The organism is Lacrimispora amygdalina, from assembly GCF_003432035.1.
In the GTDB taxonomy this organism is placed as follows: domain Bacteria; phylum Bacillota; class Clostridia; order Lachnospirales; family Lachnospiraceae; genus Lacrimispora; species Lacrimispora amygdalina.
Genome location: NZ_QOHO01000023.1, coordinates 57,672 through 115,342, shown reverse-complemented (window position 1 = coordinate 115,342; position 57,671 = coordinate 57,672). Strand labels below are relative to the sequence as shown.

Below are 57,671 nucleotides of genomic sequence, written 5' to 3'. Positions count from 1 at the left end.
GGAAGGTTTATCAGGAAGCCATGGAACAGGGGATTATGGAGATCCTTTCTGATGCAGGTGCCATAATCACCCATCCGGGGTGCGGTTTATGCTGCGGCAGAACCGGAGGAATATTAAGCGACGGGGAACGGGTAGTGGCTACCAATAACAGGAATTTCCTCGGGAGAATGGGAACTTCCAGGGTGGAAATATATCTGGCTTCACCTAAAACCGCAGCAGCCTGCGCAGTAACCGGCCGGATTGTAAGCTCAGAAGAGGAAGCAGTTTACCAAAAATAAATCAGAACAAATGTTCCTTCCCTGCCTATACTTTTTATCTTTGCTATGTTATAATCTTGGTACGATATTGTCACCAAGGAGGTAAAAAGAACGTATGGAGTTTCAGTTGCATTCAGAATTTGCCCCCACCGGCGATCAGCCCCAGGCTATAGACCAGCTTGTGAGAGGATTTAAGGAGGGCAATCAGTTTCAGACCTTACTGGGAGTTACCGGCTCTGGAAAGACCTTTACCATGGCGAATGTCATACAGGAATTGCAGAAGCCTACATTGATTATTGCTCACAACAAAACTCTTGCTGCACAGCTTTACGGAGAATTCAAGGAGTTCTTTCCGGAGAATGCAGTGGAGTATTTTGTTTCCTATTACGATTATTACCAGCCCGAAGCATACGTACCATCTACCGATACTTACATTGAAAAGGATTCCTCCATCAATGATGAGATCGATAAGCTGCGCCATTCCGCCACTGCGGCATTGTCAGAGCGCAAAGATGTGATTATCGTTGCTTCGGTTTCCTGCATTTATGGACTGGGCAGCCCCATTGATTATCAGGAGATGGTGATATCCTTACGGCCCGGCATGATAAAGGACCGGGATGAAGTGATTCATAAGCTGATCGATATTCAGTATGACCGGAATGATATGGATTTCAGGCGTGGTACGTTTCGCGTCCGGGGTGATGTGGTGGAGATTTTTCCTTCCTATTCCGGCAGCGAAGCTTACCGTGTGGAATTCTTTGGTGATGAGGTTGACCGGATCACGGAAATTGACACACTGACAGGAGAGATCCGGGCAGAACTGGGCCATATTGCGGTATTTCCCGCTTCCCATTATGTTGTTTCCAAAGAGAAGATGGAGCATGCAGCTTCGACGATTCTTGCGGAGCTAAAGGAGCAGGTGGAGTATTTTAAAAGTGAAGACAAGCTTTTAGAGGCCCAGAGAATCTCTGAGCGGACTAATTTTGATGTGGAAATGATGAAAGAGACCGGCTTCTGTTCCGGAATTGAGAATTATTCCAGACATCTGACCGGGGGGAAACCGGGAGAGCCGCCTTACACCTTAATTGATTATTTCCCCGATGATTTTTTAATCATTGTGGACGAGTCCCACATCACTCTGCCCCAGGTGAGAGGAATGTACGCCGGTGACCGTTCAAGAAAAACCACTCTTGTGAATTTTGGATTCCGCCTTCCCTCAGCGCTTGATAACCGGCCATTGAATTTTGAAGAATTCGAATCCAAGATTAACCAGATGATGTTTGTTTCAGCAACTCCTTCTGTTTACGAATCACAGCACGAACTGTTAAGAGTGGAACAGATCATTCGGCCAACCGGACTACTGGATCCTGAGATTGACGTTCGTCCGGTGGAAGGACAGATTGATGATCTGATTGCTGAGGTCAATAAAGAAGTGGAAAAGAAGAATAAGATTCTGATAACCACTTTGACCAAGCGTATGGCAGAGGATCTGACGGATTATATGAGGGAGGTTGGAATCCGGGTAAAGTACCTCCATTCCGATATTGATACTCTGGAACGCTCGGAAATTATCCGTGATATGCGTCTTGATGTTTTCGATGTCCTGGTAGGAATTAACCTTTTAAGGGAAGGTCTTGACATTCCTGAGATTACGCTGGTGGCCATTCTGGATGCGGATAAGGAAGGATTTCTCCGTTCAGAAACTTCTCTCATACAGACCATAGGAAGGGCTGCCAGAAACTCGGAAGGTCACGTGATCATGTATGCAGATAATATGACGGATTCCATGAGAGTGGCAATTGAAGAGACCAACCGGAGAAGAGCGATTCAGGAACGTTATAATGAAGAGCATGGAATTACTCCTACTACCATTAAAAAAGCAGTCCGCGATCTGATTGCCATATCAAAGGCTGCAGCAGCCGATGAAAAGGAATTTAAAAAGGATCCTGAATCCATGGATGCGAAGGAACTGGAGAAGCTCTCAAAGGAATTGACAAAAAAGATGCACCAGGCTGCAGCAGAACTGAATTTCGAAGAGGCAGCGAAGCTGCGTGACCGTATGGTACAGGTGAAAAAGATGCTAAATGACATCAGTCAGTGAAAAATATTTCTAAGGCATGCAGATAATGTTGACAATGATTCTCAACAAGTGTAAAATCTCTATGGATGCAATCCAGGGAGAGGACCCTGGTGCGCCGGTTATGGAACCGGCTGCATTCAGAGGAGATTATTATGAAGCTTCATGAAGGAGATATCGGAAAGACCTACATTGTATACAGTGTTATGGTGAAAGATGCCATTACAAGAAGGCTGGAAGCGTTAGGCGTCAATGAGATGACGCCGGTTACCCTGTTAAATAAAAAGGGAAGCGGCACCGTGATCATAAAGGTCAGGGGGACTCGTCTGGCTCTGGGAAGGAAGATCTCAGAGGGAATCGAGATAAAGGAGGAGACCGGCCATGAATGATGACAGCAGAATGATCCGTGTTGCATTTGTCGGCAATCCAAACTGCGGAAAGACAACCTTATTTAACGCGTTTACCGGTGCAAGGCTGAAAGTGGCAAACTGGCCGGGGGTTACGGTAGAGCGCGTGGAAGGGGAGACCAGCTACAAAGGCCAGTCCATACGGGTGATTGATACACCGGGAATCTACAGTCTGACCAGCTATACAATAGAAGAGATTGTTACGAGAAAGTGTCTGGAAGATGAATCGGTTGATGTGATTATTAACGTTGTGGATGCTTCCTCTCTGGAGCGTAATTTATATTTGACACTTCAGCTTCTGGAACTGAAAAAGCCTGTAATTCTGGCACTTAACATGATGGATATTGTGGAAGACAGAGGCATGGAGATTGATCTTCACCGACTGCCGGAGATGCTTGGGAATATTCCTGTAGTACCGGTATCTGCAAGGAAACGGACCGGTCTTGATGTGCTTATGCATGCAGTTGTTCATCATTATGAGGAAGGGCCCCAGGGTGTTGTGGTTACGTACTCGCCCCGGATTGAGAATAAGATATCCAAAGTGGAAACAGTGCTGAAAGCCCATTATGGAAAGCTTAGGAATCTAAGGTGGCATGCGATCAAGTTTCTGGAATATGATGAAGAGGTTGCAAATGATCATCCGGTTGATTTAAGCAATATTATTGACCATAATTATGAAAAAGAGATTATTAATGAGAAATATGATTATATAGAAGGGGTTATTCATGAGTGTCTCGTAAATAAAGAACAGAAGGCGGCAATGACGGATAAGATAGATGCTTATTTAACCCATCCGTTCTGGGGAGTTCCTCTGTTTCTTGGTATTATGGCCATGGTGTTTTTTCTGACGTTTACAGTGGGAGATTTCTTAAAGGGATATTTTGAGATTGCCCTGGACCATTTATCTACGTTTATGTTTCAGCTGATGACAGGGATCCATGCGGCTGACTGGATCACTTCTCTGGTAGTTGATGGAATTGTTGCAGGTGTAGGAGGAATCCTCACGTTTCTGCCTAATATTTTTATTCTGTTTCTCGCACTGGCTTTTTTGGAAGACAGCGGTTATATGGCGAGAGTTGCTTATGTTATGAATGAAATTATGGGGAGAGTGGGACTTTCCGGTAAAGCGTTTCTTCCCATGCTTTTAGGGTTTGGCTGTACGGTGCCGGCTGTAATGGCAGCAAGAGCGCTGCCCAGTGAAAGGGACAGGCGAAGGACAATACTCATTACACCTTTTATGTCCTGCTCTGCCAGACTTCCCATTTACGTCTTATTTTCGGAGATGTTTTTTCCGGAACACGCGCTGATTGCAGCTTATTCTTTGTATTTAATCGGACTTCTGGTTGCAATTATAATTGCTCATGTGACTCATAAGATAATAAAATCACAGGAAGAGGATACACTTTTAATTGAATTGCCGGAATATAAGACACCCAATGCAAGAACCGTTGCCATCTATGTGTGGGATAAGGTTAAGGATTACCTCGGGAAAGCGGGTACTACCATATTTTTGGCTTCCATCGTGCTCTGGTTTGTACTAAATACCGGATTAAACGGATTTGTCACGGATGTTTCACAAAGCTTCGCAGCGATGATCGGCAGAGTTTTAATTCCGGTTCTTACTCCTGCAGGGCTTGGAGACTGGAGAATAGCTGTTGCGCTTATCTCAGGGCTATCCGCAAAGGAAGTGGTTGTTTCCAGCTTTTCCGTATTATTTGGAATCAGCAATATTAATTCGGCAGCAGGAATGGGTGAATTGTCCGGATTACTGGGAAGTGTGGGGTTTGGCGGTGTGAATGCATATGCACTGATGATTTTCTGCCTTCTTTATTCCCCGTGTATTGCAGCAGTTGCTACCATAAAGAAAGAAACCGGATCACTGAGATGGACTCTTGGAATGGTGTTTTTTCAGCTGGCAGTTGCCTGGATATTTGCTGTTATGGTGTACCAGATTGGAAGCTTGATTTTTTAATTGGATAGAGGATAAACCGATGAATGATAAACTGCTTGTGGAAACTGCAGTTCTGGCAGGTGAGATTATGTTGATAAGTGGTGCGGAAATCTTTCGCGTGGAAGATACCATTGACCACATTTTGAGAAAAGCAGGCCGGGATACGGCAGAAGCGATTGTTTTTTCCACAGGCATTTTTGCGTCCTTAAATGATCCCTCAATTGAGGCTATTACGGTGGCAAGAAGGGTGAATGTAAGAAGTACCAATTTAAACAGGGTTTATCTGGTAAATGATGTATCCAGAAAGCTCTGCGCTGGTCTTATGACAGTGGAAGAGGCATATGGCAGGCTGAAAGAGATCCGGGGAACAGTGCAGTTTCATAAAAGGCTTAAGGATATGGGCTTTATGGGAGTAGCTGTATTTTTCACACTCCTTCTTGGCGGAAACGCAAGAGACTGTCTGGCAGCTGCTATAACCGGAGCCGTGTTAGCGGGGGCTATGGAAGCATCTGTAAGGGTTCGCTTAAATGATTTCTGTGCCAATGCGTTCTGCGCTTTTCTTATTGCCTTAACAACACTTTTTCTTGAACGGTGGGCATTGCCCGGTATAAAAAGTGATATTATTATAATCGGTGCCATTATGCCGCTGGTGCCGGGAGTGATCTTTACGACAGCAATCCGCGATACGTTAAACGGTGATTATGCATCGGGTACAGCAAGAATTGTGGAAGCGGTGGTGGTTGCTCTGGCGGTAGCGGCCGGAGTGGGAGCTGGTATGGGATTGTATCAATGGCTGACCGGAGGTAACCTGATATGGTGATTCAGACAGTTGGAGCATTTTTTGCAGTGATCAGTTTTTCCCTGATACTGGAGCTTCCCAAAAAGTATCTGGCTTTATCAGGCGCAATCGGAGCCGTGGGCTGGCTGGTGTACCTTCTTGTACAGGCCGCAGCCGGTTCGGTCATAGCTGCGGCCTTTTTATCTACTCTATTGGTGGCGCTGTTCAGTCATATTGCAGCCAGGGTATGTAAAGCACCGGTCACCGTGTTTTTGGTTGCCGGGATTCTTCCTTCGGTGCCCGGTGCGTCCATTTACCGAAGCGTATCCTATGTAATCAGCAATGATCCGGTGCTTTCCAGCCATTATCTGGTGGAGACGCTGCAGATTTCAGGTGCCATTGCCATGGCAATTTTTATTATGGATTCATTGTTCCGATTGGGAAAGAAGAAGTAAAAGCAATGGACAGATGATTCTGTGATTTGGAATAATGATAGATATGATTGGAGAGACGGTCTTCCTTTGCAACCTCTTCCTGGTTGATGGAGAAGACGGTTTGTGCCAGTTCCTCATAGGATATCTGGCTGCTGTATGGGATCATTAAGACTTCGTGAATGCTGGAGGGCAGAATAATTAAATCGCCGTCTGTGCGTTCTGCGAAGTCTTTTAATATGCCTTCATAGAACATGCAGGCTGCTCCATGGGCACCAAAGGTGTTGGTGAGGACATACATGGGAGGGGACAAAGGCGAGGGTTCAAACAACCCGGCCCAGTCCTCTTCTTTTATTTCTGTGTCGGAAGCCTTCATGGTGATCTCCTTTATCACATCCATAAGAGAACTGATTCGGGCGGGAAATAAGCGGGGAGTGTTAGTTTTGGCAGCCAGGTATAAATCTTCGGTGGATAAGTTCCATAATTTCTGATGGGAATTGTGGATAAGAGCTGTAAGAAGCTGATCGTCACTTTTGTTCAGAGACAGGCAGAAGATCAGTGATAAATCCAGATCTGGATAAGATAAGTGGGGGAGATCCAAAAGAAGAGAGCGATTGGCGGATTCATTGATGAGGCGGAAAATGATCCGGTCTGTTAATGGAATTTCTGAGTGGAGTTCTTCTATAAAACTATCCTCCGGTAAATGATGAGTCCTGTATAATTCTATAATCTCATCCAGAATTTGCGGCAGGGGTTTTCCTTTTTGGTATGTATCATAGAAAGTCTGAAGATAAATAGCTGGAGCCGTGTGTTCCTGTGCTTTTCCGATACAGATGCCGTCAAGAGTAAGTCCGTTGTTCTTTGTAACTGTCTGAAGAGACAGGCAGTAGCCAGAGCCTAAGCGTTCTTCCAGTGATTCCTTTACTGCTTTTTGAAATTGTTCGTATACCATGTGTATACCTCCTTAGATTTGATTTATGTAAATCGCCTGATGCGATATACAGCAGTTGAAAAATGGGAATTAAAAATGATGAATAGAAATTGCAGACAGGTAAGCAATAAAATTAAATCCATTATACCCTAAGTGATAAAAAATGACAATATGTTTAGACATATTTGGAATTTTGTCGAAAAATCATTCAACTTAAACAGATTGTATAATTACAAAACTAGAAATTGGTATTATTGTATACACTGAAAAGACGAAAAAAGGGTGAGGACAGTGAAAACAAAAGAAAAAAACAAGCAGATTCATGAAAGCAGGCCGAAAAAAAGACATTCAGGGCTCATCGAGCTGATTGTTAAGAACGGCAGACGAATAGAAAAGTTCTTTGCACTGGCAGTGATTATATCTGCTGTCTGCGCCTGCTTTGTTCACGTCAATTATGATTTAAGCGAATACCTTCCGGACTGGGCTCCTGCTAAAAAAGGACTTAATGTTATGGAAGAAGAATTTGGTTATCCTGGTACGGCAAGGGTGATGGTTGGACCGGTTACGCTGTACGAAGCGAAGGCCTACAAAGACCGGATTGCAGCGATAGACGGCGTGGATATGGTGATGTGGGCTGATACCACCACCGATGTTTATAAAGCGAATATTTTTATTAATTACGATGATATCCAGGACTACTATAAAGACAATTATGCTGTGATGGATATCATATTTAAGAAAGGCGATTCCAGCAGTCTTACGAAATCGGCCATCAGCCAGATGCAGAAGATGACAGGTGACAAAGGCTATTTTATGGGATCTGCAGTTCAGAATAAATCATTAAATGAAACTCTTACCAGGGAGATCAGCATTGCCATGGCGATGGGAGTAATCATGATTGCACTGGTCTTGTGTGCAACAACGACCTCATGGTTTGAGCCATTTCTCTTTTTGATGATTATGGGTATCGCAATTATCATTAATATGGGAACCAACCTGGTTATAGGCACGATTTCATTTATTACGTTCAGCGTGGCAGCGATTTTACAGCTGGCAGTAGCTATGGATTATTCAGTTTTCCTTCTGGACAGTTTTACAAAGGAGCGGGAAAAAGGGGATGATCCGGTGACTGCGATTACCAATGCACTTCACAAATCCATTCCCTCTATTCTTGCAAGCGGAGCAACAACAATTATCGGTTTCCTGGTTCTGATGCTGATGCGTTTCTCCATTGGACGGGATTTGGGATTTGTACTTGCAAAGGGAATTGTTATCAGCCTTATAACCGTGCTGTTTTTAATGCCATCTCTTTTGCTTCGCTGGGGAGACAGAATTAAAAAGACAGAGCACCGTTCTTTTATGCCGTCGTTCCATGGACTAGGTATTCTTGTACATAAAGTGCGTTATGGCGTTCTGACTGCAATAGCACTTCTTATAATACCGGCTTTCGTAGCCCAGAATATGAATGCATTTACGTTCGGTAACGGCGCACTTGGATCCAGTCCCGGTACCAGGGTATACCATGATGAGCAGCAGATTAACAGCCGTTTTGGAAAGAGTAATTTAATCCTTGCAGTGGTACCCAATACCAAAATGGTAACGGAAAAGAATTTAACGGATGAACTGAAGGATCTCGACTATGTAAGATCTGCCACATCTTTGGCAGGCACCTTACCAGATGGAATTCCGGAAACGATCATACCAAAAAGCATCACCAGCCTGATGCACACAAAAGATTACAGCAGAATCATGATCTATGTAAAATCTTCCGATGAAAGTGATTTTGCATTCCAGTGTTCGGATGAGATCAGTTCCATCGTAAATAAGTATTATCCGGAAGGAGCTTATATAACAGGGGTAATCCCATCTACCCAGAATATCAAGTCAATCATCACAGAAGATTATAACTTTGTAAATATTCTTTCCATATTGGGAGTAGGGCTGGTGGTTATGATTACATTCCGGTCACTGATTATACCTGTTATTGTTTTGATTCCCATAGAAGTAGCCGTATTTTTCAACTTTGCAATTCCTTATTTTACAGGAGAGGATATTTTGTATCTGGGATATATTATCGTCAGCTGCCTTCAGCTGGGAGCAACGGTGGATTATTCCATTCTGATGACTAATAATTATATGGATATGAAGAAAAAGTATCCGGAAAAGGCAAGAGCGATTAAGCACACCGTATCCAAAAGTGCGCTTTCCATTCTGACTTCAGGAACGATTTTAACCATCGTAGGGTACGGTTTATATTTTATCTCTTCGGTATCCGCGATCGCAGGTCTTGGGCATTTAATTGGCCGGGGAGCTTTTATCAGTGTAATCATGGTATTGTTTTTGTTACCAGTTCTTCTGACAATGGCAGATCCTGTGTTAATGTGGGAGGAAGGAAAGAGGCAGAAGATTGTTGCTGCCCATTTAGCTGTTATTGAAAAGAAAAAAGCATTCAAAGCGGACCGGATACAAAAGAAGAAAGAAAAGTCGGAACAGAAGAAAGAACAGTTGGAACAGAAGAAGGCAAAATCCGGTGAAAAAGAGAGTAGGCAGGATAGAAAGACAGAAGATAAGAAGCAGGAAAAGGAGGAAGTGAAAAGCAATGAAGAGTAAATGGAGCACAGCTTACCGGCTGACGGCAGCAGCATTAATCACTTCAATGATCTGTATAAATATGGCGGGAAATAGTTACGCTGGTCCGCCAGCCGTTTCCACTGATGAAACTCTGTATGTAAATCTGGATTATTACGGAAAAGAAACAAACAGCAGTGTGGTAAAAGGAGTAACTCTAAACGGAATTCGTACCTTTTCTGATTATGGAACTTATAACGATATTACCAATATGTCAAATTACGCCAAGCCTGTAATTGACGGAGACACAGTGATCTGGCAGCTTCCAGAGGATGCCAAGGACCGCTTCTATTATGAATGTCAGTTAAATAACGGCGAAGTAGTTCTTCCCTGGGATTTTGATATTTCTTATAAATTAAACGGTGTGCCAAAAGAAGCCCAGGACCTGCTGCATGCGGATGGGCTTGTAGAGATAGATGTAGACTGCATTCCCAATAAGAATGCCAATGTGTATTATCAAAACAACATGCTTTTACAGGTTGCAACTATGGTAGATATGGAAGATGTTAATTCTGTTGAAGCGCCCGGAGCGCAGATCCAGTCCATTGGTACCTATAAAGCTGTTCTGTTTGCGGCAGTACCAGGTCAGAAAAAGACATTTCACATTGAAATAAGTTCCCATGATTTTGAATCCAGCGGGATTATTATGATGATGGTTCCGGGAACTCTGGATCAGATCAGTGATATTGCCGATGTGAAAGAAGCAAAGGATACATTTAAGGATTCCGCAGATGAATTGTTGGATGGTATGAATGAAATGCTTGATACGCTGCACAACATCAGTGATGGTATGAATGTTACAAAAAAAGGTCTTAGCCAGCTGCAGGGTGCAAGAGAAAATTTTGATGCATCAAAAGACGAGATTATTTCCAATACAGATGCAAGTATAGATGGCCTGGAGGCTGCAAATCAGAAGATCAGCCAGCTTGCGCCGGACATTAAGGCTAATAAACAGGGACTTGATGATGTGAATAACAAAGTGAATACTCTGGTGGAGACACTTCAGGATTCCGGAGAAGACTTCTATAATTTATCTTCATCATTAAGAGATTTAAAAGATTCCCTGGGTGATCTGCAAAACGGTCTGGAGGAATCTGATGCGAACCAGATCACAGAAGAAATCAAAGATATTGAACAGCAGCTGGATGGAATTCAGGCTGTTTTAAAAAAGCTTGGTTCAACAGCGTCTCCATCCCAGGCGTTAAGTGAGGATGATTTAAAAAAGCAGGCAGAGAGTATGCAGCAGCTTATGAGTGATATGAATGATGTATTAGATGACCTGGAATTTTCATTGGGTGCAGATGCGGTAGCAAAGCTGCGCGCCCAGCTGCAATCGGTCGCAGCCGCCGGAATAAGCGATCCCAATGCTGCTACGCTGGTACAGACAGCAGCTGTTTTATCCAAAATCTTAAACTCCATGAACAACATTTTATCCAGTGTACGATATACAATATCCGGAATTGATGTGGAAGGCGGAGTTAAGGACAGCAAGGCAGTTGTCAGCAAGCTTGCTTCCATTTCATATGATATTGATACTACAATCGGAGATGTGGTCAGCTTAAATAAAACAAAAAATGACAATAAAGCGGCCTTTGATTTAATGCTTGATGATACTGCGGCTTCTGTAGAGCAGATCAGTTCGTCCACCAATCAGGTAATTTCCCTGTTTCGGAGTGTTCAAAATACCATAAAAAACAACCGGGGTTCAGTAGAAGGCGGCACGAAGGATACCTTAAACGGATTGATTGATATTCTGGGTAAGGCGGCGGATACCTCAACTACCACAGGGAAACTGAAAGGGGCGAATGAGAGCATCAGGGACAGTATGGATGAGAAGCTGGATAAGATTGCAGATGACAGTAATCTTCTGGAAATGAACTTAGATGATAAAATGGTATCCTTTACATCGGATAAGAATCCAACTCCTTCCAGTATTCAGATAATCTTAAGATCAGAGGAAATATCGGAAGATGATGTGAATGATAATGCAGTTGATATTGAACCTGCTGCTGTGGATGTGGGAGTATGGCAGCGAGTGAAGAATGTGTTTGCAAAGATCTGGAATGCAGTTACGGGGATTTTTAGTTAAGAAAACAGATGGAATTGTTTAATGAGACGGGTGAAGATATGTCTGGTTAATCTTCACCTGTTTTTTTGTTTAGAAAGAAGAAAGATTAAAATAAACATTATTATTTAGTTATGTTTTCCAAACGATACATATTATCATTTGCACTTAAAAAATAGACAGAATGACTTATTTTATCACATATATCTGTTATTTTAAGGTAATATATGGTATAATTTAATCAGATATCCATTGAACCATAGCTTGATTATGATTTGATCCTGGGGGAAACTATATGACAAATATTGTTGGGATTACAGTTTATGGAGTTTTGTATTTAGTGGTTATGCTTCTGCTTTTTGTTTTATTCTTTCTTGGACGGGACTGGCTGATGCTCACCGGACTGTCCGGTTTTTTACTCATGGGACTCATTTTGTCCATAACCGTAACCAGATATAATTATATCGATATGATACATAATAAAAATATGGTTGAGGTCAGCAGAACAGAACGTATTCCCGAGGTTGTTAAAGTAGGTAATTTATACAGGAGCAACTGGAAAACGGTTCAGATTGCATATGGTTTATCTGGAAATGAAAAGGAGTATTACTCTGTAATGAGAAGCAGGAACGGACTGTTTGTTATTGAGGGAGGGATATTGCATATGAGAAATAATAATCGTTAAAATTATTTTTAATCAATAAAGAAGACAGGGATATTCATTTCGGTACGCTGCCCCATATAGGACATTTATATAAAGTCCTATATGGGGCTTTTTATTTGCCTGAATAGAGAAAAGAAAAATAAAAAAAATGCGAATCTCTTACATATATGTAGCTTATATAAATATAAAAGTGATTTTATAATGTAAGCGAGGTGGAAAAACAATGATATCAACAGACCCGTTTTGGAAATTAATGAACGAGAGAAAAATAAGTTCTTATATGCTGGAAGAGGAGTACGATTTAAATCCTGCTGAGATTTCTAGACTGAAAAACAATCATAATTTTACGTTAAGTTCTATTGATCGCTTTTGTCAGATTTTTCAATGCGATGTGAAAGATATCATTGCTTATACACCAACAATGAAGAGCAACCAATAAATATTAGAAAGGAGACTATATGACAACAAGAGAGTTTATTAAAAAGCTGGAAAATGGAGAATTAAGAAATAAATTGGTAAATGTTAAAAAACCCGAAGAGGCTTACAAAATTGCACGTAATGAGGGTGTGACAGATTCTTCCGAAGAATTTGTAAAAACAATGAAAGAGTTCAACAGTGCTGTAAACAACATCAGCGAAAAAGAACTCAACAATGTTTTATTGGGAGCAAGTACAAGTGAAATTGTCTCTGCCGTTTCAACTTATACTGGTGCAGCAGCAGCAGCTGCTTCCGCAGCGGCTATTTAAAACGAGGTTACCACCGGTAATTAATTTAATGGAACTAATTGCTTGATATGTTTATTGGTTGCTCAGATTAAGTAATACTTCGAATTATGTATATATACGCTGATAATGCAGCTGAATGTGAGGGTGCCATGGAAAAAAATCTAAATAAGATGATATATTGGAATGAAAAAGGAAAGGATGCACTTCCAAAAGATACTGTCATCCAAGTAAAAAAATGTCTAAACCAGGTAAATATTGAAACAGAAACATATTTTTGGGAAAATGATTTACCTGATTGTTATTCGGCCAGAGTATACGTTAAGGGAAAACTTAAAGATGTAATTGCTGCTAATGGTAAAGGAACAACAAAAGATTATTGTCTGGCAAGTGGTTACGCTGAATTAATGGAACGAATTCAGAATCAGATTTTTATGTATCAGATTCATGAAAATGATATACAATCTCCATATATTTCAGAAGAAATACCAAAGCATTCTTTATGTAAAAAAATTTCTTTAGACGTTTTTCTGAAAGATGAGAACTCCTTATTAAATCGAATTATAAGTTATTATGAAGAAAGTATGGAAGTAGATACCAATGAATTTAATATGAGACAGCTGGTATTAGCCCAATTGAGAAAGCTTTTTCCTCTTTGGGAAAAGAACGAAGTTTTTTCAGTCCCTTTTTATCATGTACAGTCCGGACAATATGAATGGATCCCTTTGGAAATGGTTAAAAGCGTGAACGTAAGCAATGGGATGGCAGCTGGTAATACAATAGAAGAGGCAATTGTTCAGGGGTATTCAGAAATATTAGAGAGATATGTTCAGCGTAAAATAATGATGGAATGCATTACCCCGCCTGATATACCGAACGATGAACTTAAAAAATACCAGAATGTATTAAACATGATTGATGCCATTGAAAAAAATGAGAATTACAAAGTAATTGTTAAAGATTGCTCATTAGGAAAAAATTTCCCTGTTGTATGCGGAATTGTAATAAATGGCAGCAAAAAAACTTTTGGAGTAAAGTTTGGAGCCCATCCTGACAGAAAAATAGCATTGGAAAGAGTATTTACAGAGGCATTACAGGGGAAGAAGCTGGATGAGTTCTCTATGACAAACCAGATTTCTTTTGATCAAAAAAATGTGTGCAATCATCAAAATATGCTTAATACAATGAAAACAGGAACGGGATACTATCCAGTTTCTTTATTTAGGGAAAAACCAGATTATGAATACAGGTCATTGGAATGTAACGATAAACAATCAAACAGAGAGTGGCTTGACAGATTAACCGGTCTGATTGTAAATGAAGGATCTCAAATATATGTTATGGATGTATCATATCTGGGTTTCCCAAGTGTTTTTATATTTGCAGAGGGAATGAGTGAACTCATTCCTTACAATTACACTGTCTTAAAAACAAATGCACAAAAAATGGAATCAGTCTCTTTTCTATGTAATGTTGAAAATATGAATGAGAATAAAGTAAAAAAACTGCTGCTGACCACACGATTGCAGCGCAACTCAGTTTTGGAGAATACCATAGGAGTCTTATGTCAGACCCCATTTTCCAATTCAATCCATGGCGGAAATGATACCATAGGTTTTTTAAGTGCGGTATGTCAGTATTATCTGAAAAATGATAAAGAAGCTATAAAAGAGGTTCAAAAATGCATGAGCAGAAATGCTGACAAATCCGATGAATACCAATATTTATCTGTACTGCACAAGACTTTATGCGGATTAGTGGAAGGATACGGAATGAAAGAGATAGAAGAAATACTAAATTCTCTGTATGATAATAAAATTGTTCAGATGGTTCAAGAGGATTTTGGTGTGCGGGATGAAGTGTTTTTAAAACTGTATCCAAAGTGCAGGCAATTTCAATGTGAAGAATGTGAGCAGACAACATGTTTGTATCCTGAGCTTCGTATTTTTTATGGGAATTTATACAATAAGTTTCTTAATAGTGATGTAATGACTAAAAAATTACATCTGATATATGGAAATTACAATAAATGAGGGAATGTGATGAATGCGGAGCAAAAATTAATTAATTTTATGGAGAAGCCGCACAGAGTAGACAGTTTCTTTTTTGGAAATGAAGAAGAGCAAGAACTGCCGTATAAATTTTTGTTCATGGATCCTGTGTTTCAATATGTAAAACAGGAAATTGAGAATAAATTTGAAGCAGAAAAGATAGCTGTTAAGTCTGTTTTTAAAAAGAAGGCCGGAACAGATACACGGTATTTTTTTTTCAGGCAGTTGGATCTGATAAGTCAATCCTTATATAGGGAATATCTGGGAGAGGATGAGTACACATTTTGCAATTATGCTGAATTGTGGAAGAGTTTACTGGAAAATCATGAGAGATTCCGGGCTATGGTTGCAGGATGGACAGCTGACTTCACAAATCTTATCGTAATTATCACAAAGCGTCTGCTGATGTATCAATGGAAGTTACAGAAGCTATTAGGAAAGGATACCGGAAAAATTATAAAAATAGCCGGAGGAGACTCTGATATTCATAATGGAAGCTGCATACTGATATTATTGTTTGAAAGTGGAGATCAGATTGTTTATAAACCTCGTTCTCTTTCATTGGATCAAAAGTGGCAGCAGCTGCTGCAGGAAACAGCTGCAAAGGCGAAGATAGAGCCTTTCTATACGCCATGGATTCTTGATTGCGGTGATTTTGGCTTTGAAGAATATGTAACAGCCGAACCAGTTGAACAGAAAAGTGATTTTAATCTCTTCTATTACAGATGCGGGTTTCTTCTGGGTTTAGCCTATGTTTTGCAGGGAAGTGATTTGCATGCGGAGAATATGATAGCACATAAAAATTGCCCTGTTTTAATTGATTTGGAGACGGGGGTACGGGTATGCGATAATAATTTGTTAAGTGATATCAGGAATGTTAAAAAAAATATATATTGTTTTGACTCGGTTCTGCGAACAAATATGCTGCCTTTTATTACTGGTTCAAGAGAAATATGCCCTGGAAGTGATGCTCTTACCTCTACTATGGAGAATGCACATAATCTTCCCAATGGAGAGGACGGATGTGTTACTGCCTTATCATATGCAGAAGATGTAGAGGAAGGATTCAGGAAAGCTTACGATACTCTGGAGCAATATGGTATTTCTGTAAAGTTTACTTTTTGCAGTGCAAGATTTCTTTTAAGAAATACAGCAACTTATTATCATATTATACGGTGGTTGTGTCAGAAAGACAGTATTTGTTCAGCAGAAATTTTTGAAGACAGAATTGGCTATGTTAATAAAATGTATCGGGTTGTAAGTCAAGACAAGTGGGAGGATACAATAAATGAGCTCATCAGCAGAGAGAAGGAGTCTCTTAAAAGGGGATATATTCCCAGATTAGATATGGAGTTATCCTCTCTATGGAGGAAAGGTGGAGAAGATGAAAAACATACGATAACGGAACTTATTGAAAATAAAATCAGATATCTGTGCCGGGAAGACCGGGAGAAGCAATGCAAGAGAATCAGGACCGTATTGTGCCATGGTATACAATCGGATAAAGTATATTTGTTAGCCAGAAGTCTGGAAAATAAGAAAGTGATAGAACGATTCATACGTTTTAGACTGCATTTGTGGAGTAATAAACTGAAAAAATCAGATTATGTTGAAGGTATTGTAGTATGCAAAAAAAATGGGAAGTATTATCTTACTGGATTACCATGGAACATTATGGAGGGGATTCCGGGATTGCTGCCGTTTTTGGCAGGCTGGAGTTTTATTACCAATGATGAAGAAGCATTGGATATGCTGCATCATGTCGCAGAACGTACTCTTCATTATGTTCGGGATACGAATCTTTCTTCTTATAAAGCAAGTCTTTCAGAAGGACTTGAAGGTTTATGGAAGATGATAGAAATCGTAAGTGCTTTTATAAAGGTTCCGGAGCTTATTCAAATGAGAGAATTAATAAAAAGCAATTTATATCACACTGATATAGATGATTTTTTTAATGAGAGTGAAAATAATAATATATGGCTGTGGACGGAAGCGGAGTTGGAGAATGGTCTTATGGAAGGAATTAATGGAGTTTTATTTCCCTCTTTTTTTCATGGAGAAGGAGGCTGGCTGTACACTTTGTTAAGAAGACAATATCCGGAAAAAATTCCTAAGCTGCTTATTCGAGGTAATGGTAGAAATGGATAAAAATAAAAAAAGTGTGATTGTACTTGTAGGGTCCAGCGCAGAAAAAAATTCTAATACTGGTAAGCTATGTGTGACTTTTCTTGACGAGTTAAAAAAAAGCGCATACAGCCAGGGTTCCTTAATTCAATCTGAAATTTTATATCCATCGGATTGGAATATCATGCCATGCAGATCATGCGGAACTTGCTTTCGAAAGGGATTTTGTCCGCTGGATCAAAAGGATGGGATGGCGATGCTGAAAAATAAAATAAGAAAGAGTGATGGAATAATATTTGCTTCTCCTGTGTATGCGGCAGCTGTTTCCGGAGATATGAAAATATTAGTTGACCGACTGGCTGGCTGGCTTCATACAATGCCTTTGATTGGCAAAACAGCAGGTGTCTTCTCAACAGCAGATAGTAATAATGGTGATGCGGTAACTTCCTATTTAAATAAAATGGTTGGATTAATGGGAGCTTCCATTGTTATTAGCCAGAATGTTTTTATTCACTTCGGTACGCTATTATTAAAGGATGATGAACTATTAAATTCTGTATTAAAAGAAGGAGCAGTGAAATTTTGGGAAGGTATGGGGGGAAAACTGGAATATAATCTGGAACAGGAAGAATATTTTCACATACAGAATTTAAGATTTCATAAACTTTTGGAAATAGAACAGCAATATCCTGGTTTGAGTTTTGGGGAGAAACGGATTTGGGAAGAGCAGGGGTACTTTAAATATAATTCGTTACAGGAAGTAATTAGGGAGAAAAATATATGAAGGAATGGTCAAAATATTTCCAACTGCCAGAATTTTTGGAATATACCAGAAAATACATGCTAACAGATGAATTAAGAGAACTGGTAATCAGCCACATGCACCTGAAGGAAGGTGATAAAATTTTAGAAGCAGGTTGTGGTACTGGTTACCTGGGAAGATACCTGAAGAAAGGGGTTCCATCCCTTCAGATAACTGCATTTGACCGGGATAAAGGTTTTATTGAGGCGGCAAAGCGCCTCGGCGGTGGAATCAATTTTTTTATAGCAGATGCAAAAAAAATCCCGTTTGATGACAGTAGTTTTGACCACGTTGTAAGTCATACATTTTTTACCAGTGTGAATGATCCAAAGGCTGTACTGAAAGAAATGAAGCGCGTATTGAAACCAGAAGGGATAATTTCTTCAATAACCTCCATGTCATTTATTCCGGCAGTAATGGAAAGCGGACATTATCCACCAGATTGTAAATGGTTAGTACGATACAGAGAGTTATATAGGAACGTATGGAATATGTATGAAAAGATAGATCCTGTTAAAGGCTATACCAATGGAATGACAACTGCTGAAATACCCCATTTTTTTGCTGAAAACGGATTAAAAGATATATCTCTGTATCCAATAGGAAACTTATTTTCTTTTAGTAATGCAAGTTTAAATAAAAAAGACAGAGAAAAATATGTTATTGATTCTTATGAATGTGAATGGCATAAATTGAATAGATTTCTTAAATTAGATGATAGAAATCAGTTTCTGAAAAAGGAAGAAGCGGAGGAGTATTTATATCTTCTGGAAGAAAAAAAGAACTTTCTACTCAATAATTTAGAGGATAACTCCATTTTTGAGTGGACAGGGTCTGGAAGTGTTTTAATAACAGGGCGAAAGTAGAAAACCTGACTGATCGAACAATACGCTTATTTTGATAAAATGTGAGCATGGTCAAATTGATTGACTATGCTCTGTTTTTTTAAGTAAAAAAGAACTTAAACGTAAAATTAAGGAATATAATAAAGACAGGACAAAATATACTGTAAAATAAACCCCGTAAAATCAGGGTTTCAGAGCATTATTTCCGGGCAAAAAAATAGTGCATCTGATAGGAATCGAACCTACGCACGCGGCTCCGGAGGCCACTGCTCTATCCACTGAGCTACAGATGCATCTTTTACATTCTACTATAGATTGTTTTAAAGCGCAAGAGTTATTTGTTGATTTTTGGCTGTTTTTTTGTTAGAATAGAGAGGAGATTGTTTCTCCAGGAGGTCAGGCCTATATGAAGGACTTATTAGGAAAATGGAAAGGGCTGAAAGAGGAAACCAGACGGTTTTTGAAGTTTCTGGCCATACCATTGGTTGCAGTTATACTGATCATGGCGGTGGTTGTTTTGGACAAAGCCGGACAAACCGCAAAAGAGCCCGAGACGGTATCTGCTCAGGCGGAAAGTATATCGCCGGAAAGCGCATCTGGTCAGCCGGAGAAGGTGAAAGTTGCACTGAAGAAGGACTCGGTGCCCCAGTTAAATGATTTGATGAAGTCATATTTTAATGCCAGAAAGAGCTGCGACCGGGACGCACTTTCTAAAGTTTATGGCGGTAAAACAGGGGAAGAGAGTTTAGAACAGCTGGCTTCCAGAATGGAAGAGGAAGTAAAATTTTATCAGAGTTTTGAAAATCTGGAATGTTATACTACACCTGGAATTGCAGATGGAGACTATGTGGTTTATGCCAGATTTGACATTAAATTTCGTCAGGCAGAGACGATGGCTCCAAGCCTGATTGTCTGCTATGCAAAGACAGCGGCGGACGGAGGCTGCTACCTGGTTGCAGATAACAGTAAGGAAGAATCCGAATTTATGGAAGAAGTGAACCAGTCTGATGAAGTTCAGAAGATGGCGAAAGAGGTAAACGAAGGCCTTGAGAAGGCTTTAAAGTCCGATGAGAATCTTCTGGCAGTTTATAACACGCTGAAAAACGGGGAGGAAGAGCCGGAAGCCGCTGCGGAAACTTCTGGTGAATCCGGCATTGAGCCGGCCAGTGAATCTGCCAGCGAATCGAACAACAGGTAAAACAGATGCTTCTCTGCGTGGCACCGTGCAGAGGGGCATTTTTGATAAAGGAGAGTAGTTTTATGAACGTCAGAGATTTTTATTTTGATTTACCCCAGGAACTGATTGCACAGGATCCTTTAGAAGACCGGTCTGCTTCCAGGCTGCTGGTACTGGACAAGCATACAGGAGAGATCGAGCACAGACATTTTAAGGATATACTGGATTTTTTAAAAAAGGGAGACTGCCTGGTCATTAATGATACCAAGGTAATTCCTGCAAGGCTTTTCGGAGTGAAAGAAGGCACCCAGGCAAAGATTGAGATTCTTCTATTAAAAAGAAGAGAGAATGATATTTGGGAAACCCTTGTGAAACCGGGAAAGAAAGCAAAAGTCGGAACCGTCATTTCATTTGGAGAAGGACTATTAAAAGGAACCGTTATCGATGTAGTTGAAGAAGGAAACCGGTTGATCCGGTTTTCCTATGAGGGTATTTTTGAAGAGATTTTAGATCAGCTGGGGCAGATGCCGCTGCCTCCTTATATCACTCATCAGCTTCAGGATAAAAACCGGTATCAGACCGTTTATGCAAAGCACGAAGGCTCTGCCGCTGCACCGACTGCAGGTCTGCATTTTACAAAGGACCTGTTAAAGGAGATTGAGGAAAAAGGGGTGGAGATTGCCCATGTGACACTTCACGTTGGTCTTGGAACATTTCGTCCGGTTAAGGTAGATGAAATAGAAGCCCACCACATGCATTCCGAATTCTATATTGTAGAAGAGGAAGAAGCAAAAAAGGTTAACGATGCCAAACGAAGCGGAGGCCGGATCGTCTGTGTGGGAACCACCAGCTGCAGAACAGTGGAATCCGCATCCACGGAAGACGGTATCTTAAAGGCAGGAAGCGGCTGGACGGAAATCTTTATTTATCCAGGTTACCGTTTTAAAGTACTGGATTGTCTGATTACAAATTTCCATCTGCCGGAATCCACCTTAATTATGCTGGTATCGGCATTGGCGGGAAGAGAGAATGTTCTTCATGCATACGAGGAAGCAGTCCGGGAGAAATACCGTTTCTTCAGCTTTGGTGATGCCATGTTTCTTACGGACCGGAAGGATTAAGAAGTATCCGGGAAGGCTGGCAAAAACGATGCCGCAATCTGTTATTTGCTAAATAAGACTGGGGGAAGATTTTATGGAAGAAAAAAAACATATGGTCGGAGGAATATCCAGAAAATCGCTGGAGCGCCTTCCCGTTTATCATCATTATCTGGAAAAGAAAAGCAGCGAAGGATTAGAGACCATTTCTGCTCCTGTCATAGCTTTGGATCTTCAGCTAAATGAGGTCCAGGTTCGAAAGGATCTGGCACTGGTTGCTAAAACGGCAGGTAAACCTAAAATGGGTTATGTAATTAAGGAATTAATAGCAGATATGGAGGAATTCCTCGGATTTCATAATACCAACCAGGCTGCACTGGTAGGCGTGGGTTATCTGGGGAAGGCACTGCTTTCCTATAAAGGGTTTGAGCAGTACGGAGTTGAAATCGTTATGGCTTTTGATGCTGACGGAAGAAAGGTGAATACCAGAATCGGAGGAAAGATGGTCCTTTCCATGGATAAACTGGAAAACCTCTGTCAGAGAATGAGTATACATATCGGAATCATTACGGTCCCCGCAGAGTATGCTCAGGGGGTATGCGACAGGCTGGTGGCAGGCGGCGTGAAGGCCATCTGGAATTTTGCACCCGTGCATCTGTCTGTACCGTCTCATATACTGGTGCAGAATGAGAACATGGCAGTATCCCTTGCAGCACTGTCAAAGTATCTCTATGAAGTGGAAAAGAACGGTTGGCAGGATGCGAAGGAGGAAGATGATTGAATACCGTGTTATTGCAGTATGCAGTCGAAGTGGAAAAGACAGGGTCCATTACACAGGCGGCAGCCAATTTATACATGGATCAGCCCAATTTAAGCAAGGCGATCAAGACCCTGGAAGAAGGGCTTGGGGCACCTATCTTTAAACGGACTTCCAAGGGGGTTGTACCGACTGCCAGAGGAAGGATCTTTTTAGAGCATGCCAGAAATGTACTCATTCAGATTGATGAAATGGAGCATCTTTACAAAACGGGAGATGGAAACGGCGTGGAGTTTTCCCTATCCATGCCTAGAGCCAGCTATATCAGCACTGCATTTTCTAAATTTATCGGAGAATCCGGAGGGGAGGCCATGATGAACGTGTGGCTTCGTGAAACAAATTCGGCAGATACCATAAGAGATGTGGAGACCGGGGAGTACAATCTTGGCATTATCCGGTATCCGGTTGATTCAGAAAAGTATTATGCCAGGGAGACTGCGGCAAAAGGCCTGTTAATGGAATCGGTTTTTGAGTACTCCCTAAGGATTCTCATGTCAAAAACCCACCCTCTGGCAGATAAGAACGTGATAGAAACAGAGGATTTAACAAACTTTATTGAAATTGTTCATGGAGACGGTGTCTCCAGCAAAAGCGATGATTTTGGCAGCGGGATCAAATATCCAAGATCCTCAAAGCGGGTTTATGTATATGAAAGAGGCAGCCAGTTTCAGCTTTTGTGTGATAATTCAATGACCTATATGTGGGTGTCTCCCATGCCGGCTGAGCTTTTAAAGCGGTATCAGCTGGTGGAAAAACAGTGCGCAAAGAAGAAGGATTTCAGGGATGCACTCATTTGCCGCAAGGGGTATCCCCTTACCGGCTGGGATAAGAAATTTCTTGAACAGTTAAGCCGGATAAAAGAAAAAATGTCCGAATAAGAATGTTAAATATATATCAGTATTTATATACTGATATATATTTTTTTACCTTTGTAATTCCTCTTTGTTTGAACTACAATTATCTCATAGAAACGACAGGAATTTCACAAGGAGGGTTTTACAATGGCTAGATTTACATTACCGAGAGACTTATATCATGGAAAAGGCTCCCTGGAGGAAATAAAAAACTTAAAAGGAAAAAAAGCAATTGTTGTTGTAGGCGGCGGTTCTATGAAGCGCTTTGGCTTTCTTGACAGAGTCGAAACATATTTAAAAGAAGCTGGTTTTGAAGTAAAACTGTTTGAAGGGGTAGAACCGGATCCCAGCGTTGAAACTGTTATGAAGGGTGCCCAGATGATGCGGGAGTTTGAACCGGACTGGATCGTTGCTATCGGCGGCGGATCACCCATTGATGCAGCGAAAGCGATGTGGGCATTTTATGAATACCCGGATACAACCTTTGAGGATTTATGTATTCCCTTTAATTTCCCGACTTTAAGAACAAAAGCCCAGTTCTGCGCAATTCCTTCTACTTCCGGTACTGCTACCGAAGTTACGGCATTCAGCGTTATTACCGATTATAACAAGGGAATTAAATATCCTCTTGCTGACTTTAATATAACACCTGATGTGGCAATTGTTGATCCGGATTTAGCTGAGATGATGCCCAAGAAGCTGACTGCTCATACAGGTATGGATGCAATTACCCATGCAATGGAGGCATATGTTTCCACCCTTCACTGCGATTATACCGATCCTCTTGCGCTTCATGCGATCAAGATGATACATAATGATCTGATTGATTCCTACAATGGAGATATGGCAGCACGTGACCGTATGCATAACGCTCAGTGTCTTGCAGGTATGGCATTTTCCAATGCACTCCTTGGAATCGTTCATTCCATGGCTCATAAAACAGGAGCTGCTTATTCAGGCGGACACATTGTGCATGGATGTGCCAATGCCATGTATCTTCCTAAAGTAATTAAGTTTAATTCCAAAGACGCAGAGGCAGCAAAGCGTTATGGTGAGATTGCCCGTTTCATTGGTTTAGAGGGCAGCACAAATGAAGAACTGGTTGATGCACTGATTGCTGAAATCCGTTCTATGAACAAAAAGCTGGATATTCCTACCTGTATTAAGGAATACGAAGGCGGAATCATTGATGAAAAAGAGTTCAATGATAAATTAGCGGCAGTAGCTGAGTTAGCAGTTGGTGATGCATGCACCGGCTCAAATCCACGGGCAATTACACCCGCAGAGATGGAGAAACTGTTAACCTGTTGTTACTATGATAAAGAGGTAGATTTTTAAAATAATCTCCAATAAAATGTATGCAATGTGTGTCATGGGCGCAGAACCGTTTGGTTCTGCGCCTGTGGTGCGTAAAAAGGAATTTGACAGCAAAAATCATCTGTGATATGGTAGTCAGGAAAAAGATTAGAAAGTGTGGACCAGAAAGATGAAACAGGCATTATTAGTAGTGAGTTTTGGTACAAGCTATAACGAAAGCCGAAGCAGAACCATAGAACCCATTGAACAGGCGGTAGCTGTTAAGTTTCCTTCCTATGAATTAAGACGGGCGTTTACCAGCCGGATTATAATAGATATATTAAAAAAACGGGATAATATCATCATTGACGGAGTGGAAGAAGCTATTAAAAACCTTGCAAAAGAAGGGTTTAAACGGGTGATTATCCAGCCGACTCTTGTTATGGGCGGGGAAGAATATGACCGCATTGTCAATGCTGCGAAAAAATACAGAGATTCTTTTGAACGGCTGATTATAGGTGCCCCTCTGCTTTCTTCTGAGGAAGACTATTTAAAGCTTGCCTCGATTTTGACTGAAGATACGAAAGTATATGATTCTGAGGGTATGGAGATTCTGTTTATGGGGCATGGATCAGAACATGAGGCCAATTCAGCTTATTATCGTCTGGCTGGAATTTTAAAGAATAAGGGATACACCAGGTATCATGTGGGAACGGTAGAAGCAGAACCTTCTTTTGATGACGTAAAGGCAGAATTGGATGAGAGAGACTCAAAGCGGGTGGTTCTCCAGCCGATGATGATTGTCTGCGGAGATCATGCTCATAATGATATGGCTGGAATTGACAGTGATTCATGGAAAAGCCGGCTCGAAGCAGATGGTTATGAGGTCATCTGCCGGCTGAAAGGAATGGGTGAGATAGAAGGGATACGCCGGATGTTTGTGGAGCATGCAGTGGCAGCCGGTAAGGAAATGGAGGATCAGGAATGAAAAAAGGAAAAACAGCGGTTTTGGCGGTCTGTCTGGCTGTCAGCCTTCTTGCCGGATGCCAGAGAAAGATAGAACCGGTCAGCAAGTCTGGTTTTCTGTTAAATACATTTGTTACCGTCACGCTTTATGATAAGGATGATCCTAAGATTTTAAATGAATGCCTTGATATCTGCCGTTCCTATGAAAATGTTTTCAGTAAAACCATTGAGGGAAGCGAAGTTTATAAGATCAACCACAGACCGGCCCAGGAATCGTCTGTTAAACTGTCACCGGATATGGCGGCGCTCCTTTCCAAGGGGCTTTATTATTCCAAGATCTCAGGCGGAGATTTTGATATTACGGTGGAACCTTTGTCCTCTTTATGGGATTTTACCGCTCCAAAACCCGTTGTTCCGCCTTCCGATGAAATCAGTGCTGCGGTTAAAAAAGTAGGTTACCAGAATTTAAAGCTTGATGGTGATACCCTCACCTTTTTATCTCCGGATACTTCCATAGACTTTGGTGCCATTGCAAAAGGTTATATAGCAGACCGGATGAAGGATTACCTCCTTGAGCATGGGGTCAGAAGTGCAGTCATTAATCTGGGAGGAAATGTACTCTGCGTCGGGAAAAAACCGGATGGCAGTCCCTTTAAGATCGGACTGCAGAAACCTTATGCAGACAGGAATGAGACCATCGAAACATTGAATATAGAAGATATGTCTGTGGTATCCTCCGGAGTATATGAACGTCATTTTGTAAAAGACGGTGTGAACTACCATCATATTTTAAATCCAAGAGATGGTTACCCCTATGAAAATGGACTGGTTTCCGTCACGATCCTGTCAAAGCTTTCCGTTGATGGGGATGCATTATCCACCACCTGCTTCTCCATGGGACTGGAACAGGGAATGGAACTGTTAAATTCCATGGATGATGTTTACGGAGTTTTTATCACTGCTGATGGCAGTGTTCATTATACGGAAGGAGCAAAGGACTTTCTGGTAACGTCCCCTTAGATTCCCTTTACAATTTCCGGTGCCTATAATACAATAGAGGAAATGTGTTTTACAGGAGATTAGCATTATGATAAAAAAAATATGGGACAAGGTTATGAACCGCGAGGTCATTTCCTATCTGGTATTCGGTGTCCTTACCACGGTAGTCAACTGGATCGTGTACGTTGGAATGGTGAAAGCCGGAATCGACTACCGGATCAGCACTGCAGCAGCCTGGCTTGTTTCTGTGCTGTTTGCATTTGGTGTTAATAAAATCTTTGTTTTTCAAAGCTATGATCTGCACCTGGGATTTGTGGTGAAGGAGATGATTTCCTTTACTGCGTGCAGGGCTGCATCAGGCGTCATGGAAATGGTTCTTATGGTGATAATGGTTTCCTGGCTCAATATGGATGAATATGTAAGCAAAATACTGGTGTCCATCGTTGTTGTGATTGTAAACTATGTATTCAGCAAACTTTTCATATTCCGAAAGAGTGAGGTTCCCCCCTGTAAAGAGAGGTAAATTAAAATGGAACGCGATGACGATATTGAAAAGATTTCGAAGGAGTTAGAGGATATTCTTAAAATGACATCAGATGAAAAAAAAGATAGAACTGAGGACATCCGGGAGGGGAAAAAACCGGGTGACAGACAGGATACAGGGGTTTTGGCTGATAAAGGAGACGAGGAGATTGATCGTGATTCCATGCCTGTAATACGGCTTAGTGTCCCGGTAGAGGGAATGGAAGAACTGTATGAATACGGCGGTTTAGAGGACGATAGTGATTATGATTCTGAAGATAAATCCGTAACCGCAGAAGAAGAGTACGAAGAAGACGAAGAAGAAAACAGGGCAGGGGAACCGTTCCATGAAGACAGGCATCCCTCTTTTAAAAAGAAAGAGCATAAAAGCGGAAGCCTTGTAAAAGCTTCTGACGGTCTGATTGCAGCTTTTTTTGTGCCTGTGGTTATCATGATCATCATTTTTGCACAGAGAGGGATCTTCCCTTTTGGAGAAGAAAGCTTTTTGAGAACGGATATGTATCATCAGTATGCTCCGTTTTTCTCAGAATTCCAGTATAAGCTGACACACGGAGGCAGCCTTTTATACAGCTGGGATATAGGCATGGGAGTTAATTTTGCAGCTCTCTATTCTTATTATCTGGCAAGTCCCTTAAACTGGCTGATTGTGCTCTGCCCGAAAAATTATATCATTGAGTTTATGACATATATGATTGTCTTTAAGATCGGATTAAGCGGTCTTGCTTTTTCCTGGTATTTGCGCAGACATTTTAAAACAGCTGATTTTGGTATTGCTTTTTTCGGAATCTTTTATGCGTTGTCCGGGTATATGGCGGCGTACAGCTGGAATATCATGTGGCTGGACTGTATCCTGCTGTTCCCTCTTATCATGCTGGGACTGGAAAAACTGGTTCAGGAAAAGAGGTGTTTTCTTTACTGTATTACACTGGGGTTATCAATTTTATCAAATTATTACATATCTATTATGATATGTATTTTTATGGTCTTCTATTTTGGTGCACTGCTGATTTTGGAAGGAAGAAAACCGTGGAAAGAAATTCTGATTAACTGCGTTCATTTCGCTGTATATTCTCTTTTGGCGGGAGGACTGGCTGCTGTTGTACTGCTGCCTGAGATCTATGCCATGAAGATGACGGCTTCGGGAGATATAAACTTCCCCCAGACATTCAGTTCCTATTTTTCCATTTTTGATATGATCGCAAGACATTTGCCTGCGGTGGAAACGGAAATCGGACTGGATCACTGGCCTAATATCTACTGCGGTGTGGCAATCCTTATATTTTTTCTGTTATACCTTGGATGCAGGAAGATCCGGCAGAGGGATAAGATTGTCATGTGTTCCCTCATACTGTTTTTTTTCGCCAGCTTTTCCATTAACGTATTGAATTTTATCTGGCATGGATTTCATTATCCCAACAGTCTTCCCTGCAGACAGTCCTTTATTTATATATTTCTTATGCTGACAGCCGGATATCATGCTTATATTTATTTACACGACATCCCATGGAAACATGTTGTCACAGCTTTCTTCGCCTCTGTTATCTTTGTAATTATGGCTCAGAAGCTTGTGACAGATGATGCGTTCCATTTTTCTGTATTCTATGTTGCCATTATTTTTCTGGCTGTTTATACGGGGCTGATTGGTCTTTATCAGAAGGGGGCCAGCCGGAATCTGCTTGTTTTACTGGCGCTGGGCGTGGTGTCTTTAGAGGCGGCAGTTAACACTACGGTTACAAGCGTGACAACCACAAACCGTACAAGCTATGTAAAGGATAACAGGGCATCCATAGACTTAACGGAAAGCCTGATGCCTAACCCGGCTTTCTACAGGGTGGAAAAGGTGACCAGAAAGACTAAGAATGACGGCGCATGGATGAACTTTCCTTCCGTGTCCCTGTTTTCTTCCACTGCCAATGCAGATTTGTCCAAATTTTTTAAGAAGCTTGGCTGCGAAAGTTCTACCAATGCCTACAGCATAACTGGCAGCACTCCTCTGGTTGATGCTCTTTTTGCTGTGAAATATGCTCTGTACTCGGAAGAAGCAGGAGAAAATGAAATCTCTTCTCTTGTATCCGTTCAGGATGAGATGCAGCTGCGGGAAAATACGTATGCTCTTTCCTTAGGTGTTATGATGCCTTATGATGTGGAGAATAACTGGCAGCTGGAGCTGACGAACCCGGCAGAGGTTCAGAATGATTTATCAGTGGTATTAGGTGCAAGTCCTGTGCTATCTGAAGTGCCTAGTGAAGTAAATGGGAAAAGCTTTACTTTTACTCCTGATACAGATGGAGATTACTATGTATTTGTCAGCAATAAAAAGGTTGAGAAGGTCACAGCACTTCTGGGAGAAAAGACGAAAAACTTTGACAACGTGAGCCGCGGATATTTACTGGAACTTGGTTATCTAAAATCTGGAGAAGAGATTACCCTCCGAAACGATGACAATGAGCAGGATCTGGTAGCCAGCGCTTACCGTTTTCTTCCCAAAGGGCTTGAATCGGTTTATCAGGTTTTAAATAAAAATTCACTTAAGCTTACCAAGTGGACGGATACACAGATTAAGGGCACTGTTGATGCAGAGAGAGCGGGACTTTTGTATTTAAGCATTCCGTTTGACAAAGGCTGGTCTGTTAAAATCGATGGAAAAGACGCAGAGCCTTATAAAATATTTGACACCTTTTTAAGCGTTCATATGACAGCCGGTACTCATGAAGTTTCACTGGAATATATGCCCCAGGGCTTAAAAACCGGAGGAATGATTACCGGAGGCAGCATATTGATACTCCTTGTGCTGGCTGGCCTGGCAGCAGGAAAGAACAAAAAACGCAAACCCATGCGGACTCATACAACTAACTAAGGAAAGAGGAGAACAATTATGAAATTATGGGGCGGTCGCTTCACCAAGGAAACCAATCAGCTGGTTCACAATTTTAATGCATCCCTGTCTTTTGACCAGAAGTTTTACCATCAGGACATTGAGGGAAGCATTGCTCATGTTACAATGCTGGCGAAGCAGGGCATTATCAGTGAAGAGGACCAGGATAAAATTATCGGCGGACTGAAAGGCATCTGTGCTGATTTAGAAAGCGGAACGCTTACAATCACAGCGGAGCATGAAGATATCCATTCTTTTGTGGAAGCGGTTTTAACGGAACGAATCGGAGATGCCGGAAAACGTCTTCATACGGGAAGAAGCAGGAATGATCAGGTGGCTCTGGATATGAAACTATACACCAGAGATGAGATTGATGAGCTTACAGTACTTGTAAAGGGGCTTTTAAAAGAGCTTCTGGCTCTGATGGAAAAAAATCTGGATACCTATATGCCCGGATTTACCCATCTGCAAAAGGCCCAGCCCATTACCCTTGCTCATCACGCAGGTGCTTATTTTGAGATGTTTGACCGGGATTATTCCCGCCTTTTGGATATCAGAAAACGAATGAATTATTGTCCCCTGGGATCCGGCGCTCTGGCAGGAACGACTTATCCCTTAGACCGGGAATATACAGCAGAGCTTCTTGGATTTGACGGGCCTACCTTAAACAGCATGGACTCGGTTGCAGACAGAGATTATTTAATTGAGCTTTTAAGCGCCTTGTCTACTATCTCCATGCATTTAAGCAGATTCTGCGAGGAAATCATTATCTGGAATACCAATGAATACCGTTTTGTGGAAATTGATGATTCCTATAGTACCGGAAGCAGTATTATGCCTCAAAAAAAGAATCCGGATATTGCAGAACTGATCAGAGGGAAGACAGGGCGTGTTTATGGTGCACTTATTTCCATCTTAACCACGATGAAGGGGATTCCGCTTGCATACAACAAAGATATGCAGGAGGATAAGGAACTGACCTTTGATGCCATTGATACAGTAAAAGGATGCCTTGCTCTGTTTACAGGCATGATTTCTTCCATGTCCTTCCGCAAGGATGTAATGGAGGTCAGTGCAAAGAACGGTTTCACCAATGCAACCGATGCGGCAGATTATCTGGTAAACCATGGAGTTCCGTTCCGGGATGCCCATGGAATTGTGGGTCAGCTTGTGCTTTTCTGCATTGATAAAGGGATAGCTCTTGATGATATGACTCTGGAAGAATATAAGGCCATCAGCCCTGTTTTTGAAGAAGATATTTACGATGCCATCAGCTTAAAAACCTGTGTGGAAAAGCGAATGACTATTGGTGCACCCGGACAGGAGGCCATGAAAAAGGTGATTGAGATCTACAAGAGGAAGATAGAGGAATAAGAGTAAAATAACGAAAAGGATCCGTACATGATGTACGGATCCTTTTTTTGACTGAAATGTCAAACAAAACAGTAAAAAAATAAAAACAATGTTAATGTTATATAAAAAAACGGGAATAGATTGTGAAGAAGATGTTAAAATAATACTAGGATTCGCAATTATTTACCGTAGTTTTATGACTTTTTGTGTGTTAGAATGATCTCGCTGGGGAAACATAAGGAAATAGAGGTTTCCAACAGGCAAGGAAATTTAGAAGGAGGGGTTATATCATGAAAAAAAGAGGACTGAGTGCTTTGATGTTAGCTGCAATTGCAGCCTTATCATTAACAGCATGCGGCGGTACTGCAAAGAATAATACCGCAACGGAGGGAACCACTGCAGCAGCAACCACCACTGCAGCAGCAGGCGAGACAACCAAGGGAGGAGAGTCAAAAGAAGCTTCTTCCACAGATCCACAGGTAACACTTGTATATGCAGAAGTAAATCCATTAGACACAATTGTAGGTAAAACCGATCAGGCGTTTAAAGAAAAAGTAGAAGAGCTGTCCGGCGGATCCATTAAAATTGATTTACAGGCAAGCGGTGTTCTGGGAGCGGAAAACGATGTTCTTGATAACATGCTTGGCGGAGGCGGAACCATTGATATGTCACGTATCTCTGCATTTGCTCTCACCAGCTATGGTGCAAACAAGTCAAAACTGTTATCCATACCATACACCTTTGCAGGCCGTGATCATTACTGGAAATTTGTAAACAGCGATCTTGCTCCTGAGTTTTTAATGGAGCCGCACGATATTGGACTTGGAGTAAGAGGGTTATTCTACGGTGAAGAAGGCTTCCGTCATTTCTTCTCCAAGAAGCCGATTAATGGAATTGATGATGTTAAAGGATTAAAGATCCGTGTTTCCAGTGACCCTGTTATGACAGGAATGGTAAGCTCATTAGGCGCAAATGCAACCGTAGTAAGCATGAACGAGCTTTATTCAGCTCTTCAGACCGGCGTTGTTGATGCTGCTGAACAGCCAATTGCCAACTACAAAGGAAATGCATTCCAGGAAGTTGCTCCTAACTTAATCCTTGACGGACATACACTTGGTGCCATTCAGGTTATCATTACAGATGCTTCATGGGATAAATTAACCGAGAATCAGCAGAAGGCTATGACGGAAGCTGCCAAGTATGCTTCTGACTTCAACCAGAAACTTTCTCAGGATGCTGAGAATGAAGTGCTTGATGGTCTGAAGAAAGATGGTGTAAATATCGTTGAAGTAAAAGACATTACACCATGGCAGGAAGCCTGCAAGGACGTTATTGCTGAAAACACAAAGGATAATGCAGAATTATATCAGAAGATTCTTGATATGAAATAATCAGTGTTGACAGGTGGGGCACAGAAAATTCAGCTTTCTGTGCCCTCACTATTAGAAAGGGGTTCTTTATGCCAGTAATTTTCAAAACAATTGACAAAATAAAACCGGCTTATGATATCGTTTATAAGATTGTTTTGTTTATATGTAAGATACTTTTGATCGGGGATGTTCTGATAACCACAATGTCGGTGGCCGGCAGATATATCCCTTTTATTCCGGATCCGGCGTGGAGTGAAGAGGTGGTATTAACCTTTATGAGCTATATGGCGGTACTATCCGCAGCTCTTGCCATTCGGAAAGGATCTCATATCCGTATGACTGCACTGGACAGATATCTGCCAAAGAAACTGATCATGGTTCTTGATATTCTGGCAGATGTCTCCATTCTTGCTCTTGCATTGATCATGCTGACGGTAGGCTGGAAATATGCTAATGGAATCGGGGCAAAGGGCTTTTATACCAGTATGCCGAAACTTTCCAGATTTTGGATGTATTTCCCTGTTCCCTTAGCAGGTGGTGCAATGATTATATTTGAACTGGAAGCTCTCTACAATGATGTGAAAAAACTGTTTGTAAAGGAGGAAAATCTCTAATGGGCGCTAATATTGCAATCCTGGTCTTACTGGGAAGTTTCTTTCTGATGGTTTTTCTGCGGTTTCCAATCGCTTATGCTGTAGCCTTATCCGCTGTATTTTGTCTGCTTGCTCAGGGAAGTTCCCTTGCGGTGATCTGTCAGCAGATGGTAAAAGGAATCAGTTCCTTCAGCTTAATGGCAGTACCGTTCTTTATCACCATGGGTGTTCTCATGGGATCCGGCGGTATTTCTGAAAAGCTGATTGCACTGGCAAATGCCTGTGTAGGCTGGATGCGGGGCGGTATGGCAATGGTAAATATCGTTGCTTCCTACTTCTTTGGAGGTATCTCCGGTTCTGCAGCAGCTGATACAGCTTCTCTTGGTTCTATCCTTATCCCAATGATGGTAGACCAGGGTTATGATGATGATTTTTCAACAGCTGTTACCATTACCTCTTCCTGTGAGGGACTTTTAGTTCCTCCAAGCCATAATATGGTTATTTATGCGACAACTGCAGGCGGTATATCCGTAGGAAGCCTTTTCCTTGCAGGATACGTTCCAGGTGCGATTTTGGCACTTTCCCTTATGGTTGGTTCTTACATTATTTCTGTAAAAAGAAATTATCCAAAGGGTGATAAATTCAGCATCAAAAATCTGATTAAGCAGCTGGGAGTCTCTTTCTGGGCTCTGGCAGCGGTACTGATTGTTGTATTCGGTGTAGTTGGCGGTGTATTTACAGCTACTGAATCTGCAGCCATCGCGGTTATTTATAGCCTGATCGTCAGCGTCTTTATTTATAAAGGTCTGGACTGGAAAGGCGTCTGGAATGTAATGGGGGACTGTGTCAATACACTGGCTATCGTACTGATCCTCATTTCAACCTCCAACGTATTCGGTTACTGTCTGACAGCACTCCATGTTCCGGATATGGCGGCCAATGCAATTACAGGCGTTACTTCCAATCCAATTATTCTGGCACTGCTGCTGAACCTGATTCTTCTGGTTCTTGGATGTATCATGGATATGTCACCGATTATTTTGATTGCGACACCTATCTTACTTCCGATTGCAACCTCAATTGGAATTGACCCGGTTCAATTCGGTATTATTATGGTACTTAACTGCGGTATCGGTCTTTTAACACCACCGGTTGGTGCGGTGCTCTTTATCGGTTCTGCAGTAGCAAAGATTCCGATGGAAAAGGTGGTAAAGGCAACCCTTCCATTTTATCTATGCATGATTGTTACTCTGTTACTGATTACGTTTGTACCGGCTGCCAGTCTCTGGTTACCGTCCTTATTTGCAAAATGATGAGCACTTTTGAAATCAGGCATTGTTCTTTTCAATGCCTGATTTCTGTTATGAGAGGGAAAGAATTATGAAATATGAGTATACTTACCGGAATACAGGAAAGGATATCTGGCAGCTTTCCATGTACTATATTTACGGATCAATGGTAGGGGTGTGCAACTTGATTTTTACGGCAGCCGTCCTGACACTTACCGTTGTCAGATGGGAAACTTCCGGCAATTTGTTCCGGGTCTTTGCAGTTCTCGGATGCTGTCTCTTTCCGGTCATTCAGCCTCTTGCAGTTTATGGAAAAGCAAAAAAGCAGGCAGCGGCCAGCCGCGATATAAGGATCCGGTTTGATGATATGGGAATTCATGTGGGGCAGGGGGAAGGAAAACAGGATATCAGCTGGAATAAAATCAGGCGAATCGCCAGAAAGCCTTCCATGATCCTGGTGTTTTTAAATTCCACCCATGGATTTGTTTTACCAAACCGCATTTTAAAGGAAGAAAAAAATGATTTTTACGCATTTCTTTCTTCCAAAATGAAGAAATGAGAGAATAGATATGAGATGTAAAGTTATTCCTCGCCGCAGGAATCAGGACCGAAAATCTGTCTGCATAAGCGGCAGCCGGTTGGAGTGGCAGCCAGTCCTCCTTCTGCCGTTTCCTTTAAAGAAGAAGACATGAGCTGTCCGACCTGTCTCATGGCAAAAATTACTTCATCTGCGGGAATCACGCTTTTTATTCCTGCGCAGGCAAGCTCTGATGCAGTAAAGGCATTGGCCACACCCATGGCATTCCGTTTGATGCAGGGGACTTCCACCAGTCCGGCTACCGGATCGCAGACGAGCCCCATGGTGTTTTTTAAGGCAATGGCACAGCTGTCTGATACCATCTGGGGTGTGCCGTCAAAGAGCTCTGTCAGTGCAGCAGCAGCCATAGCGGAAGCGGAGCCAACCTCTGCCTGGCAGCCGCCCTCGGCTCCGGCAATGCTTGCACATTTGGCGATGACCATGCCAATGGCAGACGAGGTAAACAGGGACATGACGATGTCATGCTTGGGAATATCGTACTCATCCATAACAGAGATTAAGGCTGCAGGGATAACTCCGCAGGATCCGGCAGTGGGGGCTGCAACAATTTTACCCATGCAGGAATTAAATTCTGTGACTGCCAGTGCCATGCTGATGGCATTGCCAAGAAGATGGCCGTAATGGTTTTTTCCTTCATCGACGGCTTTTTTTACTTTTGCGGCAGCTCCGCCGGAAAGCCCGCTGGGAGATCGAAGTGTCTCATCAAGCCCGCTGATTACAGACTGACGCATGACATCAAAGCTGTTTTCCATGGTTGCGTACACCAGTTCTGTGGTTGATTCCATATCCTCCGCCTGCTGCTCCAAAACGATTTCAGAAATTTTTTTATTACTGGAAGAAGCGGCACTCACCAGTTCTTCCACGGTATTATATTTTAGTTTCATTGTTTTTCTCCAGTTGGTTGATTCTTCTAACCCAGTTTCAATAGAATAGTGTTATAGACATGAGGAAGACGCCGGATCTGATCGGTTAAAGGAGGATCAAAAGCGGAATCCATTTCAATAGTCATAATAGCAAGCCCGCCTTTTTCCTGCCTGTTTAACCGGAAATTGCAGATATTGGCATTGCCGGCAGCAACCAGATTTGTGACACGGGCAATGATGCCGGGAACATCCTGATGCATTACGATTAATGTGGTATTCTGGCCGGTAAAATATACTTCCATGTCATTAATTTTGGTAATTACGATATTTCCCCCGCCAACAGAAGCACCCTGAACAGAAAGCGTATTACCGCCTGTTCCGGTAAGTGTCACAAGGGCTGTATTTGGATGGGCATTTTCAATGGTGCCGGTGTGAATGGCGATGCAGATGCCCTGACTGTCAGCAGTTTCAAGACTGGTCCGGATTCCGGGGTCCCAGGGATCATACTTTAAGATTCCGCCGACGATGGCTTTATCGGTTCCATGTCCTTTGTAGGTTTTTGCAAAGGAACCGTGGAACAGAATATCCGCTTTCGCCACCGGCTCTCCAAGAAGTAGAGCGGCAGTTTTTCCGATGCGGGCGGCTCCTGCCGTATGGGAGCTGGAGGGTCCGATCATTACAGGCCCTACGATGTCAAATACATTCATGATAATTCTCCAATCCATTTTCTCCAAGCCTAATCAAAGTGGTTTAAATTCCGGTTTTCTTTTTCTGAATTCTGTATAATAGGAAAATCCGCAATGCTTCAGCAGCTCTTTTGCAGTCTTAAAATCCGCTCCTAAATCCTCCGGTATGTGGGCATCTGATCCGACAGTGATAATCTCACCGCCCAGCTCGCGGTACCGTTTTATAATATCTTTTGACGGATTTGGCTGTCCGATTCCCTTTCTGTAGCCTGCAGTGTTTAACTCGATACCATTCCCATTTTCAATTACGGTCTTTAATATCTCATCAATGATATCCTGATATGCACCATAGCTGTAAAATGCTGCTTTATTAGGACCATACCGGACAATATAATCCATATGTCCGGCTGCGTCATAAGCATCTTTCATTCTTACATTCTCCAGTGTGGCCTTAAAATACTGAAGATATGCCTCTTCTTCCCGTTTTCCTTCAAAAAATTCCGGGTAGGCAGCGTCCTTTTGGTTGATGAAGTGGGTGGATCCGATCACATAGTCAAAATCATAGCGTTTCAGCAGTCCGCTATAGTACTGCGTTAAATGGGGCTGCAGCCCCAGCTCAATTCCGATACGAAGGTCAATGCGGTCTTTGTATTCTTCCCTCAGTCCGGACATGGTCTGATAATACAGGTCCGGGTCAAGGGTAAAGTCAATAGGGGAATCTACGTCATAATCATGGTGATCCGTCACACATAAGGAATCCATTCCAAGGAGAATGGCCTGCTCAATCTGACTCCTCATGGGGGTGTTGGAGTCACCTGAAAAATCTGAGTGAAAATGATAATCTGGCAGCATTGTGATCTCCTTTCCAAAAATTAAGTTCATTATAAACAATCATCAGTAGAAATGCAATCTGCCCAAACGACGGTTTTACCTAAATTTCACCAAAACTTTACATAAATTATAAAAAGCGTTGAAAAATGAAATCTTTCTATGTTATTATTTTATACGGTGCTGATAAATGCCAGGGAAAAGATCTGCACCGTATAAAAATACATAACGGTTACAAGGAGGTAACAAATGTCGGTCAATGACATATCGAGTCTGTTTGGATTCATCGGAGGGCTGGGACTGTTCCTGTATGGCATGAATACCATGGCAGACGGCATGCAGAAAAGTGCAGGAAGCCGTATGAGCCAGTTTCTAGGAATGCTTACAAACAACCGTTTTATGGCAGTACTTCTGGGTGCGCTCATTACAGCGATTATTCAAAGCAGCGGAGCTACTACGGTCATGGTTGTAGGTTTCGTCAGCGCAGGAGTTTTAAATCTGACTCAGGCTGTGGGCGTTATCATGGGTGCAAACATAGGAACAACCATCACGGCATGGATTGTTTCCATGAATCAGCTGGGAGATGCATTTTCCATATGTCAGCCATCCTTTTTAGCTCCTCTTTTAGTGGGAATCGGAGCTGTTCTTCTTCTGTTTGCAAAAAAGCAGAAGACTAAGACTGCAGGAGAGATACTGGTGGGACTTGGTATGCTGTTTATAGGGCTTGATTTCATGTCAGGTGCGATTTCTCCATATACAGATGCTCCTGTATTCTCGGAAGCGTTCCGTATTCTTGGCAATAATCCTCTGCTGGGTATGATAATCGGAGCACTGGTAACTGCGCTTTTACAGAGTTCTTCTGCTTCGGTTGGTATCTTACAGACCCTTGCCATGAATGGTGTGGTTACCACCAACGCAGCTATTTTCATCACTCTTGGTCAGAACATCGGTTCCTGTGTGACTGCCTTGATTTCAAGCATCGGCAGTTCCAGAACTGCAAAACGGGCGGCTGTGATTCATCTTTCTTTCAATGTCATTGGCTCCACATTATTTGGGATTGCCTCCTTTCTTATTTTTATTGCAATGCCTCATATTGCAGCTCATAACATTACTGCAGTGCAGATTTCTGTTTTTCACACGGTATTTAATCTGACCAATACCTGCATTTTGTTTCCTTTTGCTAATCAGCTTGTAAAGTTATCGGGTATTCTGGTACCAGAGGAGAAAAAGCAGCCAGAAGACAGCAGTGATCAGGAAAGTGAAACCATGAAGCATCTGGATGAAAGAATTTTTGAATCACCTGCATTCGCAGTGGAGACAGCTGCCATGGAAGTGGTACATATGGGACAGATTGCCATGGAGAATGTGAAGCTTGCCATTGATGCTGTAATAACGAAAAATGTTGATAAAGCAAAGGATGTGTATAAAACAGAAAAGACGATTAATAATATGGAGAAGATGCTGACGGAATATCTGGTCAAAATCAACAATCTGTCTTTGACGGAGGAACAGAAAATAATAATCAACAACTTATTTTACAGTATTAACGATATTGAACGTGTCGGTGACCATGCAGAGAATCTGGCAGAACAGGCGGAATATATGGCGGAGCATGAGGTGGCATTTTCTGAAACCGGTATATCTGACCTTAAGATCATCTGCCAGGCAGCTTACCAGTCATTCTCCCATTCCATTGATGCCAGGAGAAGAGGCGATATGGATGAGGTCCGTAAGGTGATTCAGTATGAAGATGAAGTAGATGCACTGGAGGAAGAATTAAGGGAGAAACACATCGAACGTCTTTCCACAGGGGAGTGCAGCACGGCAGCCGGTGTTGTATTTCTGGACCTGATCAGCAACCTGGAACGCATTTCTGATCACGCATACAATCTTGCCGGTTACGTCAAGAATGAAATGTAAAATTAATGTGATGAAATGATAAAAATAAAAAAAGGACTTGCTATTTATTGGAATATTAGGTAGAATAAACGGTAGTTGATTATTATTTAACGATCACTTTTAATTTTATTCTTAGGAGGAATTGAATTATGGCAGTAAAAGTAGCGATTAACGGTTTCGGACGTATTGGCCGTCTTGCTTTCAGACAGATGTTTGGTGCAGAAGGCTATGAAGTAGTAGCAATCAACGATTTAACAGATCCAAAGATGTTAGCACATTTATTAAAATATGATACAGCTCAGGGCGGATATGCTGGATACTATGGTGAGAAAGCTCACACAGTAGAAGCTTCTGAGGATTCCATTACAGTTGATGGAAAGACCATCAAAATTTACGCAGAAAAAGAAGCAAAAAATCTTCCTTGGGGAAAGATCGGCGTAGATGTAGTACTTGAGTGTACTGGTTTCTACTGCTCCAAAGACAAATCCCAGGCTCATATCGATGCAGGCGCTAAGAAAGTAGTTATCTCTGCTCCGGCCGGCAATGATCTGCCAACCGTTGTATTCAGCGTAAATGAGAAGGTATTAACAGCAGATGACAAGATCATCTCCGCTGCTTCCTGTACAACAAACTGTCTTGCTCCTATGGCAAAGGCATTAAATGATTATGCTCCGATCCAGTCCGGTATCATGAGCACCATTCACGCTTATACAGGTGATCAGATGATCCTTGACGGACCTCACAGAAAAGGTGATTTAAGAAGAGCAAGAGCTGGTGCAGCAAACATCGTACCAAACTCTACCGGTGCAGCAAAAGCAATCGGTCTTGTTATTCCTGAATTAAACGGCAAGTTAATCGGTTCTGCACAGCGTGTTCCGGTTCCTACAGGTTCTACCACAATCTTAACAGCAGTTGTTAAGGGCGCTGATGTGACCAAGGAAGGAATCAATGCAGCTATGAAGGCAGCATCAAGCGAGTCTTTCGGATACAACACAGATGAGATCGTATCTTCTGATGTTATCGGTATGAGATTCGGTTCTCTGTTTGATTCTACTCAGACTATGGTTTCCAAGATCGGTGATGATTTATATCAGGTTCAGGTTGTTTCCTGGTATGACAACGAGAATTCCTATACAAGCCAGATGGTTCGTACAATTAAGTACTTCGCTGAATTAGGCTAAAGATCCACGAAGGGTCCGGTCGGAAAGGACCGGGCCTTTTGTTTTTTTTATGATGTTGTAACAACATAATCTGAAAGGAGCATAAAAAGATGCTTAATAAAAAAACAGTTGATGATTTAACCGGATTAAAGGGTAAGAAAGTACTTGTAAGATGTGATTTTAACGTACCGTTAAAGGAAGGTGTCATTCAGAACTTTAACCGTATTGACGGAGCGATTCCTACTATAAAAAAGCTGCTTGACCAGGGCGCTAAAGTTATTTTATGCTCCCATCTGGGAAAACCAAAGGGCGAGCCTCTTCCTGAGTTATCTCTGGCACCGGTTGCTCCGGCTTTAAGCGAGCGTCTTGGCGTAGAAGTTAAATTCGTAAATGATCCTAAGGTAACTGGTCCTGAGACACTGAAAGTGGCTGCAGAATTAAAGGATGGAGAAGTTCTTCTTCTTGAGAATACCCGTTACAGAGTGGAAGAGACCAAATACGGCAAAGATGATGCTGCAGAAGTATATGCAAAAGAGCTTGCTTCTCTCTGCGACGGAATCTTTGTAAACGATGCATTCGGTACTGCTCACAGAGCTCATTGTTCCAACGTAGGTGTTACCAAATATACATCTGAGAATGTAGTCGGATACTTAATGGAAAAAGAGATTAAGTTCCTTGGACAGGCAGTTGAGAACCCGGTACGTCCTTTTGTGGCTATCCTGGGAGGTGCAAAGGTTTCCGATAAGATCAATGTAATCAATAACCTTCTTGACAAGGTTGATACTTTAATTATCGGCGGTGGTATGGCTTACACGTTTGCTAAGGCCCAGGGCAAAGAGATCGGAAATTCCTTATGTGAGGAAGACAAGCTTGATTACGCATTAGAGATGATTAAGAAAGCGGAGCAGAAAGGTGTAAAACTGCTTCTTCCTATCGACAATGTGGAAGGCAGGGAGTTCTCCAACGATACAGAACGTAAAGTGGTAGAAAACATTGATGCCGGATGGTCAGGATTCGATATCGGACCTAAGACCATTGAGCTGTTTAAGGAAGCATTAAAAGGCGCTAAGACTGTTGTATGGAACGGACCGATGGGCGTATTTGAATTCTCTAACTTCGCAGAGGGTACCTTAGAAGTCTGCCGAGCAGTTGCAGAGCTTGGCGATGCTACTACCGTAATCGGCGGAGGAGATTCCGTAAATGCAGTGAAGAGACTTGGCTTTGCTGATAAGATGACTCATATCTCTACCGGAGGTGGAGCATCCTTAGAGTTCCTGGAAGGCAAAGAACTGCCAGGTGTTGCAGCAGCAGATAACAAATAACGGAAGGTAAGGTTATTTTATGTCCAGAAAAAAAATTATTGCAGGAAACTGGAAGATGAATATGACTCCAACCGAAGCGGTGGAGCTTGTTAATACGTTAAAGCCTTTAGTGGCCAGTGATGATGTAGACGTGGTATTTTGTGTACCGGCTATTGACATCATTCCTGCCATGGAGGCAGCAAAAGGTTCTAACATTCACATCGGCGCTGAAAATATGTATTTCGAAGATAAAGGCGCTTATACCGGAGAGATTTCACCGGCGATGTTAAAGGACGCAGGTGTAAAATACGTGGTAATCGGTCATTCCGAGAGAAGAGAGTATTTTGCAGAAACTGATGAAACCGTTAATAAAAAAGCATTAAAGGCTTTTGAGTACGGAATCACTCCTATTATCTGCTGCGGAGAATCACTGACCCAGAGAGAACAGGGAATCACCATTGACTGGATCCGTCAGCAGATCAAGATTGCATTCCTAAATATACCGGCTGAGAATGCTGCTAAGGCAGTGATCGCATATGAACCCATCTGGGCAATCGGCACAGGCAAGGTTGCAACGACTGAGCAGGCCCAGGAAGTATGCCAGTCTATACGTTCCTGCATTGCTGAAATCTATGATGAGGCAACAGCGCAGGCGATCCGGATTCAGTATGGCGGTTCTGTTTCCGCCGGCAGTGCACCGGAACTTTTTGCACAGCCGGATATTGACGGCGGTCTTGTAGGAGGAGCATCCTTAAAACCGGAATTCGGAAATATTGTCAATTATAAGAAATAACACAGCTGCTGCTTCCTGTCTGCTTTCGGGCAGGGAGCAGCTTTTTGCTTCGTGATAATTTTTTATCATTCCCAGGTTGCAGGAAATTACGAAATCATGTAAAATAATGTGTTGGGAGACCATGATTGCAACAAGTACAATTACGATAGAATGAACATAAGGAAAAGGAGAACTAGTTATGAGCAAGAAACCGGTTGTATTAATGATCCTTGATGGATACGGGTTAAACAATAACTGCGACCATAATGCTGTGTGTGAAGCGAGAACTCCCGTTATGGACCAGCTGATGAGCCAGTGCCCTTACGTAAAAGGCAATGCCAGCGGTCTGGCAGTAGGTCTTCCGGATGGCCAGATGGGAAATTCCGAGGTTGGCCATTTAAATATGGGTGCAGGACGCATCGTTTATCAGGAACTGACCAGAATTACAAAAGCGATTTCAGACGGAGACTTTTTTACTGTTCCGGAATTTTTACAGGCAGTGGAAAACTGCAAAAAGAACAATTCTGCACTTCATATGTGGGGACTGGTATCAGACGGCGGAGTTCACAGCCATATCGGCCACATCTACGGGTTATTGGAACTGGCTAAGAAAAATGGTCTTGAAAAAGTATACGTTCATTGCTTCTTAGACGGCCGTGATACACCTCCGGCTTCCGGCAAAAGCTACGTGGAAGCCCTGGAAGCGAAGATGAAAGAGCTTGGTGTAGGTAAGGTGGCATCTGTTTCCGGACGTTATTATGCGATGGACAGAGATAACCGCTGGGACCGTGTAAAACGGGCTTATGATGCGCTGACAAAGGGAGAAGGAAATCAGGCCCAGTCAGCTGTTTCCGGTATTCAGGCTTCCTATGACGCAGAAAAGAATGATGAATTTGTGGAGCCGTTTGTAGTGACAGAGAACGGAGAACCGGTTGCTGTTGTAAAAGACGGGGATTCCGTCATCTTCTTTAACTTCCGTCCTGACCGGGCAAGAGAGCTGACCAGAGCCTTCTGTGATGATGAGTTTAAGGGATTTGAGAGAGAAAAGCGTCTTAATCTGACCTATGTCTGCTTTACTGATTATGATGAGACAATTAATAATAAGCTGGTTGCATTTAAAAAGGAATCCATTGTCAACACATTTGGAGAATTCCTTGCCGGTCACAACATGACTCAGGCCAGAATTGCAGAGACGGAAAAATATGCCCACGTAACATTTTTCTTTAACGGCGGTGTGGAAGAACCGAATAAAGGAGAAGACAGAATATTAGTTCCGTCTCCTAAGGTTGCCACCTATGATTTACAGCCTGAGATGAGCGCTCCTGTTGTCTGCGACAAACTGGTTGAGGCTGTTACCTCAGGAAAATACGATGTCATCATCGTTAATTTTGCCAATCCGGACATGGTAGGACATACCGGTATTGAAGATGCTGCAATTAAGGCAATCGAGACCGTTGATGCATGTGTGGGAAGAACTGTAGATGCAGTGAAGGAGATGAACGGGGTTCTGTTTATCTGCGCAGATCATGGCAATGCAGAGCAGCTTCTGGATTATGAGACAGGAGAACCGTTTACAGCCCATACAACCAATCCGGTACCTTTCATTCTTGTTAATGCGGATCCAGCCTGTAAGCTGAGAGAGGGCGGCTGTCTTGCAGACATCGCACCGACCTTAATTGAACTGATGGGTATGAAGCAGCCAAAAGAGATGACAGGAAAATCACTGCTTGTCCGGTAATTTGAAAGAATAAGAGGGCTTCCCAGTAAACGTACTGGGGGTCTTCTTTTTTGTAAAAGAATAAAAATTACTTTGTCCATGTACGTTTTGTGCTTCCATTTCTAACAAAAATACGATAGAATATAGAAAGGTATGTTAGGAAGGATTTCAGATGAGTATAAGAATCAGATTTTCTTTGGAGCCCAAGAAAAAATTATTTTCCCGGTTTTCCTAGAACCGTCAGTGTGCGGAGCTTATGGTGAAGGAGCTGGCGAAGAAGATGGGATATCAGTGTTTTCGCATTGAAGGAATGCTGCTTGTCCAGCTGTGTCCGGAAGGATATATCTGGTTTAACTGGAATAAACGCAGGTTTCAGGGAGAGAGCCAGACAAACATTGCAGGACCCGGGTTTCATGCTGCAGTGGTGGAGTTTTTAGAAGAAGCCGCGCGGGAAAAGAAGCTAAAGCTTAAAGTGGAAGACCGGACGGGTTATTTCTTAAAAAGAGATTTTTTTGCCATGAGACAAAAATATTTTTACCAATGGTTTTCCGATTTGATGGATCTGGTATCCGGCTGGAGTGAAAAAGGGGAATACATGTTTTGCTGGCCTGCCATTTACTATGTTCCATCCAGGCAGGAAGGAAAGCTGATTACTCACATCCGGTCTTTTTCGTTTAAAGAGATAGCCGGGATGGTACATTCCGGGATGAGTGTGGCATTTGCCAGGGATTTTTTCATATGGAATGATCTTCAAAAGGATGCCAGATATTATAGGAACAGCGCGATGGTTCTTTTAAACCAGTCCTGCTATTTCATGCCGTCCCAGCGGAGCACACAGGACTTTTATGTAAATCAGAGAATTATAGAGCTTCTTGAAAAGGCATATGTCATGGATCCGGATATTCCATTTCCAATGAAGACTTATCTTGATGTCTGTGCTCTTGATTTACACACTCCCATGAAGATGGAGTCCGTGAATCTCATGGATATTGAGGATTCCATTGGTTGCAGAAAATATCTGGTTTACCGGAAGATCGGCAATATGAGTTTTGCCATACCGGGAAATTTCTTATACGATGAGGAAGACAACAGCGCAATGGATCATTATTATGACGGCAGGGATTATGGCGGTCATGATTATTATATTTATGCAGCGGTCTTTGCAGGACGGGAAGCGGAGTTTAAGCCCCAGTGGTTTGAACAGGGCAAACCCGAGGAGATCCTGGATTTTGAACTGAATCAGGCGAAGGTCAGGGTGGCTTTTTATGAACCGGAGGAGAAGCCGGGAGAAACCAGATATGGAGTATCTGCCCAGGTACTTTATAAAGACCAGCGAATGAATATTAATATTGTAAGCAGAAAACCGGGGGAGAAAGACTGGGCTTTGGAACTGATAAAAAGCATTAGGATAACAGAGTAGAGGAATGTATGAATCAAAAAGAGATGAGAACAGGCATATTGCTGAGGCGGTTTGCGCCATATTATAAAAAATATAAAAAGATTATGGTGATGGACTTGTTCTGTGCGTCCTTAACCACCATTTGTGAGATGGTGCTGCCCCTGATTCTTCGGTTTATTACCAATCAGGGGCTGCGGGATATTTCGGCACTGACTATCCGTACCATTTTAAGCATCGGTGCACTTTATTTCGGACTCAGGATCATTGACGGCATGGCAAGCTTTTATATGGCATATACCGGTCATGTGATGGGAGCGGCCATAGAGACGGATATGAGAGAGGATGCGTTCAGCCATCTTCAGAAGCTTTCCGATAATTATTTTAATAATACCAAGATCGGGCAGATTATGTCACGGATTACCAGCGATTTATTTGACGTGACGGAGTTTGCCCATCACTGTCCCGAAGAATTTTTTATTGCATTTTTAAAGACGGTGATCTCTTTTGTCATCCTCTCGGGGATCAATCTTCCGCTGACTCTTATCATTTTCCTGCTGATTCCAGTCATGGCAGTGTCCTGCACCTATTTTAATATTCAGGTAAGGAAAGCGTTCAAACACCAGAGAAACCATATTGGTGAACTGAATGCCAGGATTGAGGACAGCCTGCTTGGAAACAGGGTGGTGAGAGCTTTTGCCAATGAGAAGATCGAGATTGAAAAATTCAATCGTGACAATCAGGAATTCTTACAGATTAAACGAAAAACTTATAAATATATGGCGGCTTTCCAGAATACCATCCGGATGTTTGACGGTCTGATGTATGTAGTGGTGATCGTTGCAGGCGGTATTTTTATGATAAAAGGTCTCATTGAACCGGGAGATCTTGTGGCATACACTCTTTATGTCAGCACGTTACTGGCTACCATACGAAGAATTATTGAGTTTGCGGAGCAGTTTCAGAGAGGTATGACAGGGATTGACCGTTTCATGGAGCTGATGGATGCCAATGTAGATATTTTTGATGAAGAAGGCGCAAGACCTCTTACGGAAATCAAAGGGGAGATCTCCTTTGAAGACGTCTCTTTTGAATATCCGGATGACCGTAATCCGGTCCTGTCTCATATTAACTTAAAAATCAGACAGGGAGAAAAGGTGGCTCTGGTAGGACCTTCCGGAGGCGGAAAAACAACTCTTTGCAGCCTGGTACCACGGTTTTATGACCCTACAGAGGGTAGAATTTTGATTGACGGACAGGATATCAGGGAAGTAACGCTTAAGAGCTTAAGAAGCACGGTAGGAGTCGTGCAGCAGGATGTTTATTTATTCTCAGGAACTGTATATGAGAACATAGAATACGGCCGTCCGGGTGCTTCCATGGAAGAGGTGGTTACAGCGGCTAAGATGGCAGGAGCCCATGAATTCATCATGGGATTAAAAGATGGATACCATACATATGTAGGAGAGCGGGGAGTGAAGCTTTCCGGCGGTCAGAAGCAGCGGATCAGTATTGCCAGAGTGTTCTTAAAAAATCCGCCGGTTCTGATTCTCGATGAAGCGACCTCTGCACTTGATAATGAAAGCGAGCAGCTGGTTTCCCAGTCTTTAGAGCGGCTTTCCAAAGGAAGGACAACTGTGACGATCGCACACCGGCTTACTACCATACAGAACGCGGACCGGATTTTAGTTCTGTCTGACAACAGTATTGTGGAAGAAGGAAGTCATGAAGAACTGCTTTTAAAGAAAGGCATGTATTACCAGCTTTATACATCTGTGAGTGAAGCAGAGCAGAATACTTAATTTGAGAAATAAAGGAGAGCCGGAATGAAAGTAGCGATTGTTACAGACAGCAACAGCGGAATTACCCAGAAGCAGGGGAAGGAAGCTGGAATTTATGTCATTCCCATGCCATTTATGATGGATGGAGAGATGTATTATGAGGATATCAGCTTAAGCCAGAAGGAGTTTTATGAAAAGCTGGCAAGCGGCGCGGATATTTCCACCTCACAGCCATCTCCCGGTGATGTAATGGATTTATGGAATGACCTGCTAAAGGAATATGAAGCCATTGTGCACATACCCATGTCCAGCGGATTAAGCAGTTCCTGCCAGACAGCCATTATGCTGGCAGAGGATTTTGAAGGGAAGGTGTATGTTGTTAATAATCAGAGAATCTCCGTGACCCAGAGACAGTCTGTACTTGATGCGAAGGAGATGGCAGATCAGGGAATAAGCCCCCAGGCGATTAAGGAGAAGTTAGAGGAGACAAAGATGGACTCTACCATTTATATCACCTTAGATACCCTGGAATATTTAAAAAAGGGCGGAAGAATCACCCCTGCTGCCGCACTGCTTGGAAGTTTTCTGCGGATTAAGCCGGTACTTACCATACAGGGAGAAAAGCTTGATGCTTTTGCAAAAGCAAGAACCATGAAACAGGCAAAAGCCATGATGGTTGCTGCTATAAAAAAAGATATGGATGAACGTTTTAAAGATCCAAAAGGAGAGAAAACTCATATGGCAGTTGTACACTCAGACAGTCTGGAAGCTGCCCTGGAATTCAAACGGGAGCTTGAAGAACTATTTCCGGAAACAGGAGAGATCTATGTGGATCACCTTTCTCTCAGCGTGGCCTGCCATATCGGGCCGGGGGCGCTGGCGGTTGCCTGTACCAAAGAAATACAGCTATGATAAGTCGAAGATTGGAGGGGTGTGACCATGTTTCAGGATAAACAATTCCGCCGAAAGCCCACCATAAGCCTGCAGGTCACCCTGATTCTCGTCTTTTTGTTTATAGGAAGTATTCCTGTCTTTATAGGAAGTTCTGTCCTGCTTGGAGCATTCCGGCAAAATCTCATCGATTCCAGAATGCAGGAGATCCAGAACCAGTGCTGGATATTAAGCAACAAGATGACCAGGATTGGATATTTAACCATGGATCCCAAGGATCCCCTGCTGGACAATGAGATGACTGTGAAAGCGGATATGTTTAACGGAAGAATTGTAATTATCAACAAGAGCTTCCGCATTATCGGCGATACGTTTTCCTTATCAGCAGGAAAGACCAATGTGTCGGAGGAAGTGATCCGATGCTTTAACGGCGAAAACAGCAGCAAATATAATCAGGAAAAAAGATATTTTTCTCTCACAATTCCCATCTATTCCAACAGCCAGGACAAGGAGATAGACGGTGTCATGATTGTGACGGCATCTTCTGAGGATCTTTTAAACAGGATTGTTGCAGTATCGGATAAAAGCGCATTTTTGCAGCTTTTAATTGTTTCCATACTGGCAATTGCGGCAGTTCTTATTGTAAAGCTTCTGATGAAGCCGTTTCGTGAGCTGCAGCGGCTGTTAAACCGGGCTGCAGAGGGGAATTTAGATGAAGATATCAGTTCCCGTATCTATAAGGAAACCAGGCAGATCTCTGATTCCATTAATACCACCTTAAAGAAGTTAAAAGCGGTGGACAAGTCAAGGGAAGAGTTTGTTTCCAACGTATCTCATGAATTAAAAACTCCCATTACCTCGATTCGCGTTCTGGCAGATTCTCTGATTGGCATGGAGGATGCTCCTGTGGAGCTGTACCGGGAATTTTTAAGTGATATCTCAGAAGAGATTGAAAGAGAGAATAAAATTATCGACGATCTCCTGGCTCTGGTACGAATGGATAAGACGGCAGGAGCAAACTTAAACGTGGCCCAGGTTAAAATTAACGGGCTGCTGGAACTGATTTTAAAGCGGCTCCGCCCCATTGCAGGAAAGAGAAATATTGAGCTGACTTTTGAGAGCATGCGGGAAGTCACCGCAGATGTGGATGAGATGAAGCTGTCTCTGGCGCTGAGCAATCTTGTGGAGAATGCCATCAAATACAACGTGGAAGGAGGCTGGGTCCGGGTGACACTGGATGCAGATCATAAGTTCTTTTATGTAAAGGTTGCTGATTCAGGAATCGGAATCTCCGAAGAATTCCAGGAACGTGTTTTTGACCGTTTTTACCGGGTGGATAAGGCAAGATCCAGAGAAACGGGAGGAACCGGTCTTGGTTTGTCCATTACGAAAAAAATTGTGCTGATGCATCAGGGAGCCATCAAGCTTCAGAGCAAAGAGGGAGAGGGTACCACTTTTACCGTACGTATTCCTCTTACCTATATTTCTTAGGAACAGGAGGGACAGGGATGAAGCGACGAATCGGTATACTGATCTTCCTGCTGTCTGTGATATGCTGTTTATCTGGCTGTTCAGGAAGAGCGCCCGAAGAAAGCAAAGAGGATGGGGAGCTTTATCAGATCTACTATCTGAATTCAGCCATGACAAAAATGGAGCCTCAGCCATATACCATGCCCCAGAAGCCGGCAGAGGAATCAGAAGAGGAAACAGACTGGAAGATTAAAAATCTGATGGAACAGCTTCGTAACGTTCCAAAGGATTTAGACCGGCAGGCAGCGGTCCCGGACAAGGTGGGATTTGAACGGTATAAACTGGAAGATACGGTGTTATATCTGTATTTTGATAATAATTATGCCATGATGAACAGTACCAGGGAGATTCTTTGCAGGGCCGCTCTTGTCAGGACATTAACCCAGATTAAGGGGATTGCATACGTGGCAATCTATACGGCGGAACAGCCTCTTATGGACAGCACCGGAAACCCGGTTGGGCCCATGCAGAGTACGGATTTTGTAGATAATATCAGTAACGTCAACTCCTTTGAAAAGACGGAGCTGTCTTTATATTTTTCAGATGAAAGCGGAGAGAAGCTGGTTAAGGAAACGAGAGAAGTGGTTCATAACATCAATACTTCTCTGGAAAAGCTGGTAATTGAACAGCTGATTGCAGGTCCCGGCAGACCGGGATTAAATCCCACTCTGCCTAAGGATACCAAGTTACTCAATGTTTCCGTTAATGAAAATGTATGTTACATCAATTTTGACTCCTCATTTCTCAATAACACACTGGAGGTAAAAGAATATATTCCCATCTATTCCATCGTGAATTCTCTGGCTGCGGTCTCTTCCATCAACAAGGTGCAGATCACAGTCAATGGTTCCCAGGAAGTGATGTTCCGGGACTCCATTTCTTTAAACCAGCTGTTTGAGCGAAATCTGGATTACAATAAGGAAAATGAGGAATCAACAGAAGAAACAGGAGGAACACAACAATAAAACGCCCATTATGTCTGATTGCAGGGGGATTTGTACTTGGAGAGACTGCCGTACTGCTGGCTCTGACATCTTGGCTTTTTCTTCCGGCGTTCATTGCAGCCGGGATGATTTTTTGTGTTTGCAGGAGAGGCAGAAACCCGCTATGGGTCTTTTTGCCTCTTGTTTTTTTCTACTTGGGATCGGCTCGTGCAGGTTCTGAAATGGAGAAATGGAGAGAACGGGAAAAGAGGCTTTATGAGATTTCCTCCCATTATACCCAGGTTCAGGGTAAGATTTCTTTCATTGAGGAAGAGGAAGGAGCTGTCTTGCTGACGTTAAAGAATAACCGGATACGGAAGATGACAAAAGGAAACTGGGATGAGGTTCCTTATGAGCATTCCAAAATTCTGGTTTCCTTAAAGGAGGCCGGCAGCGTTTCATCGGAACAATTGGGAATCGGGCAGACGGTTATGGTGCGGGGAGAGGTGCAGCTTTTTTCCCAGGCAAGAAATCCGGGTGAGTTTGACTTCAAAGATTACTACCAGTCTCTGGGACTGGATTTCCGCCTTTTTGCAGAAGAGATGGAAATCGTGGATGCTGCAAAGTCCCCGCTATTGGAACGCTTAAGGAAATTTAAGTTACGAAGTAAGGAACTTCTCTATCGGGATGCGAAAGAAGAGGACGCAGGTATTTTTGCGGCTGCCGTGCTGGGAGATAGAAAGGGGATTTCCAGTGAAATCAAGGATCTATACCAGAAAAACGGTATCGCCCACCTCCTTGCAATCAGTGGTCTGCACATGTCCTTTATCGGGCTGGCTTTCTATAAGCTGATGAAAAAAGCGGGGGCAGGTTTTTGGGAGGCAGGTCTTTTAAGCACAGCTCTTCTGATATTATACGGCATTATGACCGGTGGGGGCCCCTCAGTTGTGCGGGCGGGGTTTATGATGTGTGTTGGATTTTATGCTGCCTGTCTTGGCAGAACCTATGATTTGCTGTCTGCAGCTTCTCTGTCTTTACTTCTTCTCAGTTTTCATTCCCCGTTTCTCATCATGCAGGGAGGAGTCCAGCTTTCCTTTGGCGCTGTGTTTGCGATCGGAGGACTGGCACCGGTCATCCGGGGCTGGCTGGGGAAAGATCATCTGTTTGCCGGGAGTATTTCTGCCTGCTTTGCTGTTCAGATGATGACGTTGCCTGTAACGGCATTTCATTTTTATCAAATGCCTCCTTATGGTCTGGTGCTAAATCTTCTGGTCATTCCTCTTATGGGAGGAGTACTCTGTTCGGGTATGGGAGTGATTGCCTTTGGAGCCATAAATTCTGTTTTAGGAACTGCGGCAGCTGGCACCGGGCATTATATTCTGTCTTTGTATGAAGTTCTGCTAAAAACGGCCGGGCAGATACCAGGACATAATATTATCCTGGGAAGGCCGGATATTCTTGTTCTTGCCGCTTATGCTTTACTTTTGACTGCTGGTATGCTGTTCATTAAAATGTTGGGGAAATGGGAGAATGGAGAGAAGAAGGAAGCAGATCTCCCAAAAGAGAGAAAGGATAAAAATGCAGGGAGGATTCCATATGGTGGAAAGCTTCTTTTTTTAGCAGGCTTCTATCTCTTGTCCATACTGCTTTTTTTACCCAAGCCAGTAAGAGGGCTGGATGCATGGTTTCTTGATGTGGGGCAGGGAGATGGGATTTTACTGAGAACAGAGGGAGAAGCCATACTGGTTGATGGAGGCAGTTCGTCGAATAAGTCTCTGGGAGAATACACACTGTCTCCCTGTCTTAAATCCCTTGGTATTTCCGAAATTGATTATGCATTTGTCAGCCATGGGGACCAGGATCATTTAAGCGGGGTGAAATACTTACTGGAAAGCTGTGAGGATATTCAGATTAAGAATCTGTTTCTCCCCTATCATGGGAGGGAGGATGAATCAATTCAGTCACTTAAAGAGCTGGGAAGCAAACGGGGGACCTGCGTGAGGTATTTAACAGGAGGAGATTTTATGAAAATAGGCACACTTTCCATTACCTGCCTTTATCCCGGCAAAGAAGATGTTCCGGGTGATGTTAATGGAGAATCACAGGTGCTTAAAATGGATTATGGTGATTGTCATATGCTGTTTACCGGAGATATGGGAGAGGCGGAGGAACAGCGGCTTCTTGGGAAAACGGATTATCATTTTCTTGGCGAAGTAAATGTTTTAAAAACCGCTCATCACGGCTCCAGATTTTCATCCAGTGAACCGTTCCTTGACGCAGTTTCCCCGGCCTGGGCTGTGATTTCCTATGGACAGGGGAATTCCTACGGGCATCCTCATAAAGAAGTTTTAGACCGTTTAAAAGAACGGAATGTTACGGTCTTTCAGACTGGAAAAAGCGGAGCGGTCAGACTGGAAACGGATGGAACCAGGATCCGTTTTTCAACTTTCGTTGACGGAAATCAGAACCATGGGTATAATGAAGGGAAGGAAAAGGAGTGAACCATGTTATGCAGACCCTGAATCAGGATATAAAAAATAATAGTTTTAAGCCGGTTTACCTCTTATTTGGGGAAGAAGCCTTTTTAAAAAACAGCTATAAAAATCAGATGAAATCGGCCATAACCCAGGGCGATACCATGAATTTCAATCAGTTTAACGGAAAGTCCATTGATGTAAAGGAACTGATAAGCCTTGCTGATACCATGCCTTTTTTTGCTGAGAAGCGAATGATTCTGGTAGAAGACAGCGGCTTTTTTAAATCGGCGGCAGAGGAACTGGCTGCCTATCTTCCCCAGATGCCGGATACAACCTGCATGGTGTTTGTGGAATCAGAAGTAGATAAAAGAAGTAAAATGTTTAAAAAGATAAAGGAACTGGGATATGCTGCTGAAATGGAGCGTCAGGATATGAGCCAGCTTGCCAGGTGGGCGGGAACTCTGCTTGCCAGAGAAGGGAAGAAGGTGACCGGGCAGACCATGGAGCTTTTCTTAAGCATGACCGGAGATGACATGGAAAACATCCGCATGGAGCTGGAAAAACTTATCAGTTTCACATTGGGAAGAGAAGTGATAACAGATGAGGATGTGACGGCCATCTGTACGGAACGCACAGCCAATAAGATCTTTGACATGGTTACATCAATTGTGAACCGTCAGACAAAAAAGGCGCTTGATCTTTATGAAGATTTACTTACTTTAAAGGAACCGCCTATGAGAATTATGTTTCTCATAGCCAGGCAGTTTAATCAGCTGCTCCAGGTGAAGGAACTGATGGGGAAGGGAATGGATAAAGGGGGAATCGCGGCAAAACTTAAAATTCCGCCTTTTGCTGCCGGTAAGCTGATGCCTCAGGCAAAAACTTTTTCAAAAGAGCAGATTCTTTCTTATGTAAATTCCTGTGTTGAAGCGGAAGAAGCGGTAAAAACCGGAAGGCTTTCGGACCGTATGGCAGTGGAGCTTCTGCTGACTGCGAAGTATTAAAGCAACGGGTTGTCTGAGTCAGAAACCGGCAGCCATAAGGAACTAATGAACAGATCCTTATGGCTACCGGTTTCTTTCTCTTTAAAAGCGGAAAAATATATCATCATCGATATTGCCATTCTTATCATCGCTGCAACAAAGTACCCGATGGGCTGCAATTGTTTCCAGAGTGTCACCCAGCTGGTTGAAAACACAGCTGAGCAGAGCAATTTCCTCGGCTGTGCGGTCTTTTGCAAGACAGCAGGCAATGGATGACACCAGTGTTACCAGTTCACAGGACTGCATAGTTCATCACCTCTGGATAGTATATGAGAGTACAGCCGACATTAAGATAACAAAAAAATTATTCTGCCATTTTATATATATTAAATGGTTCAAAAAGAATTAAATAGTTGTCCTTTTGCAGCCCCTTCTCATACTTTGTCCGATAGCATTCCAGCGCTTCCAATAAAAACTCTTCCGTAACCTCTAAATGTTCCGCGATTTCAAAGCTGTTTCTGCAGCCGGCCTCTTTCGCTGCAACCAGCTTCTCCAATGTAATCATCTTGTTATATGCCCATAAGCGTGCAGTGCGTTCCTGCTTTCTGTTTGAAACATTGGACTGATCCAGTATATCTCCGGCAGTGGTGTAGTAATGCCCAAGCTCTTCTGCCAGTACGCAGGCCTTCTGGCAGCCGGACATGTTCTGCCGGATGAGAATCTGATCGCCCCTGATCCGCCCATCGTTTGCAACTAATGGTTTTTCTTTAATCATGATTCCGTCAGAGTCTGCTTCCTTTAATAATATGTCATAATTCAAATAAATCACCTCAACGAATTTTATTCCTTATTCATCGAAAAAGGCATCATCATGCTGTCTCATTTCCTCAGTCACTTCAATATCTGTCCGCTCATGAGCCGCTACCGGCTGTAAATAAGATCTGGAATCCGGATGCAAAGGCTGGACAACCGGGTCTGCTTTTGTATATTGGGGGATGTGTACCATCTCACTGACCCTTTTTAGCGCCTCTTTCTGTCCGTTTTCATTGAGCTTTTGAAAGTTACTTAACATTTCTCTGGCAGACTCTCCAAAACAGCTGTTCACATGATCCAGTGCAAAACTCTCTGTTTCCTCCCAGCCCATGAGGGAAGCGGGAGTTGTTCTCAGCGCTTTTGCGATTGCAGTAATTTTTGACTGGGGAAGACCTCTGCCATCTACTTCTATCTTATTAATAGAAGAACGGGATTTGTAACCCGCCTTTCGCGCAAGCTCTTCCTGGGACATTCCCAGTTCTTCTCGTCTTTGTTTTATGATCTGACCGATATCCATAGGACCACCTCCATGACAGTATTATAACATGTAGTAGAATTACTTTCAACAAAAATTGAGAAAGGTGTTGACAAAAAGGAAACAACAGAGTATGATGATGATGTAGACAAAAAGACTACAAGAAAGGAGGAGGGAATGACAAATACGGTTCGGTTAAATGAGCGAATTAAAAAATTCGGGCTGAAAAAGGGGTGGATTGCAGACAGACTTCACTTATCCAGTTATGGGTTTCGGAGGAAACTTTGGAATAAGAGTCAGTTTAAGGCGGGTGAGATTAAAATGCTGTGTGAGTTGCTTGGGATTGTGTCGTTGGAGGAGATAAGTGGTATTTTTTTTAATGATGATGTAGACGAAAAGACTACATAATGCTATTTAGCAGAAATTATATTTGAGGAGAGACAAAATGAAAAACACCTTGTGTACCTTAACCGGTATAGTCGGCAGTATTATTACAACTTTATTAGGAGGTTGGGATACTGGAATTGCCACTTTGGTCCTGTTCATGGCAATAGACTTCATATCTGGGATAGCAGTAGCTGCTATTTTTCATAATAGTAAAAAAACAGAAACAGGGACTTTGGAATCAAAAGCAGGCTGGAAAGGCTTATGTAGAAAGTCTATGACTCTTCTGTTTGTTCTGATTGCTTATCGACTAGATTTGTCCATTGGAACAACATACATACGAGATACTGTAGTAATTGGTTTTATGGCAAATGAGCTGATTTCCATAGTAGAGAATGCCGGGCTAATGGGAATACCGCTGCCCTCTGTTCTGACGAAGGCGATAGACTTGTTGAACCAGAAATCACAACCGTCTTAAAAAGTTCTCTTTTGGGTGTCATTTGAAAAGAAAGCCATAATTTATCCGGTACATCTTTCACCTGTCCTTCATATATTAATAAAAAGGGACAAGGTGATATCTATGGTAAAAAGCGAAGCAACAGAAGACATGACCCGCATAGAATTACTTGGAATACAGGAAAATTTAAAAAATTCCGATTATACAGAAATCGAACGCTTCCGGGAATCCTTTGATGCAGATGACATGGGATTCTCGGGAAGAAGGGAGGGGATTTAAGTGGAAATAAACAAACTTCTAACCCCATACAATTACAGCAACGGCGAACTAAGCCGTATTAAATATATTGTCATTCATTACGTAGGGGCGCTGGGAGGGGCAGAAGCAAACTGCAAATACTATGCTTCCCAGTACGTAGGCGCCAGCGCCCACTACTTTGTGGGCTTTTCCGGAGAGATCTGGCAGTCCGTAGAGGACAAAAATATCGCATGGCACTGCGGAGCCAGGACCTACATCCATCCCGAATGCCGCAACAGCAACAGTATCGGCATAGAACTATGCGTCAGAAATAAAGGCAGTCAGTCCGATACAAGCAGAGACTGGTATTTTGAAGATGCAACTGTCGCTTCAGCAAAAACACTGACAAAGCATCTTATGGAACAATACGGGATCAGAGAAGACCACGTAATCCGCCACTACGACGTAACCGGTAAAATCTGCCCCAATCCATTTGTATATAACCACACCAGCCATACATGGGATGATTTTAAAGATTCACTTTTATCAGCAGCGGAAGTAAAATCCGGATGGGTGGAAGATGAAAACGGATGGAGATTTTATTTGGGAAATACAGGAGATTATGTGAAAAACAACTGGTATCAGGACGGAGAAACCTGGTACTGGTTTGATGAAGCCGGATATATGGTAAAAGACACCTGGAAAACCGGAAGTGACGGAAAATGGTATTATTTAGACATTGACGGAAAAATGGCAAAAGACCAGTGGGTGATCTGGAAAAATGAGCTTTACCGGTTAACATCTGACGGAAGTATGTATGAAGGGGAGCTGCGCCTTAATACGGATAAAAACGGTGCACTTCAAATTTTATAAGAACCTGGCGGGATCCAATAAAAAGAGATTCCGCCAAACCAAAAAATCCCATTCAGCGGGTTAGTCTGAATGGGATAAATATCGTTTATGAATTAAGCCATTGCGTTAACAGCTTTAGAGATTCTGGATACTTTTCTGGAAGCGTTATTCTTATGATATACGCCTTTGGTAGCAGCTTTGTCGATCTCTGTAATAGCATTTACTAATAATGCCTGGGCAGCAGCCTTGTCACCGGCAGTAATAGCAGATTCCACTTTCTTAATGGATGTTTTCACTTTGGATCTGATCGCTTTGTTTCTAGCAGCCTTAGTTTCGTTAACTAAGATTCTTTTCTTTGCAGATTTAATGTTAGCCAATCTGTACACCTCCAATAAAATGTAATATGATTTATTCTTTGTTTTGCATCAAAGCCTGGACACGGACAGTTCAATGTAAACATACTTTTATATTTTAGCGAATTTCGATACATATGTCAATACATAATTCTTGCTTTTTTGCAGAAAATACCTTAGAAATGCTGGAAAGGAGGAAGAAATGGAAAACACATTTGAAGTTCGTACAGACCTTGCTGTTGAAGAAAAAGAAAGCTTTCCCGGTGACGGCGGAGAAATATCAGGAGTATCCTTAAGGGAATGGCACCGGTCCGACAGCCGGATTAAAATGAC

At 42.5% G+C, this 57,671-nt stretch carries 54 protein-coding genes and 1 tRNA gene (2 of these 55 cut by a window edge); 46 read left to right on the top strand and 9 right to left on the bottom strand.

Features of this window, described 5'->3' with window-relative positions:
* The 6 genes from DS742_RS08240 to DS742_RS08215 form a co-directional block, all read left to right on the top strand.
* On the top strand, positions 1 to 278 hold the 3' end of the coding sequence (locus DS742_RS08240; RefSeq protein WP_117416510.1) for a 3-isopropylmalate dehydratase large subunit. The gene continues 991 nt to the left of window position 1, outside the view; the window shows 278 of its 1,269 coding nt (coding positions 992–1,269); the start codon falls outside the window, past its left edge; its stop codon occupies positions 276 to 278.
* Between the two features lie 94 nt (positions 279 to 372).
* A complete protein-coding gene (gene uvrB, locus DS742_RS08235) occupies positions 373 to 2,358 on the top strand; it encodes an excinuclease ABC subunit UvrB (protein ID WP_117416509.1) in 1,986 nt (661 codons plus the stop codon).
* A gap of 131 nt (positions 2,359 to 2,489) precedes the next feature.
* Complete coding sequence (locus DS742_RS08230) at positions 2,490 to 2,723, top strand: FeoA family protein (protein ID WP_117416508.1); 234 nt, start codon at positions 2,490 to 2,492, stop codon at positions 2,721 to 2,723.
* Entirely contained in the window at positions 2,716 to 4,713 is a 1,998-nt protein-coding gene (gene feoB, locus DS742_RS08225; protein ID WP_117416507.1) for a ferrous iron transport protein B, read from the top strand. Before DS742_RS08230 ends, feoB begins: the two co-directional genes overlap by 8 nt.
* A 19-nt stretch (positions 4,714 to 4,732) precedes the next feature.
* Positions 4,733 to 5,512, top strand: a complete 780-nt coding sequence (locus DS742_RS08220; RefSeq protein ID WP_117416506.1) for a threonine/serine exporter family protein — start codon at positions 4,733 to 4,735, stop codon at positions 5,510 to 5,512.
* The gene (locus DS742_RS08215) at positions 5,506 to 5,925 is read left to right on the top strand and encodes a threonine/serine exporter family protein (RefSeq protein WP_117416505.1); all 420 of its coding nucleotides are present in this window, start codon (positions 5,506 to 5,508) and stop codon (positions 5,923 to 5,925) included. Before DS742_RS08220 ends, DS742_RS08215 begins: the two co-directional genes overlap by 7 nt.
* On the opposite strand, the gene DS742_RS08210 is transcribed toward DS742_RS08215, so the two are convergent.
* Positions 5,888 to 6,853 carry a DUF5688 family protein gene (locus tag DS742_RS08210; RefSeq protein WP_117416504.1) on the bottom strand — a complete coding sequence of 322 codons (966 nt, stop codon included), beginning with the start codon at positions 6,851 to 6,853 and terminating at the stop codon, positions 5,888 to 5,890. The genes DS742_RS08215 and DS742_RS08210 overlap by 38 nt on opposite strands.
* Before the next feature lie 270 nt (positions 6,854 to 7,123).
* On the opposite strand from DS742_RS08210, the gene DS742_RS08205 reads away from it, so the two are divergent.
* The 9 genes from DS742_RS08205 (at position 7,124) to DS742_RS08165 (ending at position 18,754) form a co-directional block, all read left to right on the top strand.
* Positions 7,124 to 9,442 (top strand): efflux RND transporter permease subunit, encoded by a 2,319-nt coding sequence (locus DS742_RS08205; protein WP_117416503.1) that lies wholly within the window; start codon positions 7,124 to 7,126, stop codon positions 9,440 to 9,442.
* Entirely contained in the window at positions 9,432 to 11,549 is a 2,118-nt protein-coding gene (locus DS742_RS08200) for a hypothetical protein (protein WP_117416502.1), read from the top strand. Before DS742_RS08205 ends, DS742_RS08200 begins: the two co-directional genes overlap by 11 nt.
* Positions 11,550 to 11,820: 271 nt before the next feature.
* A complete protein-coding gene (locus tag DS742_RS08195; protein ID WP_117416501.1) occupies positions 11,821 to 12,210 on the top strand; it encodes a hypothetical protein in 390 nt (129 codons plus the stop codon).
* Between the two features lie 202 nt (positions 12,211 to 12,412).
* Positions 12,413 to 12,628, top strand: a complete 216-nt coding sequence (locus DS742_RS08190; RefSeq protein WP_117416500.1) for a helix-turn-helix domain-containing protein — start codon at positions 12,413 to 12,415, stop codon at positions 12,626 to 12,628.
* A 19-nt stretch (positions 12,629 to 12,647) separates the two neighbouring features.
* Positions 12,648 to 12,935 carry a Nif11-like leader peptide family natural product precursor gene (locus tag DS742_RS08185; RefSeq protein ID WP_117416499.1) on the top strand — a complete coding sequence of 96 codons (288 nt, stop codon included), beginning with the start codon at positions 12,648 to 12,650 and terminating at the stop codon, positions 12,933 to 12,935.
* A gap of 128 nt (positions 12,936 to 13,063) precedes the next feature.
* Entirely contained in the window at positions 13,064 to 14,944 is a 1,881-nt protein-coding gene (locus tag DS742_RS08180; protein ID WP_170313394.1) for a YcaO-like family protein, read from the top strand.
* 9 nt (positions 14,945 to 14,953) lie between these two features.
* Positions 14,954 to 17,110: a DUF4135 domain-containing protein gene (locus DS742_RS08175; RefSeq protein WP_117416497.1), complete on the top strand. Its 2,157-nt coding sequence runs from the start codon at positions 14,954 to 14,956 to the stop codon at positions 17,108 to 17,110.
* On the top strand, positions 17,094 to 17,870 hold the full coding sequence (locus tag DS742_RS08170) for a flavodoxin family protein (protein ID WP_117416496.1): 777 nt from the start codon (positions 17,094 to 17,096) through the stop codon (positions 17,868 to 17,870). Before DS742_RS08175 ends, DS742_RS08170 begins: the two co-directional genes overlap by 17 nt.
* Complete coding sequence (locus DS742_RS08165) at positions 17,867 to 18,754, top strand: class I SAM-dependent methyltransferase (protein ID WP_117416495.1); 888 nt, start codon at positions 17,867 to 17,869, stop codon at positions 18,752 to 18,754. The genes DS742_RS08170 and DS742_RS08165 overlap by 4 nt, the downstream gene beginning before the upstream one ends.
* Before the next feature lie 200 nt (positions 18,755 to 18,954).
* Here the strand turns inward: DS742_RS08165 and DS742_RS08160 are convergent.
* Positions 18,955 to 19,026: transfer RNA gene (locus tag DS742_RS08160), tRNA-Arg, on the bottom strand.
* 113 nt (positions 19,027 to 19,139) lie between these two features.
* On the opposite strand from DS742_RS08160, the gene DS742_RS08155 reads away from it, so the two are divergent.
* The 14 genes from DS742_RS08155 (at position 19,140) to DS742_RS08090 (ending at position 34,521) form a co-directional block, all read left to right on the top strand.
* On the top strand, positions 19,140 to 19,931 hold the full coding sequence (locus DS742_RS08155; RefSeq protein WP_117416494.1) for a hypothetical protein: 792 nt from the start codon (positions 19,140 to 19,142) through the stop codon (positions 19,929 to 19,931).
* Between the two features lie 62 nt (positions 19,932 to 19,993).
* Positions 19,994 to 21,031, top strand: a complete 1,038-nt coding sequence (gene queA / locus DS742_RS08150) for a tRNA preQ1(34) S-adenosylmethionine ribosyltransferase-isomerase QueA (protein WP_117416493.1) — start codon at positions 19,994 to 19,996, stop codon at positions 21,029 to 21,031.
* A 73-nt stretch (positions 21,032 to 21,104) separates the two neighbouring features.
* Positions 21,105 to 21,788: a redox-sensing transcriptional repressor Rex gene (locus DS742_RS08145; protein ID WP_117416492.1), complete on the top strand. Its 684-nt coding sequence runs from the start codon at positions 21,105 to 21,107 to the stop codon at positions 21,786 to 21,788.
* 5 nt (positions 21,789 to 21,793) lie between these two features.
* The gene (locus DS742_RS08140) at positions 21,794 to 22,702 is read left to right on the top strand and encodes a LysR family transcriptional regulator (protein ID WP_242996427.1); all 909 of its coding nucleotides are present in this window, start codon (positions 21,794 to 21,796) and stop codon (positions 22,700 to 22,702) included.
* Positions 22,703 to 22,825: 123 nt separating this feature from the next.
* A complete protein-coding gene (locus tag DS742_RS08135) occupies positions 22,826 to 24,016 on the top strand; it encodes an iron-containing alcohol dehydrogenase (protein WP_117416490.1) in 1,191 nt (396 codons plus the stop codon).
* Between the two features lie 148 nt (positions 24,017 to 24,164).
* The gene (locus tag DS742_RS08130) at positions 24,165 to 24,962 is read left to right on the top strand and encodes a sirohydrochlorin cobaltochelatase (protein WP_117416520.1); all 798 of its coding nucleotides are present in this window, start codon (positions 24,165 to 24,167) and stop codon (positions 24,960 to 24,962) included.
* A complete protein-coding gene (locus DS742_RS08125; RefSeq protein ID WP_117416489.1) occupies positions 24,959 to 25,960 on the top strand; it encodes an FAD:protein FMN transferase in 1,002 nt (333 codons plus the stop codon). The genes DS742_RS08130 and DS742_RS08125 overlap by 4 nt, the downstream gene beginning before the upstream one ends.
* A gap of 67 nt (positions 25,961 to 26,027) precedes the next feature.
* Positions 26,028 to 26,462, top strand: coding sequence for a GtrA family protein (locus DS742_RS08120; protein ID WP_117416488.1), 435 nt, complete (start codon positions 26,028 to 26,030; stop codon positions 26,460 to 26,462).
* 6 nt (positions 26,463 to 26,468) lie between these two features.
* On the top strand, positions 26,469 to 29,339 hold the full coding sequence (locus tag DS742_RS08115; protein WP_117416487.1) for a YfhO family protein: 2,871 nt from the start codon (positions 26,469 to 26,471) through the stop codon (positions 29,337 to 29,339).
* An 18-nt stretch (positions 29,340 to 29,357) separates the two neighbouring features.
* A complete protein-coding gene (gene argH / locus DS742_RS08110; RefSeq protein WP_117416486.1) occupies positions 29,358 to 30,731 on the top strand; it encodes an argininosuccinate lyase in 1,374 nt (457 codons plus the stop codon).
* 269 nt (positions 30,732 to 31,000) lie between these two features.
* Complete coding sequence (locus DS742_RS08105) at positions 31,001 to 32,101, top strand: TRAP transporter substrate-binding protein (RefSeq protein ID WP_117416485.1); 1,101 nt, start codon at positions 31,001 to 31,003, stop codon at positions 32,099 to 32,101.
* A gap of 68 nt (positions 32,102 to 32,169) precedes the next feature.
* Positions 32,170 to 32,694: a TRAP transporter small permease gene (locus DS742_RS08100; protein ID WP_117416484.1), complete on the top strand. Its 525-nt coding sequence runs from the start codon at positions 32,170 to 32,172 to the stop codon at positions 32,692 to 32,694.
* Positions 32,694 to 33,986, top strand: a complete 1,293-nt coding sequence (locus DS742_RS08095) for a TRAP transporter large permease (RefSeq protein ID WP_117416483.1) — start codon at positions 32,694 to 32,696, stop codon at positions 33,984 to 33,986. Before DS742_RS08100 ends, DS742_RS08095 begins: the two co-directional genes overlap by 1 nt.
* A gap of 67 nt (positions 33,987 to 34,053) precedes the next feature.
* Positions 34,054 to 34,521: a YcxB family protein gene (locus tag DS742_RS08090; RefSeq protein ID WP_117416482.1), complete on the top strand. Its 468-nt coding sequence runs from the start codon at positions 34,054 to 34,056 to the stop codon at positions 34,519 to 34,521.
* A gap of 23 nt (positions 34,522 to 34,544) precedes the next feature.
* On the opposite strand, the gene sdaAA is transcribed toward DS742_RS08090, so the two are convergent.
* The 3 genes from sdaAA to DS742_RS08075 are packed head-to-tail and all read right to left on the bottom strand — an operon-like array spanning position 34,545 to position 36,961.
* Entirely contained in the window at positions 34,545 to 35,444 is a 900-nt protein-coding gene (sdaAA, locus tag DS742_RS08085) for an L-serine ammonia-lyase, iron-sulfur-dependent, subunit alpha (protein WP_117416481.1), read from the bottom strand.
* A 26-nt stretch (positions 35,445 to 35,470) separates the two neighbouring features.
* The gene (sdaAB, locus tag DS742_RS08080) at positions 35,471 to 36,130 is read right to left on the bottom strand and encodes an L-serine ammonia-lyase, iron-sulfur-dependent subunit beta (RefSeq protein ID WP_117416480.1); all 660 of its coding nucleotides are present in this window, start codon (positions 36,128 to 36,130) and stop codon (positions 35,471 to 35,473) included.
* Positions 36,131 to 36,163: 33 nt separating this feature from the next.
* Positions 36,164 to 36,961, bottom strand: a complete 798-nt coding sequence (locus tag DS742_RS08075) for a histidinol-phosphatase HisJ family protein (RefSeq protein WP_117416479.1) — start codon at positions 36,959 to 36,961, stop codon at positions 36,164 to 36,166.
* A gap of 225 nt (positions 36,962 to 37,186) precedes the next feature.
* Between DS742_RS08075 and DS742_RS08070 the strand changes: the two genes are divergently transcribed.
* The 12 genes from DS742_RS08070 to holA all read left to right on the top strand — a co-directional run bounded on the left by DS742_RS08070 (position 37,187) and on the right by holA (position 53,788).
* Positions 37,187 to 38,857, top strand: coding sequence for a Na/Pi cotransporter family protein (locus DS742_RS08070; protein WP_117416478.1), 1,671 nt, complete (start codon positions 37,187 to 37,189; stop codon positions 38,855 to 38,857).
* Between the two features lie 128 nt (positions 38,858 to 38,985).
* Entirely contained in the window at positions 38,986 to 40,017 is a 1,032-nt protein-coding gene (gene gap / locus DS742_RS08065) for a type I glyceraldehyde-3-phosphate dehydrogenase (protein ID WP_117416477.1), read from the top strand.
* 89 nt (positions 40,018 to 40,106) lie between these two features.
* Entirely contained in the window at positions 40,107 to 41,318 is a 1,212-nt protein-coding gene (locus DS742_RS08060; RefSeq protein WP_117416476.1) for a phosphoglycerate kinase, read from the top strand.
* A 19-nt stretch (positions 41,319 to 41,337) separates the two neighbouring features.
* Positions 41,338 to 42,090, top strand: a complete 753-nt coding sequence (tpiA, locus tag DS742_RS08055; RefSeq protein WP_117416475.1) for a triose-phosphate isomerase — start codon at positions 41,338 to 41,340, stop codon at positions 42,088 to 42,090.
* Positions 42,091 to 42,268: 178 nt separating this feature from the next.
* Complete coding sequence (gene gpmI, locus DS742_RS08050; protein ID WP_117416474.1) at positions 42,269 to 43,807, top strand: 2,3-bisphosphoglycerate-independent phosphoglycerate mutase; 1,539 nt, start codon at positions 42,269 to 42,271, stop codon at positions 43,805 to 43,807.
* Between the two features lie 235 nt (positions 43,808 to 44,042).
* Positions 44,043 to 45,206, top strand: coding sequence for a hypothetical protein (locus DS742_RS08045; protein WP_242996425.1), 1,164 nt, complete (start codon positions 44,043 to 44,045; stop codon positions 45,204 to 45,206).
* A gap of 8 nt (positions 45,207 to 45,214) precedes the next feature.
* Positions 45,215 to 46,984 carry an ABC transporter ATP-binding protein gene (locus DS742_RS08040; protein ID WP_117416473.1) on the top strand — a complete coding sequence of 590 codons (1,770 nt, stop codon included), beginning with the start codon at positions 45,215 to 45,217 and terminating at the stop codon, positions 46,982 to 46,984.
* A 24-nt stretch (positions 46,985 to 47,008) separates the two neighbouring features.
* On the top strand, positions 47,009 to 47,875 hold the full coding sequence (locus DS742_RS08035; RefSeq protein ID WP_117416472.1) for a DegV family protein: 867 nt from the start codon (positions 47,009 to 47,011) through the stop codon (positions 47,873 to 47,875).
* A gap of 27 nt (positions 47,876 to 47,902) precedes the next feature.
* The gene (locus tag DS742_RS08030) at positions 47,903 to 49,345 is read left to right on the top strand and encodes a sensor histidine kinase (protein ID WP_117416471.1); all 1,443 of its coding nucleotides are present in this window, start codon (positions 47,903 to 47,905) and stop codon (positions 49,343 to 49,345) included.
* Between the two features lie 17 nt (positions 49,346 to 49,362).
* Complete coding sequence (locus DS742_RS08025) at positions 49,363 to 50,349, top strand: GerMN domain-containing protein (RefSeq protein WP_117416470.1); 987 nt, start codon at positions 49,363 to 49,365, stop codon at positions 50,347 to 50,349.
* Complete coding sequence (locus DS742_RS08020) at positions 50,346 to 52,808, top strand: ComEC/Rec2 family competence protein (protein ID WP_367575496.1); 2,463 nt, start codon at positions 50,346 to 50,348, stop codon at positions 52,806 to 52,808. The genes DS742_RS08025 and DS742_RS08020 overlap by 4 nt, the downstream gene beginning before the upstream one ends.
* Before the next feature lie 8 nt (positions 52,809 to 52,816).
* Positions 52,817 to 53,788, top strand: a complete 972-nt coding sequence (gene holA / locus DS742_RS08015; RefSeq protein WP_117416468.1) for a DNA polymerase III subunit delta — start codon at positions 52,817 to 52,819, stop codon at positions 53,786 to 53,788.
* Between the two features lie 81 nt (positions 53,789 to 53,869).
* Here the strand turns inward: holA and DS742_RS08010 are convergent, their stop codons facing one another.
* Genes DS742_RS08010 through DS742_RS08000 form a run of 3 tightly spaced genes read right to left on the bottom strand, consistent with a single transcriptional unit; the run spans position 53,870 to position 55,097 of the window.
* The gene (locus DS742_RS08010; RefSeq protein WP_117416467.1) at positions 53,870 to 54,073 is read right to left on the bottom strand and encodes a DUF6774 domain-containing protein; all 204 of its coding nucleotides are present in this window, start codon (positions 54,071 to 54,073) and stop codon (positions 53,870 to 53,872) included.
* Between the two features lie 58 nt (positions 54,074 to 54,131).
* Positions 54,132 to 54,587: an ImmA/IrrE family metallo-endopeptidase gene (locus DS742_RS08005; RefSeq protein WP_117416466.1), complete on the bottom strand. Its 456-nt coding sequence runs from the start codon at positions 54,585 to 54,587 to the stop codon at positions 54,132 to 54,134.
* A 27-nt stretch (positions 54,588 to 54,614) separates the two neighbouring features.
* Positions 54,615 to 55,097: a helix-turn-helix domain-containing protein gene (locus DS742_RS08000; protein WP_117416465.1), complete on the bottom strand. Its 483-nt coding sequence runs from the start codon at positions 55,095 to 55,097 to the stop codon at positions 54,615 to 54,617.
* A 135-nt stretch (positions 55,098 to 55,232) separates the two neighbouring features.
* Here DS742_RS08000 and DS742_RS07995 point away from each other — a divergent pair, with 135 nt between their 5' ends.
* The 4 genes from DS742_RS07995 (at position 55,233) to DS742_RS07985 (ending at position 57,006) form a co-directional block, all read left to right on the top strand.
* Positions 55,233 to 55,463 carry a hypothetical protein gene (locus DS742_RS07995; protein ID WP_117416464.1) on the top strand — a complete coding sequence of 77 codons (231 nt, stop codon included), beginning with the start codon at positions 55,233 to 55,235 and terminating at the stop codon, positions 55,461 to 55,463.
* A 37-nt stretch (positions 55,464 to 55,500) separates the two neighbouring features.
* Positions 55,501 to 55,917 (top strand): phage holin family protein, encoded by a 417-nt coding sequence (locus DS742_RS07990; RefSeq protein WP_117416463.1) that lies wholly within the window; start codon positions 55,501 to 55,503, stop codon positions 55,915 to 55,917.
* A gap of 102 nt (positions 55,918 to 56,019) precedes the next feature.
* Entirely contained in the window at positions 56,020 to 56,175 is a 156-nt protein-coding gene (locus DS742_RS28760; protein WP_170313392.1) for a hypothetical protein, read from the top strand.
* The gene (locus tag DS742_RS07985; RefSeq protein WP_117416462.1) at positions 56,176 to 57,006 is read left to right on the top strand and encodes a peptidoglycan recognition protein family protein; all 831 of its coding nucleotides are present in this window, start codon (positions 56,176 to 56,178) and stop codon (positions 57,004 to 57,006) included.
* 92 nt (positions 57,007 to 57,098) lie between these two features.
* Here DS742_RS07985 and rpsT read toward each other — a convergent pair whose 3' ends face one another.
* The gene (gene rpsT / locus DS742_RS07980; protein WP_117416461.1) at positions 57,099 to 57,362 is read right to left on the bottom strand and encodes a 30S ribosomal protein S20; all 264 of its coding nucleotides are present in this window, start codon (positions 57,360 to 57,362) and stop codon (positions 57,099 to 57,101) included.
* A 178-nt stretch (positions 57,363 to 57,540) separates the two neighbouring features.
* Here rpsT and gpr point away from each other — a divergent pair, with 178 nt between their 5' ends.
* Positions 57,541 to 57,671, top strand: partial view of a GPR endopeptidase gene (gene gpr, locus DS742_RS07975; RefSeq protein WP_117416460.1) — the start only. Its footprint extends 847 nt past the window's final position; only the first 131 of its 978 coding nucleotides appear in the window; its start codon is at positions 57,541 to 57,543; its stop codon lies off the right edge, out of view.

Coding starts and splice junctions, on each gene's coding strand:
- uvrB (WP_117416509.1), top strand. CDS start 373: ATGGAGTTTCAGTTGCATTCAGAATTTGCCCCCACCGGCGATCAGCCC.
- DS742_RS08230 (WP_117416508.1), top strand. CDS start 2,490: ATGAAGCTTCATGAAGGAGATATCGGAAAGACCTACATTGTATACAGT.
- feoB (WP_117416507.1), top strand. CDS start 2,716: ATGAATGATGACAGCAGAATGATCCGTGTTGCATTTGTCGGCAATCCA.
- DS742_RS08220 (WP_117416506.1), top strand. CDS start 4,733: ATGAATGATAAACTGCTTGTGGAAACTGCAGTTCTGGCAGGTGAGATT.
- DS742_RS08215 (WP_117416505.1), top strand. CDS start 5,506: ATGGTGATTCAGACAGTTGGAGCATTTTTTGCAGTGATCAGTTTTTCC.
- DS742_RS08210 (WP_117416504.1), bottom strand. CDS start 6,853: ATGGTATACGAACAATTTCAAAAAGCAGTAAAGGAATCACTGGAAGAA.
- DS742_RS08200 (WP_117416502.1), top strand. CDS start 9,432: ATGAAGAGTAAATGGAGCACAGCTTACCGGCTGACGGCAGCAGCATTA.
- DS742_RS08195 (WP_117416501.1), top strand. CDS start 11,821: ATGACAAATATTGTTGGGATTACAGTTTATGGAGTTTTGTATTTAGTG.
- DS742_RS08190 (WP_117416500.1), top strand. CDS start 12,413: ATGATATCAACAGACCCGTTTTGGAAATTAATGAACGAGAGAAAAATA.
- DS742_RS08185 (WP_117416499.1), top strand. CDS start 12,648: ATGACAACAAGAGAGTTTATTAAAAAGCTGGAAAATGGAGAATTAAGA.
- DS742_RS08180 (WP_170313394.1), top strand. CDS start 13,064: ATGGAAAAAAATCTAAATAAGATGATATATTGGAATGAAAAAGGAAAG.
- DS742_RS08175 (WP_117416497.1), top strand. CDS start 14,954: ATGAATGCGGAGCAAAAATTAATTAATTTTATGGAGAAGCCGCACAGA.
- DS742_RS08170 (WP_117416496.1), top strand. CDS start 17,094: ATGGTAGAAATGGATAAAAATAAAAAAAGTGTGATTGTACTTGTAGGG.
- DS742_RS08165 (WP_117416495.1), top strand. CDS start 17,867: ATGAAGGAATGGTCAAAATATTTCCAACTGCCAGAATTTTTGGAATAT.
- DS742_RS08155 (WP_117416494.1), top strand. CDS start 19,140: ATGAAGGACTTATTAGGAAAATGGAAAGGGCTGAAAGAGGAAACCAGA.
- queA (WP_117416493.1), top strand. CDS start 19,994: ATGAACGTCAGAGATTTTTATTTTGATTTACCCCAGGAACTGATTGCA.
- DS742_RS08145 (WP_117416492.1), top strand. CDS start 21,105: ATGGAAGAAAAAAAACATATGGTCGGAGGAATATCCAGAAAATCGCTG.
- DS742_RS08135 (WP_117416490.1), top strand. CDS start 22,826: ATGGCTAGATTTACATTACCGAGAGACTTATATCATGGAAAAGGCTCC.
- DS742_RS08130 (WP_117416520.1), top strand. CDS start 24,165: ATGAAACAGGCATTATTAGTAGTGAGTTTTGGTACAAGCTATAACGAA.
- DS742_RS08125 (WP_117416489.1), top strand. CDS start 24,959: ATGAAAAAAGGAAAAACAGCGGTTTTGGCGGTCTGTCTGGCTGTCAGC.
- DS742_RS08120 (WP_117416488.1), top strand. CDS start 26,028: ATGATAAAAAAAATATGGGACAAGGTTATGAACCGCGAGGTCATTTCC.
- DS742_RS08115 (WP_117416487.1), top strand. CDS start 26,469: ATGGAACGCGATGACGATATTGAAAAGATTTCGAAGGAGTTAGAGGAT.
- argH (WP_117416486.1), top strand. CDS start 29,358: ATGAAATTATGGGGCGGTCGCTTCACCAAGGAAACCAATCAGCTGGTT.
- DS742_RS08105 (WP_117416485.1), top strand. CDS start 31,001: ATGAAAAAAAGAGGACTGAGTGCTTTGATGTTAGCTGCAATTGCAGCC.
- DS742_RS08100 (WP_117416484.1), top strand. CDS start 32,170: ATGCCAGTAATTTTCAAAACAATTGACAAAATAAAACCGGCTTATGAT.
- DS742_RS08095 (WP_117416483.1), top strand. CDS start 32,694: ATGGGCGCTAATATTGCAATCCTGGTCTTACTGGGAAGTTTCTTTCTG.
- DS742_RS08090 (WP_117416482.1), top strand. CDS start 34,054: ATGAAATATGAGTATACTTACCGGAATACAGGAAAGGATATCTGGCAG.
- sdaAA (WP_117416481.1), bottom strand. CDS start 35,444: ATGAAACTAAAATATAATACCGTGGAAGAACTGGTGAGTGCCGCTTCT.
- sdaAB (WP_117416480.1), bottom strand. CDS start 36,130: ATGAATGTATTTGACATCGTAGGGCCTGTAATGATCGGACCCTCCAGC.
- DS742_RS08075 (WP_117416479.1), bottom strand. CDS start 36,961: ATGCTGCCAGATTATCATTTTCACTCAGATTTTTCAGGTGACTCCAAC.
- DS742_RS08070 (WP_117416478.1), top strand. CDS start 37,187: ATGTCGGTCAATGACATATCGAGTCTGTTTGGATTCATCGGAGGGCTG.
- gap (WP_117416477.1), top strand. CDS start 38,986: ATGGCAGTAAAAGTAGCGATTAACGGTTTCGGACGTATTGGCCGTCTT.
- DS742_RS08060 (WP_117416476.1), top strand. CDS start 40,107: ATGCTTAATAAAAAAACAGTTGATGATTTAACCGGATTAAAGGGTAAG.
- tpiA (WP_117416475.1), top strand. CDS start 41,338: ATGTCCAGAAAAAAAATTATTGCAGGAAACTGGAAGATGAATATGACT.
- gpmI (WP_117416474.1), top strand. CDS start 42,269: ATGAGCAAGAAACCGGTTGTATTAATGATCCTTGATGGATACGGGTTA.
- DS742_RS08045 (WP_242996425.1), top strand. CDS start 44,043: ATGGTGAAGGAGCTGGCGAAGAAGATGGGATATCAGTGTTTTCGCATT.
- DS742_RS08040 (WP_117416473.1), top strand. CDS start 45,215: ATGAATCAAAAAGAGATGAGAACAGGCATATTGCTGAGGCGGTTTGCG.
- DS742_RS08035 (WP_117416472.1), top strand. CDS start 47,009: ATGAAAGTAGCGATTGTTACAGACAGCAACAGCGGAATTACCCAGAAG.
- DS742_RS08030 (WP_117416471.1), top strand. CDS start 47,903: ATGTTTCAGGATAAACAATTCCGCCGAAAGCCCACCATAAGCCTGCAG.
- DS742_RS08025 (WP_117416470.1), top strand. CDS start 49,363: ATGAAGCGACGAATCGGTATACTGATCTTCCTGCTGTCTGTGATATGC.
- holA (WP_117416468.1), top strand. CDS start 52,817: ATGCAGACCCTGAATCAGGATATAAAAAATAATAGTTTTAAGCCGGTT.
- DS742_RS08010 (WP_117416467.1), bottom strand. CDS start 54,073: ATGCAGTCCTGTGAACTGGTAACACTGGTGTCATCCATTGCCTGCTGT.
- DS742_RS08000 (WP_117416465.1), bottom strand. CDS start 55,097: ATGGATATCGGTCAGATCATAAAACAAAGACGAGAAGAACTGGGAATG.
- DS742_RS07995 (WP_117416464.1), top strand. CDS start 55,233: ATGACAAATACGGTTCGGTTAAATGAGCGAATTAAAAAATTCGGGCTG.
- DS742_RS07990 (WP_117416463.1), top strand. CDS start 55,501: ATGAAAAACACCTTGTGTACCTTAACCGGTATAGTCGGCAGTATTATT.
- DS742_RS28760 (WP_170313392.1), top strand. CDS start 56,020: ATGGTAAAAAGCGAAGCAACAGAAGACATGACCCGCATAGAATTACTT.